This window comes from Polaribacter sp. IC073, from assembly GCF_007997075.1.
GTDB lineage: Bacteria > Bacteroidota > Bacteroidia > Flavobacteriales > Flavobacteriaceae > Polaribacter.
Genome location: NZ_VORS01000007.1, coordinates 1 through 57,671 on the forward strand (window position 1 = coordinate 1; position 57,671 = coordinate 57,671).

General features: G+C 31.1%; 56 protein-coding genes (1 of these 56 running past the window's edge). 26 read left to right on the plus strand and 30 right to left on the minus strand.

Annotated elements, in window-relative coordinates; genetic code table 11:
* Positions 1-153 precede the first annotated feature (153 nt).
* Genes ES045_RS10950 through ES045_RS10970 form a run of 5 tightly spaced genes read right to left on the minus strand, consistent with a single transcriptional unit; the run spans position 154 to position 2,939 of the window.
* Positions 154-504 (minus strand): 2TM domain-containing protein, encoded by a 351-nt coding sequence (locus ES045_RS10950; RefSeq protein ID WP_147116328.1) that lies wholly within the window; start codon positions 502-504, stop codon positions 154-156.
* A 4-nt stretch (positions 505-508) separates the two neighbouring features.
* Positions 509-796 carry a 2TM domain-containing protein gene (locus ES045_RS10955; protein ID WP_147116329.1) on the minus strand — a complete coding sequence of 96 codons (288 nt, stop codon included), beginning with the start codon at positions 794-796 and terminating at the stop codon, positions 509-511.
* Between the two features lie 2 nt (positions 797-798).
* Entirely contained in the window at positions 799-1,122 is a 324-nt protein-coding gene (locus tag ES045_RS10960; RefSeq protein ID WP_147116330.1) for a 2TM domain-containing protein, read from the minus strand.
* Entirely contained in the window at positions 1,122-2,483 is a 1,362-nt protein-coding gene (locus ES045_RS10965) for a 2TM domain-containing protein (protein WP_147116331.1), read from the minus strand. Before ES045_RS10965 ends, ES045_RS10960 begins: the two co-directional genes overlap by 1 nt.
* Before the next feature lie 42 nt (positions 2,484-2,525).
* Positions 2,526-2,939, minus strand: a complete 414-nt coding sequence (locus ES045_RS10970) for a DUF2141 domain-containing protein (RefSeq protein ID WP_147116332.1) — start codon at positions 2,937-2,939, stop codon at positions 2,526-2,528.
* Positions 2,940-3,548: 609 nt separating this feature from the next.
* Here ES045_RS10970 and ES045_RS10975 point away from each other — a divergent pair.
* The 10 genes from ES045_RS10975 to argH all read left to right on the plus strand — a co-directional run bounded on the left by ES045_RS10975 (position 3,549) and on the right by argH (position 13,597).
* Positions 3,549-4,163, plus strand: a complete 615-nt coding sequence (locus tag ES045_RS10975; RefSeq protein ID WP_147116333.1) for a GNAT family N-acetyltransferase — start codon at positions 3,549-3,551, stop codon at positions 4,161-4,163.
* Positions 4,163-5,338: an argininosuccinate synthase gene (locus tag ES045_RS10980; protein ID WP_147116334.1), complete on the plus strand. Its 1,176-nt coding sequence runs from the start codon at positions 4,163-4,165 to the stop codon at positions 5,336-5,338. The genes ES045_RS10975 and ES045_RS10980 overlap by 1 nt, the downstream gene beginning before the upstream one ends.
* A gap of 60 nt (positions 5,339-5,398) precedes the next feature.
* Entirely contained in the window at positions 5,399-6,382 is a 984-nt protein-coding gene (argC, locus tag ES045_RS10985) for an N-acetyl-gamma-glutamyl-phosphate reductase (RefSeq protein ID WP_147116335.1), read from the plus strand.
* An 87-nt stretch (positions 6,383-6,469) separates the two neighbouring features.
* Entirely contained in the window at positions 6,470-7,261 is a 792-nt protein-coding gene (proC, locus tag ES045_RS10990; protein WP_147116336.1) for a pyrroline-5-carboxylate reductase, read from the plus strand.
* 37 nt (positions 7,262-7,298) lie between these two features.
* The gene (locus tag ES045_RS10995) at positions 7,299-8,429 is read left to right on the plus strand and encodes an aspartate aminotransferase family protein (protein WP_147116337.1); all 1,131 of its coding nucleotides are present in this window, start codon (positions 7,299-7,301) and stop codon (positions 8,427-8,429) included.
* A gap of 39 nt (positions 8,430-8,468) precedes the next feature.
* On the plus strand, positions 8,469-9,233 hold the full coding sequence (proB, locus tag ES045_RS11000; RefSeq protein ID WP_147116338.1) for a glutamate 5-kinase: 765 nt from the start codon (positions 8,469-8,471) through the stop codon (positions 9,231-9,233).
* Positions 9,234-9,269: 36 nt separating this feature from the next.
* Positions 9,270-10,208 (plus strand): N-acetylornithine carbamoyltransferase, encoded by a 939-nt coding sequence (locus tag ES045_RS11005; protein ID WP_147116339.1) that lies wholly within the window; start codon positions 9,270-9,272, stop codon positions 10,206-10,208.
* Between the two features lie 77 nt (positions 10,209-10,285).
* Positions 10,286-11,062, plus strand: a complete 777-nt coding sequence (argB, locus tag ES045_RS11010; protein WP_147116340.1) for an acetylglutamate kinase — start codon at positions 10,286-10,288, stop codon at positions 11,060-11,062.
* A gap of 3 nt (positions 11,063-11,065) precedes the next feature.
* Positions 11,066-12,133 (plus strand): M20 family metallo-hydrolase, encoded by a 1,068-nt coding sequence (locus ES045_RS11015; protein WP_147116341.1) that lies wholly within the window; start codon positions 11,066-11,068, stop codon positions 12,131-12,133.
* Positions 12,134-12,322: 189 nt separating this feature from the next.
* Positions 12,323-13,597: an argininosuccinate lyase gene (gene argH, locus ES045_RS11020; protein WP_147116342.1), complete on the plus strand. Its 1,275-nt coding sequence runs from the start codon at positions 12,323-12,325 to the stop codon at positions 13,595-13,597.
* Positions 13,598-13,684: 87 nt separating this feature from the next.
* Here argH and ES045_RS11025 read toward each other — a convergent pair whose 3' ends face one another.
* The 6 genes from ES045_RS11025 to ES045_RS11050 all read right to left on the minus strand — a co-directional run bounded on the left by ES045_RS11025 (position 13,685) and on the right by ES045_RS11050 (position 19,384).
* Positions 13,685-14,281 (minus strand): hypothetical protein, encoded by a 597-nt coding sequence (locus ES045_RS11025; RefSeq protein ID WP_147116343.1) that lies wholly within the window; start codon positions 14,279-14,281, stop codon positions 13,685-13,687.
* Positions 14,282-14,286: 5 nt separating this feature from the next.
* Entirely contained in the window at positions 14,287-15,075 is a 789-nt protein-coding gene (locus ES045_RS11030) for a metallophosphoesterase family protein (RefSeq protein WP_147116344.1), read from the minus strand.
* Positions 15,076-15,504: 429 nt separating this feature from the next.
* A complete protein-coding gene (locus ES045_RS11035; protein ID WP_147116345.1) occupies positions 15,505-15,954 on the minus strand; it encodes a sterol desaturase family protein in 450 nt (149 codons plus the stop codon).
* A gap of 141 nt (positions 15,955-16,095) precedes the next feature.
* The gene (locus ES045_RS11040) at positions 16,096-16,938 is read right to left on the minus strand and encodes a phytoene/squalene synthase family protein (RefSeq protein ID WP_147116346.1); all 843 of its coding nucleotides are present in this window, start codon (positions 16,936-16,938) and stop codon (positions 16,096-16,098) included.
* Between the two features lie 4 nt (positions 16,939-16,942).
* Positions 16,943-18,406, minus strand: a complete 1,464-nt coding sequence (locus ES045_RS11045; protein WP_147116347.1) for a phytoene desaturase family protein — start codon at positions 18,404-18,406, stop codon at positions 16,943-16,945.
* 60 nt (positions 18,407-18,466) lie between these two features.
* Positions 18,467-19,384: a MerR family transcriptional regulator gene (locus tag ES045_RS11050; protein ID WP_147116348.1), complete on the minus strand. Its 918-nt coding sequence runs from the start codon at positions 19,382-19,384 to the stop codon at positions 18,467-18,469.
* 94 nt (positions 19,385-19,478) lie between these two features.
* Here ES045_RS11050 and ES045_RS11055 point away from each other — a divergent pair, with 94 nt between their 5' ends.
* From ES045_RS11055 to ES045_RS11065, 3 genes are read left to right on the plus strand one after another with little or no spacing between them, the layout of a single operon-like run.
* The gene (locus ES045_RS11055) at positions 19,479-19,973 is read left to right on the plus strand and encodes an RNA polymerase sigma factor (protein ID WP_147116570.1); all 495 of its coding nucleotides are present in this window, start codon (positions 19,479-19,481) and stop codon (positions 19,971-19,973) included.
* A gap of 2 nt (positions 19,974-19,975) precedes the next feature.
* A complete protein-coding gene (locus ES045_RS11060; protein WP_147116349.1) occupies positions 19,976-20,590 on the plus strand; it encodes a hypothetical protein in 615 nt (204 codons plus the stop codon).
* Positions 20,591-20,602: 12 nt separating this feature from the next.
* Positions 20,603-21,082, plus strand: coding sequence for a hypothetical protein (locus tag ES045_RS11065; protein ID WP_147116350.1), 480 nt, complete (start codon positions 20,603-20,605; stop codon positions 21,080-21,082).
* Here ES045_RS11065 and ES045_RS11070 read toward each other — a convergent pair.
* Positions 21,079-22,098 carry a threonine aldolase family protein gene (locus ES045_RS11070; protein ID WP_147116351.1) on the minus strand — a complete coding sequence of 340 codons (1,020 nt, stop codon included), beginning with the start codon at positions 22,096-22,098 and terminating at the stop codon, positions 21,079-21,081. The genes ES045_RS11065 and ES045_RS11070 overlap by 4 nt on opposite strands.
* Positions 22,099-22,180: 82 nt before the next feature.
* Positions 22,181-24,595 carry a zinc-dependent metalloprotease gene (locus ES045_RS11075; protein ID WP_147116352.1) on the minus strand — a complete coding sequence of 805 codons (2,415 nt, stop codon included), beginning with the start codon at positions 24,593-24,595 and terminating at the stop codon, positions 22,181-22,183.
* Positions 24,596-24,682: 87 nt separating this feature from the next.
* Here ES045_RS11075 and prfB point away from each other — a divergent pair, with 87 nt between their 5' ends.
* The 3 genes from prfB (at position 24,683) to ES045_RS11090 (ending at position 28,829) form a co-directional block, all read left to right on the plus strand.
* Positions 24,683-25,777, plus strand: a complete 1,095-nt coding sequence (gene prfB, locus ES045_RS11080; RefSeq protein WP_147116353.1) for a peptide chain release factor 2 — start codon at positions 24,683-24,685, stop codon at positions 25,775-25,777.
* A 154-nt stretch (positions 25,778-25,931) separates the two neighbouring features.
* Positions 25,932-26,273, plus strand: a complete 342-nt coding sequence (gene arsC, locus ES045_RS11085; protein ID WP_147116354.1) for an arsenate reductase (glutaredoxin) — start codon at positions 25,932-25,934, stop codon at positions 26,271-26,273.
* Between the two features lie 93 nt (positions 26,274-26,366).
* A complete protein-coding gene (locus ES045_RS11090; protein WP_147116355.1) occupies positions 26,367-28,829 on the plus strand; it encodes a TonB-dependent receptor domain-containing protein in 2,463 nt (820 codons plus the stop codon).
* 208 nt (positions 28,830-29,037) lie between these two features.
* Here the strand turns inward: ES045_RS11090 and ES045_RS16430 are convergent, their stop codons facing one another.
* Positions 29,038-29,211 carry a hypothetical protein gene (locus ES045_RS16430; RefSeq protein WP_189663090.1) on the minus strand — a complete coding sequence of 58 codons (174 nt, stop codon included), beginning with the start codon at positions 29,209-29,211 and terminating at the stop codon, positions 29,038-29,040.
* Positions 29,212-29,361: 150 nt separating this feature from the next.
* On the opposite strand from ES045_RS16430, the gene fumC reads away from it, so the two are divergent.
* The 5 genes from fumC to ES045_RS11115 all read left to right on the plus strand — a co-directional run bounded on the left by fumC (position 29,362) and on the right by ES045_RS11115 (position 34,978).
* Positions 29,362-30,762 carry a class II fumarate hydratase gene (gene fumC, locus ES045_RS11095; protein WP_147116356.1) on the plus strand — a complete coding sequence of 467 codons (1,401 nt, stop codon included), beginning with the start codon at positions 29,362-29,364 and terminating at the stop codon, positions 30,760-30,762.
* Positions 30,763-30,830: 68 nt separating this feature from the next.
* Positions 30,831-31,304, plus strand: a complete 474-nt coding sequence (locus ES045_RS11100; protein ID WP_147116357.1) for a nucleoside deaminase — start codon at positions 30,831-30,833, stop codon at positions 31,302-31,304.
* A gap of 130 nt (positions 31,305-31,434) precedes the next feature.
* Positions 31,435-32,208, plus strand: coding sequence for an alpha/beta hydrolase (locus ES045_RS11105; RefSeq protein WP_147116358.1), 774 nt, complete (start codon positions 31,435-31,437; stop codon positions 32,206-32,208).
* Positions 32,209-32,210: 2 nt separating this feature from the next.
* The gene (locus ES045_RS11110; RefSeq protein WP_147116359.1) at positions 32,211-33,623 is read left to right on the plus strand and encodes a leucyl aminopeptidase family protein; all 1,413 of its coding nucleotides are present in this window, start codon (positions 32,211-32,213) and stop codon (positions 33,621-33,623) included.
* Positions 33,624-33,778: 155 nt separating this feature from the next.
* Positions 33,779-34,978, plus strand: coding sequence for an acetyl-CoA carboxylase biotin carboxylase subunit family protein (locus ES045_RS11115; protein ID WP_147116360.1), 1,200 nt, complete (start codon positions 33,779-33,781; stop codon positions 34,976-34,978).
* Positions 34,979-35,056: 78 nt separating this feature from the next.
* Here the strand turns inward: ES045_RS11115 and ES045_RS11120 are convergent, their stop codons facing one another.
* From ES045_RS11120 to ES045_RS11155, 8 genes are all read right to left on the minus strand, one after another.
* A complete protein-coding gene (locus ES045_RS11120; RefSeq protein ID WP_147116361.1) occupies positions 35,057-36,259 on the minus strand; it encodes a hypothetical protein in 1,203 nt (400 codons plus the stop codon).
* Positions 36,260-36,265: 6 nt separating this feature from the next.
* Positions 36,266-37,081: a type 1 glutamine amidotransferase gene (locus tag ES045_RS11125; protein ID WP_147116362.1), complete on the minus strand. Its 816-nt coding sequence runs from the start codon at positions 37,079-37,081 to the stop codon at positions 36,266-36,268.
* An 11-nt stretch (positions 37,082-37,092) separates the two neighbouring features.
* Positions 37,093-38,187 (minus strand): carboxylate-amine ligase, encoded by a 1,095-nt coding sequence (locus ES045_RS11130; RefSeq protein ID WP_147116363.1) that lies wholly within the window; start codon positions 38,185-38,187, stop codon positions 37,093-37,095.
* Positions 38,188-38,246: 59 nt separating this feature from the next.
* Complete coding sequence (locus ES045_RS11135; RefSeq protein WP_147116364.1) at positions 38,247-39,299, minus strand: RimK family alpha-L-glutamate ligase; 1,053 nt, start codon at positions 39,297-39,299, stop codon at positions 38,247-38,249.
* A gap of 29 nt (positions 39,300-39,328) precedes the next feature.
* Positions 39,329-40,033, minus strand: coding sequence for an esterase family protein (locus ES045_RS11140; protein WP_147116365.1), 705 nt, complete (start codon positions 40,031-40,033; stop codon positions 39,329-39,331).
* Between the two features lie 123 nt (positions 40,034-40,156).
* Complete coding sequence (locus ES045_RS11145) at positions 40,157-40,666, minus strand: DinB family protein (RefSeq protein WP_147116366.1); 510 nt, start codon at positions 40,664-40,666, stop codon at positions 40,157-40,159.
* 12 nt (positions 40,667-40,678) lie between these two features.
* Positions 40,679-43,138 (minus strand): polysaccharide biosynthesis tyrosine autokinase, encoded by a 2,460-nt coding sequence (locus ES045_RS11150; protein ID WP_147116367.1) that lies wholly within the window; start codon positions 43,136-43,138, stop codon positions 40,679-40,681.
* A 6-nt stretch (positions 43,139-43,144) separates the two neighbouring features.
* Positions 43,145-43,933 carry a polysaccharide biosynthesis/export family protein gene (locus tag ES045_RS11155; protein ID WP_147116368.1) on the minus strand — a complete coding sequence of 263 codons (789 nt, stop codon included), beginning with the start codon at positions 43,931-43,933 and terminating at the stop codon, positions 43,145-43,147.
* 89 nt (positions 43,934-44,022) lie between these two features.
* Between ES045_RS11155 and ES045_RS11160 the strand changes: the two genes are divergently transcribed.
* The 4 genes from ES045_RS11160 to secA all read left to right on the plus strand — a co-directional run bounded on the left by ES045_RS11160 (position 44,023) and on the right by secA (position 49,315).
* Positions 44,023-44,799 (plus strand): O-methyltransferase, encoded by a 777-nt coding sequence (locus ES045_RS11160; protein ID WP_147116369.1) that lies wholly within the window; start codon positions 44,023-44,025, stop codon positions 44,797-44,799.
* A gap of 61 nt (positions 44,800-44,860) precedes the next feature.
* Positions 44,861-45,433: a cob(I)yrinic acid a,c-diamide adenosyltransferase gene (locus ES045_RS11165; RefSeq protein WP_147116370.1), complete on the plus strand. Its 573-nt coding sequence runs from the start codon at positions 44,861-44,863 to the stop codon at positions 45,431-45,433.
* A 169-nt stretch (positions 45,434-45,602) separates the two neighbouring features.
* Positions 45,603-45,824, plus strand: coding sequence for a DUF2795 domain-containing protein (locus ES045_RS11170; protein ID WP_065318236.1), 222 nt, complete (start codon positions 45,603-45,605; stop codon positions 45,822-45,824).
* A 152-nt stretch (positions 45,825-45,976) separates the two neighbouring features.
* On the plus strand, positions 45,977-49,315 hold the full coding sequence (gene secA / locus ES045_RS11175; RefSeq protein ID WP_147116371.1) for a preprotein translocase subunit SecA: 3,339 nt from the start codon (positions 45,977-45,979) through the stop codon (positions 49,313-49,315).
* Positions 49,316-49,483: 168 nt separating this feature from the next.
* Here the strand turns inward: secA and folE are convergent, their stop codons facing one another.
* From folE to nadC, 7 genes are all read right to left on the minus strand, one after another.
* Positions 49,484-50,149 carry a GTP cyclohydrolase I FolE gene (folE, locus tag ES045_RS11180; RefSeq protein ID WP_410524643.1) on the minus strand — a complete coding sequence of 222 codons (666 nt, stop codon included), beginning with the start codon at positions 50,147-50,149 and terminating at the stop codon, positions 49,484-49,486.
* 218 nt (positions 50,150-50,367) lie between these two features.
* The gene (gene hisS, locus ES045_RS11185; RefSeq protein WP_147116373.1) at positions 50,368-51,732 is read right to left on the minus strand and encodes a histidine--tRNA ligase; all 1,365 of its coding nucleotides are present in this window, start codon (positions 51,730-51,732) and stop codon (positions 50,368-50,370) included.
* A gap of 123 nt (positions 51,733-51,855) precedes the next feature.
* On the minus strand, positions 51,856-52,800 hold the full coding sequence (locus ES045_RS11190) for a YihY/virulence factor BrkB family protein (protein ID WP_147116374.1): 945 nt from the start codon (positions 52,798-52,800) through the stop codon (positions 51,856-51,858).
* 54 nt (positions 52,801-52,854) lie between these two features.
* Positions 52,855-53,427 carry a pentapeptide repeat-containing protein gene (locus ES045_RS11195; protein WP_147116375.1) on the minus strand — a complete coding sequence of 191 codons (573 nt, stop codon included), beginning with the start codon at positions 53,425-53,427 and terminating at the stop codon, positions 52,855-52,857.
* The gene (locus ES045_RS11200) at positions 53,428-53,805 is read right to left on the minus strand and encodes a copper resistance protein NlpE (protein WP_147116376.1); all 378 of its coding nucleotides are present in this window, start codon (positions 53,803-53,805) and stop codon (positions 53,428-53,430) included. It abuts the gene before it with no gap.
* 8 nt (positions 53,806-53,813) lie between these two features.
* A complete protein-coding gene (locus tag ES045_RS11205) occupies positions 53,814-55,916 on the minus strand; it encodes a M3 family metallopeptidase (protein ID WP_147116377.1) in 2,103 nt (700 codons plus the stop codon).
* 16 nt (positions 55,917-55,932) lie between these two features.
* Entirely contained in the window at positions 55,933-56,793 is an 861-nt protein-coding gene (nadC, locus tag ES045_RS11210) for a carboxylating nicotinate-nucleotide diphosphorylase (protein ID WP_147116378.1), read from the minus strand.
* 168 nt (positions 56,794-56,961) lie between these two features.
* Here nadC and rlmH point away from each other — a divergent pair, with 168 nt between their 5' ends.
* Positions 56,962-57,435: a 23S rRNA (pseudouridine(1915)-N(3))-methyltransferase RlmH gene (gene rlmH / locus ES045_RS11215; RefSeq protein WP_147116379.1), complete on the plus strand. Its 474-nt coding sequence runs from the start codon at positions 56,962-56,964 to the stop codon at positions 57,433-57,435.
* Positions 57,436-57,450: 15 nt separating this feature from the next.
* Here rlmH and ES045_RS11220 read toward each other — a convergent pair whose 3' ends face one another.
* Positions 57,451-57,671 carry the 3' portion of a helix-turn-helix domain-containing protein gene (locus tag ES045_RS11220; protein ID WP_223267237.1) on the minus strand. 577 nt of this gene lie beyond the right edge of the window, so 221 of the gene's 798 nt are visible here — the last part of the coding sequence; the start codon falls outside the window, past its right edge; its stop codon occupies positions 57,451-57,453.

Below are 57,671 nucleotides of genomic sequence, written 5' to 3' on the forward strand. Positions count from 1 at the left end.
TTGTAATAAGCTTTTAAAACAGGCATTTGCAATCGCCAAATCTGGGTTAATATATGACGATACTTTCAGAAGTGTGTTGGTGAAAAATTAAGTGAATTTTACTTGTTTTTTACCACAGTACTTTGTTTGGCTCTAATTAGTTTCTTATGATCTCTATTTTCCATCACTATAAAATTTGCTTTTTTTAAGGTCTTCTTTCTCCATCAATTCTTTAATTTTCTTTTCCTCCCAATCATTTCCGAATCCTAAAGGTTTAAATCCGAAAACACCTAACCAATGAAAAAACATTCCTATTCCCCAGAAAACCCATGTAGAATACACTCCAAAATTAGAAAAAGCATCTTCTATATTATCTCCGCTTTTTGTTAAGCCAAAAATAATAACGCCACTTATAAAAATGTTTGCCAATATGTAAACCAGAAAGTGAACATAAAATCCTTTAATGGCTTTTACTCTCTTTTTTGCTCTAATAAAACTAGTTTCTTGTGTATAATCTTGTTGCATCTTCTTATTTATTTTCGTTCATAAATTCTCTAATTTTCTTCTCTTCCCAGTTTTTTCCAATTCCTATTAAATTGAATCCGAAAACCGTTAACCAGTGAATAAAAAGACCTGTTCCCCAACCAAAAGCAGAAAACCAAAACCAATGAAAATGGGGTTCGAACTTTAAGTTAACAAAAATAATAACAGGTATAACAACACAATAAATGCTTAAATGTGTGTAAAACCCTTTAATATCTTTTACTCTTTTTTGAGCTTTATAGTAGCGTTGTTTTTGTGTGAAGTCAAATTCCATTTTTACCTAATGTTATTTTGTTCGTCCATAAATTTCTGAATCTTTCTCTCTTCCCAGTCTTTATTCATGAATAAGCTGAGCCCGAAAGTATTTAATGCCTGAAAAGCAATTCCTATTCCCCAAAACAACCAAATCTTATAATTATGATAATCTGAAAAAGCTTCATAAAAAGTGTCTCCGTCATTTATATCTCCTGCAATAAATATAGCACTCAAAAAAATATTTATAATTACATACGTTGCCAGATGTTTATAAAACTTGCTAATTTTTTCAACCCTTTTTTTTGCTAAAATAAATCGCTGTTCTTGTGTTCTATTCGTTTCCATTATCTGTACTTTTTTTGCTGATTTTCTTTCTCCATCAAATCTTTAATCTTTCTATCTTCCCAATTACTTCCTAAGAAAATATTGTAATTATTTACTTCTAAAAAATGAAAAGTCAACCCCATTCCCCATCCGAAGATTGGAAACCAAAACCAATGGAAACCTGGTGAAAACCTTAAATTTATAAATATTAAAAACGGAATCACTAAACAATAAGAAGCTAAATTCTGATAGAATTCTTTTAATTTCTCTACCTTTTCTACTGCTTTAACATATTTGCTATTTTCTAAATCTTCTGAGTACATTGTATTGTTCATTTTATATAAGAGCGGTAAACTCACCCTAAAAGTTTTGTTATTATTTTCTATTTTCACTCCTTTTTGAGTGATCAATCCATATCTATCAGCAATGTTTTGCAAACCAACTTTGGTACTCTTTCCTATTGCTTCTTTTGGGTTGACATTGTTTTCTATAATTAAATAATTAGCTTCTTCGTAAATATGAATCGTTAAGGGTTTAGAAGTAGAAACTACATTGTGTTTTACGGCATTTTCTAATAAAAGCTGCAAAGACAACGGTACTATTTTTAATTCATTGTTGCTTATTACATCAGGAATATTAAATTGAACGGCATCTTCAAAACGCATTCCTAACAATTCCATATACGTTTTAGCAAACTTTAATTCTTCTTCAATTGGTACTAAATCTTTATTCCGTTGTTCTAAAACGTATCGATACACTTTAGAAAGTTTTGTGGTGAATCTTTCTGCTTGCGCAGGATTTTCGCCAATTAGACTGGTTAATACATTTAAACTATTAAATAAAAAATGCGGATCTAATTGGTTTTTTAAAGATTCAAATTTGGCAGTTTCTGTTTTTGCTACAATCTGCTGCTGCGTACTTTCTTGTGTCATTGCAGCTTTCCAGTTGATCATAAATCCTCTGGCATGCAAAAAGGTTGAAATTCCTAAAGAAAGAATAATATAAAATAAATGAATCCAAAAGTAGTTTCCTTTAAAAAAATCACTAAAAGCTACACCATTTAAAACAACAAATACTACATAGTCTATAATTAAAACTACCGGAATTGTATAAAGTACCGTTGCTATTATCCCAAACCAGACTCGTTGATTTGTTAATGTAATCCAATCCCATTTAGAAGATAAATAGTTGTTTATAAATATGTTTCCAAAACCAATCCCAAAAGAATACATTCCAGAAATTATAAAAGTCCATATAATACTTTCTAAAGTTCGTTGCCCGAACACAAGACCAAACAGTAAACCAAATATTACGGTTAGTTTTAAGCATAAAATTGCTGCTTTTTTCAAACTTCTCATAGTGTAAACTTCTTGGTGTTTCATTATATATTCTTTGATATAAAATGTTGTATGGCTCGTAATTTACTAAAATTTAAGATCTAATTTCATATTTTCATCTTTCAACATAAATTTAGCACCTTCAAATGTTGGTGGTGCAAAAGCCATTACATTATTAGAAGCACCATAATCTTCTAAAGGCATTCTATTTGCAGAGAAATCCATTTTACCATTATTATTTTTATCATGGTAACAAATAATAGCATACTCTCCTGAAGGAACATTTTCGAAAACTACAGTACTTTTACCATCTATAATTTTACCTTCTTTACCCTGAACAGGTATGCTGTTAAAATTTTCTTTGTTGTATAAAGCAAAACCTACTTTTCCTTTTTCTGAAGATACATTTACAACAGTTGCCGTTATTGAGTTGTTTTGAGCTGTTACGCTGTTTGTAATTGATAACATTGCTGCGACTAAAATAGATAGTAAAAATTTCATAATGTTTGTTTTAATTGTTATTGATGGTTCAAAGATGCAACACAACCAAGGTTTTTAAAATTAAAGAATACCCAACTGTATTTTTTTTAGGATGAATTGTAAAAATTAGATTAAAAAGGATATTTCCCTCCCGAAACATAAGGTTATCGAATTTCTTGATAAACACAATCTATAAAATCGAGTGACTTAAAAAAGTGTTTACTAAAGATTTGATAAATAATAAATTGTTTTTTTACTAAATTGATAAAAGTTAAAAAAAAAGCTTCTTTTTTCAGCTTCCATTGAAAAAATAATATACATTTACAATATGTTTACTACAAAAAATAAAACAAATACTATGGTTCCCAGGTTGCGCTTTCGCAATGCAATTCGCTAATGCTATATGTAGCAATAAACTGAAACCATAATTTTTTATTTTTTTATCATGTACCAATCAAAAAAACTTAAAAGCTCACAAATCAATATTATTTTAATAGATAATACAAATTCTGTACGCCGCTTTTTCTCACCTCGCCCTTTGGGTGTTTAAATGATTATGGAATTAGGTGAGTCCAATTCTGCACTTCAAAGCAAAAAATTAAATACATTCAACTTTAAAATATCAATACAATGGAAATTGTAATTGCTAACACATCACATACTATTTACGCAGATATTATCTGCAAAACAATAGAAGATGCTGCTCAAGTAAGAGGAACAGGTATCGCCAAAAGAAAACCAGCATACATTGCCACTAAAATGGAAAACGGAAATGCTGTTATTGCATTGGAGGATGGTGAATTTGCTGGATTTTGTTATATAGAACAATGGGGTCACGGCAAATTTGTTGCCAACTCTGGTTTAATTGTACATCCTAATTTTAGAAATATTGGGCTAGCCAAAAAGATTAAACTCGTAATTTTTAACCATTCTAGAACCAAGTTTCCAGATGCTAAAGTTTTTAGCATCACTACAGGTTTAGCGGTTATGAAACTAAATACAGATTTAGGATACAAACCTGTTACTTTTTCTGAACTTACAGACGACCAAAGTTTTTGGGATGGTTGTAAAACGTGCCGAAATTTTGATATTCTAACAAGAACAGAAAGAAAAATGTGCATGTGTACAGGGATGTTATTTGACCCTAAAAATAATAACAAAGAAGCCTCTAAAGAAGTGAAAGAGAGCGTTTTTCAAAAACTAAAAAATATAAAACAGAACTTGTTTCTAAAAAAAGATAAATAATGAAAAAATTAGTAATTGCTTATAGTGGTGGTTTAGATACTTCGTATTGTGCCGTAAGTTTATCAAAAGAATATGATGTACATGCTGTTAGTGTAAATACTGGCGGTTTTACATCAGAAGAAATTAAACAGATAGAAAGTAATGCTTATAAAATGGGCGTTTCTACCTATAAAAATATTGATGCGGTTTCAACATTTTACAATAAAGTAGTAAAGTATTTAATCTTCGGAAACGTATTAAAAAACAGTACGTATCCGCTTTCGGTTAGTGCAGAAAGAATTATACAAGCCATAGAAATTATTGAATATACAAAGAGTATTGATGCAGAATATATTGCTCATGGAAGCACTGGTGCAGGAAACGACCAAGTGAGATTTGATATGATTTTTCAAACATTGGCGCCTAATATTAAAATAATTACGCCAATTAGAGACGGAAAATTAACAAGACAAGAAGAAATAGATTATTTAAAATCTGAAGGGATAGATATGCCTTGGGAAAAATCGAAGTACTCTGTTAACAAAGGCCTTTGGGGAACTAGTGTTGGTGGTGTAGAAACTTTAAAATCTGAACTGCCTTTACCAAGTGAAGCCTATCCTTCTCAATTAGAAAAAGAAGGCGAAGAAAAAGTAACATTGACTTTTAAAAATGGTGAATTTGTTGCTTTAAACGGACAAGCAAACTTACCTGAAGTAAATATTGAAAACCTAAATAATAGTGCTTCAAAATTTGCAATTGGTAGAGATATTCATGTTGGTGATACTATTGTTGGTACCAAAGGAAGAGTTGGTTTTGAAGCTGCTGCTGCTTTAATTACGGTAAAAGCACACCATTTGTTAGAGAAACATACGTTAACAAAATGGCAATTACAACACAAAGAATATTTGTCTAGTTTCTACGGAATGCATTTGCATGAAGGTCAGTATTTAGATCCTGTGATGAGAGATACGGAAGCTTTTTTACAAAGTTCTCAAAAAATGGTTTCTGGTAATGTAGTGGTTTCTTTAAAGCCGTATCATTTTTCTTTAGACGGAATTATTTCTGATCATGATTTAATGTCTAGCGCATTTAGTACGTATGGTGAAGAAAATAAAGCTTGGACAGCAGATGACGCTAAAGGTTTTATTAAAATCTTAGGCAATCAGAATAAAATATACAGACAAGTAAACTCGTAAAATAAGTAATGCAGACCTTAAAGGTTATAAAAACCTGTGAGGTCTCAAAACATTTTTAAAATGAAAAAATTAGAAGTAGGAATTATAGGTGGCGCAGGTTATACAGCAGGTGAGTTAATAAGGTTATTATTGAATCACCCAGAAACAACGATCAATTTTGTGTACAGTACTTCTAATGCTGATAACAAATTGTATAAAGTGCACCAAGATTTAATTGGTGACACAGAAATTGATTTCACAAGTGAAATTAACACAGCTGTTGATGTCTTATTTTTATGTTTAGGTCATGGAAATTCAACAGCTTTTTTAGAAAAAACTACTTTTTCTGACAAAACAAAAATCATCGATTTAAGCAATGATTTTAGATTACTTGCTGATAAAAATTTCCAAGGAAAAGATTTTGTGTACGGTTTACCAGAATTAGACAAAGAAATTATAAAAACGGCTAAATATATTGCAAATCCTGGTTGTTTTGCAACCGCTTTGCAATTAGCAATTTTACCTTTGGCAGCAAATGGTTTGTTACAAAACGATGTTCATATTAATGCGGTAACCGGCGCAACAGGCGCAGGAACGTCATTATCTACAACGACACATTTTACATATAGAGATAATAATTTTTCTCATTATAAAGCATTTAATCACCAGCATTTAGGGGAAATTAATCAGACAGTGCATCAGTTACAACCTAATTTTAATTCAGAAATTAACTTTGTACCTAATAGAGGTAATTTTTCTAGAGGAATTTTTGCAACTACCTACACCAAGTTTGAAGGTTCTATTGAAGAAGCAACAAAAATGTATAAAGCCTATTATAAAGATGCCGCTTTTACTTTTGTTTCTGAAAATGAAATTCACATGAAACAAGTTGTAAACACTAACAAATGTTTAATCCATTTAGAAAAACACGGAAATAAATTACTCATTACAAGCACCATCGATAATCTATTAAAAGGTGCTTCTGGTGCCGCAATTCAGAATCTAAATTTAATGTATGGGTTTGAAGAAACGTTAGGGTTGAATTTAAAAGCAAACTATTTTTAAAAACAGGAGTTAGTAATTAGTCGATAGGTATTAGTGCCAATCACTAACAACTAAACACTAAAGACTAACAACTAAAGACTAGCAATTATGAAAGCAGCAATTATTGGAGCAGGAAGTTTAGGACAATCTATAGCCAAAGGTTTATTGAAAAATAAAACGGTGACATCTCTTTATCTAACAAAGCGAAATACAGATTCTATAAAAGCTTTTAAGGTTTATGATGAAGTAATATTGACCTCGGATAATGAAGAAGCTATTCAAAATTCTGATATTTTAATTTTTGCTGTTCAGCCAAGGCATTTAGAAGATATTTTAAAAAACGTAAAACATCTTTTAAAGGATAATCATGTTTTAATTACGGTAATTACAGGTTTTTATATAGCTAAAATTGAAGCTATTGTTGGCGTTGATACCTATATTATTCGTTCGATGCCAAATACCGCTGCTGCTGTTGGACAATCTATGACGTGTCTTTCTCCGAATACAAAAGGGAAAGAAAAAGTAGAACTAGCAAAAACTATTTTTAATAGTTTGGGCGAATCTATGGAAATACCAGAAGAACAATTACAAGCGGCCACGGTTATTTGTGCAAGTGGAATTGCTTTTTGGATGCGTTTAATTCGTGCAACAACACAAGGTGCGATTCAGTTAGGTTTTGAAGCTGATGAAGCCCATAAATTAGCGATGCAAACTTGTTTTGGCGCTGCTACTTTATTAAAAGAATCTGGCAATCATCCAGAAGCAGAAATAGACAGAGTTACCACTCCTGGAGGTTGTACTATTGAAGGTTTAAACGAAATGGAACATCAAGGTTTAAGCTCTTCTCTAATTAAAGGAATTAATAAATCATTTGATAAAATAAGTCAAATAAAAAACTAATACATAGGGTTGAAAACCCTTGATAAAATAAAAGAATATGCCATTATTTAACGTTTATCCACTGTACGATGTTACACCAGTAAAAGCAAAAGGAATTTATGTTTATGATGAAAACAACACGGAATATTTAGATTTATATGGTGGTCATGCTGTAATTTCTATTGGTCATGCGCATCCTAAATATGTGGAAGCTATTACGAATCAGGTAGAGAAATTAGGTTTTTATTCAAATGCGATTCAGAATCCTTTACAGGTTGATTTGGCTAATAAATTAGAGGTACTTTCTGGTTGTAAAGATTATCAATTATTTTTATGCAGTTCTGGTGCGGAAGCCAATGAAAATGCCCTAAAATTGGCGTCTTTTAAAACAGAAAAATCTAGAGTTATTGCTTTTAAGAATGGTTTTCACGGACGTACTTCTGCTGCGGTTGCCGTAACTGATAATAAGAATATTATTGCGCCAATTAATGCACAACAAAAAGTTACGATACTTCACTTGAATGATATTGATAGTGTAAAAACAGAACTAGAAAAAGGAGATGTTTGTGCAGTAATTATTGAATTTATACAAGGAGTTGGTGGTTTAGACGAAGCTACTGCTGCATTTTTTGAACAAGTTGATGTACTTTGTAAAGCAAACAACACCATGTTTATAGCTGATGAAGTGCAGTCTGGCTATGGACGCTCTGGTAAATTCTTTGCATTTCAGCATTACAATGTAACGCCAGACATTATTTCGATTGCCAAAGGAATGGGAAATGGTTTTCCTATTGGAGGCATATTAATTCATCCAGATATTGAAGCAAAATTCGGAATGTTGGGAACCACTTTTGGTGGAAATCATTTGGCTTGCGCTGCAGGTTTATCCGTTTTAAATGTAATTGAAACAGAAAACTTGATGGACAATGTAAATGAAATGTCTGCCTATTTCATCAAAATTGCAAAAACGATTCCACAGATAAAAAAAAGCAAAGGAAGAGGATTAATGCTCGGTTTAGAATTCGATTTTGAAGTTGGAGATTTACGCAAGCAATTAATTTACGACTATCATATTTTTACTGGCGGCGCAATGAATAAAAAATTATTGAGAATTTTACCTCCTTTAAATGTAGAAAAAAAACATATAGATCAGTTTTTTAAAGCATTGGTTGCTGCTTTGGATGAATAAATAAAAAGAAGGTTCATAAAAACAACCAAACAAAATACTATGCAAAAAAAGAAACGCATTTTACTAAAAGTAGGCTCTAACACGCTTACGAAAGAAACCGATAATATTTCGAGAGGAAAAATTGAAGATATTGCAAATCAAATTGCTAAACTTCAAGATACTTGCGAATTTATTATTGTGAGTTCTGGTGCTATTGCGGTTGCAAAACAGTTTGTAAAGTTAGAAAGTAAACAAGAAGAAGTCTTTGTAAAACAAGCTTTGGCTTCTATCGGTCAGCCACACTTAATCAGAATTTATCAAGAAATATTTAGAGAATATGGCTTGTTAAGTTCTCAGTGCCTCCTCTCCTATTCAGATTTTGAAAGGCAGCAAAGCAAAACCAATATTGTAAACACCATTAATGTGTTGGTAAACAATAACTACATTCCTATTATCAATGAAAATGACACCGTTGCAACCGATGAAATTCAATTTGGCGACAATGATAAACTAGCGGCTTTAACGGCGACTTTGTTAAATGTTGATTTGTTGATAATTGCCACAAACACTAACGGAATTTACACCAAAGAGTCTTTCAATAATAACAAGCCAGAAACGATCTTGGAGGTTCTTAATTTTGATGACTTGAAAAATGAAGTTGTAAATTCTAAATCTACTCACGGAAGTGGTGGAATGGCTTCTAAAATTGAAGCCGCAGAAATAAGTAAAAACGCGAATATAGAAACTTGGATTGTAAACGGTTTGGAAGATAATTTTATAGTGAATGCTATGCATAATAAAGTTCCGTTTACAAAAATAAAGTAACAAGAGGTTCAAACCTTTTGCTTAAAATAAAATAAAATGAAAAATTACACATCTATAAACGACATTGAAAATATAAATTCTTGGATTGAAGAAGCTAAAGAGATAAAGGAAAATCCTTTAAAGAACATCAAATTAGGAAAAAATAAGACATTAGGATTGTTATTTTTTAACTCAAGCTTACGGACACGTTTAAGTACACAAAAAGCGGCTTTAAATTTAGGAATGGACCCGATTGTAATGAACGTTTCTGGTGATGCTTGGGGAATTGAATTTGGAGATGGAACGGTTATGAATGGCAATACCGCAGAACATATTAAAGAAGCTGCTGCTGTAGTTTCTCAATATTGTGACATTATTGCTGTAAGAGCTTTTCCGAGTTTAACTGACAGGCAAAAAGACGAGTCTGAACACGTTTTAAAATCTTTTGTTGAATTTGCTTCTGTACCAATTATAAGTATGGAGAGTGCCACTGGGCACCCTTTACAAGGTTTAACAGATGCCATTACAATTGCTGAAAACACCACAAAAAAGAGACCAAAAGTCGTTTTAAGTTGGGCGCCGCATGTAAAAGCTTTACCACACGCAGTTGCTAATAGTTTTACACAAGCAATGCAAAAAATGGATGTTGAATTTGTGATTGCAAATCCAGAAGGTTATAATTTAAGTAAAGAAATCACCAAAGACACAAAAATTTATCACAACCAGTCAGCCGCTTTTAAAGATGCCGATTTTGTGTATACAAAAAACTGGAGCTCTTACGAAGATTATGGAAGAGTTCTTTGTACAGATCCTACTTGGATGATTACCAAAGACAAGATTGCAAATGCTAAATTTATGCATTGTTTGCCCGTAAGAAGAAATGTTGTGGTGGAAGATGCGGTTTTAGATAGCGATGCTTCTTTAGTTATTGAACAAGCTAATAACAGAACCTATGCTGCTCAATTGGTTTTAAAGAAGATTTTAGAAAACAACTAAAGTCATTGCTAGAAGGAAGCAATTTGTTAAAGAATCGAGAGATTGCTACATGCCTCGCAATGACAAATACACAGAAAATGGAAAAACTATCAATCATAAAAATTGGAGGAAATATTATTGAAGATGAAACTTCTTTACATGCTTTTCTAAAATTATTTTCTAATCTAGAAGGGAAGAAAATTTTAGTGCATGGTGGAGGAAAACGTGCCACAAGTGTTGCTTCAAAGTTAGGTATTGAATCTAAATTAGTAAATGGAAGAAGAATTACAGATAAAGAAACTTTAGAAGTAATTACTATGGTTTATGGTGGTTTGGTCAACAAGAATATTGTGGCTAAATTACAAGCTTTAGATATTGATGCTATTGGTTTAACAGGTGCAGACATCAATAGTATCAAATCAGAAAAAAGACCTGTAAAAGATATCGATTTTGGTTTTGTGGGTGATGTAAAACAAGTAAATTCAAGTGGAATTGATAAATTAATGAAAGCTGATTTTACGCCTGTTTTTTGTGCAATTACACATGATGGAAATGGACAATTACTAAACACAAATGCAGATACAATTGCAAGTACCATTGCCGTTGGAATGAGCGAAATCTATGAAACATCAATTTATTATTGTTTTGAATTGAATGGTGTTTTAAGAGACTTTAATGATCAAGAATCCGTCATAAAAATCATTAATTCTAAAACCTATAAAGAGTTGTTAGATGCTAAAATTATTACTGACGGAATGATTCCTAAAATAGACAACTGTTTTGATGCTTTATACAATGGAGTATCAAAAGTACATATTGGAAATACTTCAATGTTGACAAAAGAAAACGAGTTTTTTACAACTATTACAACCTAAAAAATGAATATCGAAAAATTAACAGAAAATGCCATTTCTCTTTTAAAAAATTTGATTGAAACCCAATCATTTTCACAAGAAGAAGAAAATACAGCGAAATTAATAGAAGGTTGGTTTATTGAAAATGAAATCCCTTTTAAAAGAACAAAAAATAATATTTGGGCAACCAACAAGCATTTTGATGAGAGCAAACCTACACTATTGCTAAACTCACATCATGATACGGTGCAACCAAACTCGGCTTATACTAATGATCCTTTAAAAGCATTTGTAGAAGACGGAAAATTATACGGATTAGGATCTAATGATGCTGGTGGATGTTTGGTTTCTTTAATAGCAACCTTTACCAATTTTTACGCACAAGAAAACTTAAAATATAACATCGTTATTGTAGCTTCTGCAGAAGAAGAAAATTCTGGTCCTGATGGATTGAATAGTATGTTAGCAATTATTCCACATATTGACGTGGCCATTGTTGGCGAACCAACTTTAATGAATTTAGCCGTTGCAGAAAAAGGTCTAGTTGTTTTTGATGCTGTGGTAGAAGGAACTCCAAGTCATGCAGCACATCCAAACAGTAACAATGCTATTTATAATACCATTGAAGTTTTACAATGGTTTAAAGACTTTAAGTTCGAAAAACCTTCGGTAGCGTTAGGTGATGTAAAAATGACCGTTACTCAAATTGCTGCTGGTTCTCAACACAATGTGGTACCTGCACATGTAGATTTAGTAGTAGATGTTCGTGTGAATGATGCCTATTCTAATCAAGAAATTGCAGACATTTTACAAGAAAAATCACCTTGCACAAAAATTACACCGAGAAGTTTGCGCTTAAATTCTTCTTCTATACCTACAAATCACGATTTGGTAAAAGCAGGAATTGAGATGGGAAGAGAAACGTATGGCTCTCCAACCTTGTCTGATCAAGCAGTTTTAACTTGTCAATCATTAAAATTAGGCCCCGGAGACAGTACGCGTTCGCATTCTGCCAATGAATTTATCTATCTTGCAGAAATTGAAGAAGGAATTAAAATTTATGTTGAATTGTTGAATCGTGTGATTAAATAGAGAAAAAAGAATCAAGAGACAAGAAACAAGACTTACTTATTTAGTCTTAATTCTAGTAGTGAAACAATCTAATATCTTGATTCTAAATTATAAAAATAATCGTCATAACGAGGAAATATGACGAAGTTATCTTTTTATTAATTAAGAGATTGCTTCGTTCCTCGCAATGACAATAAAATATAGAGAAATATGAAACTTTGGGATAAAGGATTTTCAATAGATCAACAAATAGAAAAATTTACAGTGGGTAATGATAGAGAAATTGACATGCATATTGCAAAATATGATGTTCAGGCTTCTTTAGCACACGCAATAATGTTAGCATCTATTGGTATTATTACTGCTGATGAATTGAAAGATTTGAAAAGAGGTTTGCAAGAATTGGCAGACGATATTGAAAACGGAACCTTCGTTATAGAAGCTTCTTTTGAAGATGTGCATTCTAAAATTGAATGGGAATTAACGAATAAGTTAGGTGAAGTTGGTAAGAAAATTCATACGGCTCGTTCTAGAAATGACCAAGTTTTAGTTGCTTTACAATTATATTATAAGGAGAATTTAGCAGTTATCAATAATAAGACAAAGACACTTTTTGATACACTTTTAGGATTGGCTAACACACACAAAGAAGGGGTATTACCTGGTTATACACATTTACAGGTTGCAATGCCATCATCATTCGGGTTGTGGTTTTCTGCATACGCAGAGTTGTTAATTGATGATGTATATATGTTAAATGCAGTTGCTAAAGTTGTAGACCAAAATCCTTTAGGTTCTGCTGCTGGTTACGGGAGCTCTTTCCCTATCGACAGAGAGTTAACAACCAAAGAATTAGACTTTGCTACCTTAAAATATAACGTAGTTGCTGCGCAATTAAGTAGAGGAAAAAGTGAGCGTTCTATTGCTTCTGCTTTAGGCGGATTGTGTAATACCATGGCTCGTTTTGCAATGGATGTTTGTTTATATATGAGTCAGAATTTTAATTTTATTTCTTTTCCAGATGAATTAACAACAGGAAGTAGCATTATGCCGCACAAGAAAAATCCTGATGTTTTTGAATTGATCCGTGGAAAATGTAATAAAATTCAGGCTTTACAAACAGAAATGATATTAATTACGAATAATTTACCAACGGGTTATCATAGAGATTATCAATTATTAAAAGAAAATATTATCAATGCTTTTGAAGACGTTAAAGATATTTTAGACATTTTTAACTACTCTATTCAGCAAGTAATTGTAAAAGATATTGATTTGGAAGATGAAAAATATCAATATTTATTTACAGTAGATAGCATCAATAATTTAGTAATTGAAGGCATGTCTTTTAGAGAAGCGTATCAAAAAATTGGTGGTCAAGTACAAGAAGGAACTTACAAACCAGATTTAGGTAAACAACATTCTCACGTTGGAAGTATTCATAATTTATCTTTGGATAAAATTAGAGCGAAATATCCGAAGTAAGAAATAAACTAATTATATCGATGTAAAAAGCCTAGTTTACTTATTGTAACTAGGCTTTTTAATAATCTAAAACTTAAGTAGTAGCTATTAGAGATAAACATTAACACCAACAGACAAACTAAATACATCCTTAAACTTAACTTCACTTGATGTAATTGCATACCATAAATAAGATTCTACAGTTCCTACTTCAAAATAAAAATCAGCTCCTTTTAAAGCTTTAGAATTTACAAAATCTTTATGAAGCATAGCACCACCATACAGCGTAAAGTGAAAGGCATTAGGTATATAATAACCATCTGGAAACCTATTTGGAAGTGAAGTAAATGTAGTGGTACCAATATCTAAAGTTGTCGCAAAACCTGCTATTGGAGTTAAAGTTAAATTCTCTCCAATTTTTTTTCTATAAATAGGAAATGTATTTTTTATTGTAATTAAGTGAATTTCATCGGCTTCAGAAACAGATTTTGGTACAAAACCGTATAATAATTCTGTATATAAAACCTTATTAAATAACTGATAACCAGCACCAACAGATATAACACCTATGTTTCCAGCAAATTGCGCTTTTACATAATCTGGAACATACCAGGATTTATCTTTGTTTAAATTTGCTTCTTGTGCGTAAAAATTTGTGGTAAGCAATAATACTATGAATGCTATAAAAATATTTTTAATTTTCATTCTAATTATAATTCAATAAGTTCAATATTAAACGTTTTATTTTCTACAGTAATAATACCATATTCAGGGTCTTTAAGAGCTGGTATTACTAGATAACTTACAACCCCCTCTTCATAAGAATAACTATGTGTATGACCGTGTACAGAAAGTGAAACATTATTTTCAACCATTAAAGATTTATATGTTTCTTGCATCTCTGGTGTAATGTCATTACTAATAGTAGGAATATGAGCAAATGAAAATACTTGATCAAATTGCTCGTTATCACTTAACGCTAGTGATAACCAATCAAAATCTGGTACTTTTTTACTTTCTAGAACGATATCATCAAAAAGTACAAACTTATTATTATTAAATACAAAAGAGTAATTGTAGTCACCAAACATTTCTCTATAAATTGCACTTCCGTTTGCATTATAATCATGATTTCCAATAACAGTAAAATAAGGTTTTTTAAGTGTTTGCATTATATCATAAAAAATCTCATACTCTTTTAATAATGCTTGGTCTGCAATATCACCACCAAAAATTACAAATAAAACATCCTGCCTTTTGTTAATATCATCAACTACTATTTTAAGGTTATTATAGAAATAATGAACATCTGTAATAAAAGCAAATTTAAAATCTTGAGAATCTACTTGAACACTCTCTAATAATTTTAAGTTTTTTGCAGTTGTGTTTTTTTGCGCAGTTTGTACATCTGCTTCATACACACTAAATTCAAATAAATTATCGCAACTATTTAAAGTTAACATGATGGCAATTGATACTATTATTTTTAAAAATTTCATTTATTTTTCTCTCTATTTAAATATGATACAAATTTATTGATAGTGTTGACGATAAAAAAATATAACCTTACAATTATAGCATAAAAACCAAGGTTAATCCTTCTTTTTATCGCCATTAATCAATAAAAAAAACAGCGGTAAATACATTATTTGTACTTCTAAGCATTATTGATAATCAATACATTATTAAAAGCTCAAGTTTTCTATAAAAAAGGTAAAGTAGCCGCAATATTATTGCAGTTAAAGAAATCTATTTAGAGAAGTAGTAAAAAGTAAAATTAGAAGAATATTGAATTTTAGAAATTATTCTTTAGTACTAGAAACGTGTATTAAACAAGAATTGATAGCGAATGAACTAGGTAATTCTATAAAATAAGAAAACAGTTATTTTTAAAAAAAATAACTGTTTTCTGTACACTATAAAATAGCTTATTTTAATTTTGGCTTTCTAAAGTATTTTAAAGGCACAAAGAGCATTCCGAAACACTGGCTATCTTCTTTCCCCATATTTTTGTGGTGAATTTTATGTGCTTTTCTCAATCCTTTTAAGTAACTATTATTTGTGTTTTTAAACCATTTAAATCGTTGGTGAATTAATACATCATGAATTATAAAATAAGCCAAACCATAAAATAAAATCCCCAAACCTATAAAGAATAAATAGGTGTATTCTGTGTAGGTTCCAAAATAGAATAATGCCATACTTGGTATTGCAAATACTATAAAAAACGCATCATTTTTTTCGAATACGTTTGGGTAACCAGGCTCGTGATGATCTTCATGCAAAAACCAGCCAAAACCATGCATTACAAATTTGTGTGTACACCAAGTGACACATTCCATCAATAAAAAAACCGCTAAAGTTATTAATATAAACATAAATTTACTGTTAGATATCTGGTCGAGCGCAGTCGAGACCTTACTGTTATTCGCTTAATTTTAAGAACCTCTCGAGAACTGCGTTCGCTACTTTCAATCAAAAGATATTTTGACCTCAGTAATGCTCGAAGAGACTTTTTATTAAATAATATTTAATTTACATTTCACGTAGCTTCTTGCCAATAAATTTATTTTCATAGGATTAGAAATTCGAACTCTAGAGTCCATAATTTTTTCTGATGGAACCATTTTAAGTTTTTTAAGCAATCTCCTATAATATCGAAACGCTGTGTAGACTCCAAATTTAGCCTCCACAGGCAATTTTAAAATACCGTTAGTGTAGGCATAATCAAAATCCGCTTCAATTTCATCAATAATTAGTTGTTTTGAAGTCGCATCTAATTTACCTAAATCTATGTTCGGGAAATAAGAACGATTCAACACTTCAAAATCATCTTTTAAATCGCGTAAAAAATTTACTTTTTGAAAAGCAGATCCCAAACGCATTGCAGCAGCTTTTAACTCTTCATATTGATTATCATCTCCATTTACAAAAACCTTTAAACACATTAACCCAACAACATCTGCAGAACCATAAATATAGGCATCATACTCTTCTTTTGTGGTATATTCTGTTTTGTGCAAATCTGCTTTCATACTTTTTAAGAAAGCTTGCACCATTTCATCCGGAATTTTATATTTATTTACCGTTTGTTGAAAGGAGTTTAAAATAGGATTTAAACTAATTCCTAGCTCTTTTGAAAGATAATAATCTCTTTCAAAATGGTCCATTAATTGTTCTTTATTATAATCGTGAAAGGTATCAACAATTTCATCAGCAAAGCGAACAAAACCATAAATATTATAAATATCTGTTCTAATTTTTGGAGATAACATCTTTACAGCCATTGAAAAAGAAGTACTGTATTTTTCAGTAACCAACTTGCTACAATCATTAGAAACACTATCAAATAATTCTTTCATATTACTATTGATTTTTAATGATTAACTCTGATGCTATTTTACCAGAAATTAATGCTGGCGGAACTCCCGGTCCTGGAACTGTTAGTTGCCCTGTAAAATACAAATTATTTACCTTACTACTTTTAATTTTAGGCCTTAAAAATGCCGTTTGTAAAAGTGTATTTGCCATTCCGTATGCATTTCCTTTATAAGAGTTGTACTCTTCTTTAAAATCATTCACACAAAACGACCTATTAAACAGTACGTGTTTTTTTACTTCTTGGTTTGTCAATCTCTCAAATCTATCTAAAATTTTATGGAAATATGTTTCTCTTAAAGCTTCTGTATCTTCAATTCCTGGTGCTAAAGGAATTAAAAAGAAACCTGCTTCTTTACCTTCTGGCGCAGATGTTTTGTCTGTCATAGAAGTAAAATTCGCATAAAACAAAGGATCTGTTGGCCATTTAGGTTTGTCGTAAATTTCTTCTGCGTGCAAATCAAAATTTGTATCAAAAAATAAAGTATGATGACTTACATTTTCTATTTTTTTGTCAAAACCAACATAAAATAATAATGATGATGGTGCAAAGGTCTTTTTATCCCAATATTTTTCTGAATACTGTCTTAAGTTTTCATCCAACAAAGTTTCTGTATGGTGATAGTCTGCACCACTTAAAACCAAACTCGTTTCAATTTCTTTTCCGTTTACAACTAACCCAGAAACATTCTGATGACTATCTGTGGTAATTTTTTCTACGTTTGCATTCACCTCAAACTTAACCCCTAAATGCGTTGCCAAAGAAACCATTCCTTCAATTACTTTATACATTCCGCCTCTTGGGTGCCAGGTTCCTAGACCAAAATCTGCATAATTCATAAAATTATAAAATGCGGGAGTGTTGCTTGGTTTTGCTCCCAGAAACAACACAGGGAATTCTAAAATCTTAATTAATTTATCACTTTTTATATTTTTTCTAACTTGTTTTCTTATCGTAGAAAAAAACTGAGTAACTCTTGCTACTGTTGTTGTTGTAACTAATTCTAAAGGAGATATACCAGGCTTGTATACCAAATCTAAAATTGCAGTTTCATAATTTGACTTTGCAGAATCTAAAAAAGTTTTTAAGTGTTTTGCACTTCCTTTTTCTTCTGCCTCGAACATTTTGTAAATGTCTTCTAAGTTTTCAGAAATTTTTAAAGAAGAATTTTCTCCAAAATAAACTTCGTAACCAGGACTTAATTTATCTAGCGTGTAATAATCTGAAGGTTTCTTCCCAAAATCTGCAAAAAAACGTTCGAAAACATCTGGCATCCAATACCAAGAAGGACCTAAATCAAACGTAAACCCGTCTTTTTTATACTGTCTTGCTCTACCGCCCAAAGTATCGTTTTTCTCTAAAACAGTAACCTTATAACCTTTTTTGGCTAAGTAACATGAAGCCGATAAAGCCGAGAAACCAGAACCAATGATATGTATTTTTCTATCCATTTATTATTTTGTTTAACAAATATACAATAATATTAAACATATTAAAATATATCAACTAATTTACAACACTTTTAACAAATCTGAAACTGAAGCGTGAAAAGTTATCTTTGACGAAAAATTGGCCGTGTTTAGTAGGTTTGTCTTTCGTCCTACAGCAATCATTTGATGATTTGTATTTTCTAAAATACTTTTTATTTCATCAAAATACGCTTCAATTTTGTCATCAAAAGGCATAATTGTTAACGAAGTTATAAAACACACTTCTTTATTACTCTTAAAGAAATAATTTAAATTGTCTAACGGTAAACTCTGCCCTAAATATATAGTATGATGTCCTCTTAGAACCAATTCGTAATTAAGGTATAAAAGTCCTAATTCATGAATCTCGTTTTCTGGTAGAAATAATACGTACGTTTTTTCAGAAGGTTTAATTCCGTATTGCAAACTCTCTGTACTTATGTGAATTTTTTGAGCAATTAAATTTGATATAAAATGCTCATGAGCAGGTAACAACGTATCTGTTTGCCACAACAAACCAATATGATTTAAAAACGGAATAAATACATCTCTAAAAATTTCTCTAAAACTTTTTTGATGTAAAAGCTTGTCATAAGTTGTATTAAACAACACTTTGTCAAACTGTAACATTGCCAATTTAAAAGCGTTAATTGCTTCATCATTTATAGCCATCGAAAAAGCAACTTCTCTAGAATGCTGTAAAATCTCTTCTTCAGACATTATTGCTATTTTAGATATTTTATACTTGTTTTTAGTCAGCAAAACAACGTTTAGTAGTTTTTGTAAATTCTGATGAGAATAATATCTAATGTTGGTATCTGTTCTTTGGGGTTCTAATAAATTATATCTTTTTTCCCATATACGTATGGTATGGGCTTTAATCCCTGATATGTTTTCAAGGTCTTTAATGGTGAAATCTTGCTTTATATTGTTCAATGTTTCTAATTTATTATTCAACAAATGTAAATGTTTTTAACTCAACAAAATATTTTTTATAATAATTGTAACATTTTATATATTTATGCTACTAATAATTAACTAACCTATATTGAAATTGCAGAAAGATTTAGAAAAAAAATTTTTATCAGATTTTGAAACAAATCAAAATATAGTGCACAAAATTTGTAGAATTTATACTACAGATAGAAATGCTCATAATGATCTATTTCAAGAAATAACCATACAGGTGTGGAAAAACTACGCAAAGTTTAGAGGAGACTCTAAATTTAGTACGTGGATGTATCGAGTGGCTTTAAATACCGCAATTTCATTATATAGAAAATCGACTAGAAAGGTAAAAACACAAGATTTTAGTGATGTTGCATACAAAATTAAAGCGACCGATTATGATGATACCGAAGAAGTACAGTTAAAAGCTTTGTACAAAGCGATTCATAAATTGAATGATATAGATAAGGCGCTGATTTTTTTATATTTAGAAGACAAACCTTATAAAGAAATATCGGAAACATTAGGAATAACAAGTGTAAATGCAAGAGTGAAGATGAACAGAGCAAAAGAAAAGTTAAAAAACATTTTAAACCCATAAATATGGATTTATTAGACAATTATAAAAAAGCCTGGGAGAATCAACCAGAAGAAGCATGTAAATTTTCTACAATAGAAATTTACAAATTGGCACAATTAAGATCATCCTCTATTGTAAAATGGATCTTTATTATTGGTATTCTAGAATTTGTAATCTTAAATTCTCTCTACTTTTTTGTAGACATGGATGAAGCGTATGAAGAGTATAAAAAAATAGGATTAGAAAATTTTATTTATTATTCTCAAATTTTAGCATATCTAATTCTATTTTACTTTTTAGTCATGTTTTATCTAAACTATAAAAACATTACTGCTATAGATTCTACAAATAAGTTGATGAAAAAAATTATTAAGACTAGAAAAACAGTAAGAAACTACGTGTTGTTTAACTTAGGTTATATGGCTTTGTTAATGATTATTGTTATGGTCGCAGAAATAAATCTACAAATTGAAGATTTAAACACCAAACAAATTATTCTAATTATTCTTTTAACATTATTAGTTACAGCAGTTGCATTGGGAGTTTTATGGCTTTTTTACCAACTCCTTTATGGTTTTTTATTGAAAAAATTAAAAAGAAATTATAAAGAATTGGCTAAATTAGACAGCGTAAACTAAAGAGACTACTTTATGAAAAAGGTGCTATTATTTGTTTTTCTAAGTTTTTCATTCATTTCATTTTCTCAGAAATCAAACTTTTGGGAACATGTGCAATTCGGTGGAGGTTTTACTGTAGGTTTTGGGAACCAAACTACTATTGGTATTTCTCCAAGTGCGATTTATAATTTCGATAATGGTTTTGCTTTAGGAACAGGATTAAACTATTTATATTCAGAAATTAACGATTTTTCTACGAGCGTTTATGGCGCTAGTTTAATTTCCTTATACCAAACTAATTTCGGTGTTCAGTTTTCTGGAGAATTTGATTACAATTTTGCAAAACAAAAAGATCAATTTGGGTCAATAAACACCAACTTCCCTGCACTACATTTAGGTATTGCATACAACCAAGGTAGGTTTGCAGTTGGTGTTCGTTATGACGTTTTGTATGACAAGAATAAAAATATTTTTGCGTCACCTATTTCGCCTGTTATCCGTTTCTATTTCTAAAAGTTTTTTAGTTCCATTAGTAATTTTTCTAACATTTTATTTGTAAAATCTAAATGCGTTACAATTCTAATTCTGCCTTCTCCCATCGGAGATAATAGAATGTTTTTTGCTTTCATTTTTTCAATAAAATTAGCAGCACCTACTTTTTCGTCCACATAAAAAATAATGATATTCGTTTCTATTGGTGCTACTTTTGTAACATAACTGCAAGATTTTAAAACATCTCCTATAATTTGTGCTTTTTGATGATCTTCGTCTAATCTTTCTATATGGTTATCTAGTGCATAAATTCCTGCTGCTGCTAAAAAACCAACTTGTCTCATGGCACCCCCTAATAATTTACGAATACGCAATGCTTTTGCTATATCTTCTTTAGACCCCAATAAGATAGAGCCAATTGGAGCTCCTAATCCTTTAGAAAGACAAATCGAAATCGTATCAAATAATTTTCCATATTGTTTCGGAGTTTCTTTTTTAGCAACCAAAGCATTAAATAAACGTGCGCCATCTAAATGAAACGCTAAATTATTTTCTTTTGATATTTTCTGAAGCTTCTCTAATTCCGAAAAGTCCCAACAAGCGCCTCCTCCTTTATTCGTTGTATTTTCGATACAAACCAATCTTGAAAACGGAACATGAATATCTGAGCGTCCAGCAACTGCTTCTTGTAACTGTGCTGCTGTAAACATTCCTCTATCTCCGTCTATTAATTTACACGTTACACCAGAGTTAAACGCAGCTCCTCCGCCTTCGTAATTATACACGTGTGCATATTTATCACAAATTAATTTATCCCCGGGTTGTGTGTGTAATTTTATGGCCGTTTGATTCGCCATGGTTCCTGATGGAAAAAATAAGGCATCTTCCATTCCGAATAATTTTGCCGCTTTTTCTTGCAATTTATTTACGGTCGGATCCATTTTAAAAACATCATCACCAACTTTGGCGTTCATCATTGCTTCCAACATTTCTGCTGTTGGTTTGGTTACTGTATCTGAAATTAAGTCTATTATCATTTTATTTTTTGTTGAAACTAATTTTACTTATTACATCAAAAAATGTGATAAATAAAAATAGCGAAATTCGTTTAATTCATGTCTAATAATCACTTCCAATTGGCGAACCATCTGGAATTTGTGGTGCTTTTGATTTCTTAAATGAAATTGGATTTTTAATAAAATCATTAATTATTTTCACCATTGCATTGTCATATATTTTCTGAATTCCTTTTGAATTTTTATTTTTTAAGATCAATTTGATTTCATCCAACTGAAACAACACAATTGCATTTACTTGTTGGTACTGATTCTTATATGCAGCCAAATAAAATAATTGCTCTAAAACAGTTGTATTTATTACATTTTGTAATTCTTGATAATAGGTATCTTTATGTGTTTTGTTGATGGTTTTAGAAACCAATTCATCAATTAGTTCAACCAAACCTAACTGATTTTTATTCAAACTTTTATGTGCAATTAACCTGGATGCTCTTTGCGGATTCAATAATAAATTCAACGTCATTTCACTAGCTGTTTCTACTGCCCCAAAAGCATCAAATGCTACGCCTAAATCACTTTTAAAAGATTCTCTACTTCTACCATAGCCCATTGCTCTTGGTGGAAATAAGGCTAATTTTTCTTTCGGAATAGCAATTTCTTCAACATTTATGGTTTGCAAAACTGCTTGTAGCGCAATTCTTTCTGTAGTACCAGAAACTCTTTTTACAATGGTTTGGTTATCTCCTTTAATTGCATATGAATACTCTAATCCGCCAATTAATTTTACAGTTGCTTCTGTTTGAAATCTGTGGAAAAAATACAACGGTACAAACACATCTTCTAATACAGAATATGGTTGATTCGTTTTTATATTGTCCGTAGAAAAATTAGCAATCGCTTTTTTTCTAATCTTTAAAAGATTGTATAATTCATCATGAATATTGCCGCCATTGTCCCATAAATGTGCAGAAGCACTTGCACTTCCTTGAGACCTTGCATCTGAATCGGACAAGTATTTTAATCCGTTGGCAGCAGCATTTTCTAAAATTTTGTTCAATTCATTTTCTTCCTTATTCTCAAAATCCTGATAAAAATAAGCAACCGTTACTTTATCCCAAGGTCCAATTTTAGTATCATAGGCATCAGAAAAATCAATTTTACCGTCTTTTAAGGTAAACTTCGGATGCGGATAATCCATCACAGAAGACCTTCCGTTTGTACTTGCTGCGAAATTGTGCGCAAAACCTAACGTATGGCCTATTTCATGTGCAGACAATTGTCTAATTCTTGCAATTGCCATTTGCAAAGCAAAATCATCCTCTACAGCATTCTTTTTATAAGGTGCTTGCAACGCTTGTGCTATTAAAAAATCTTGACGAATTCGTAAACTTCCTAAACTTACATGCCCTTTTAAAATTTCGCCCGTTCTTGGGTCAGAAATACTGCCACCATAACTCCAACCACGCGTAGATCTGTGCACCCATTGCACCATATTGTACCGAATATCTAAAGGATCCGCGCCTTCTGGTAACATTTTCATCTGAAAAGCATCTTTGTAACCAATCGCTTCAAAAGCCTGATTCCACCAACGTCCGCCTTCTAATAACGCAGAACGAACTGGTTCTGGCGTTCCTCTATCTAAATAATAAATAATAGGTTCCTTAGCTTCTGAAACGGCAGCATTCGGATTTTTCTTTTCCAAACGATGTCTAAAAATAAAACGTTTTGTAATTGATTCGTTTACGGGTGTTGCATAATCTAAATAAGACATTGCATAACCTCCAGAACGGGTATCAAATTTTCTAGGTTTGTAGTTATTATCTGGTAATTTCACAAAAGAATGATGCTGATGTACAGTCACCAAACTTGCATCTGGCGTTACACTTCTTATATTATATCCTTTCGGTGCACCTTTAAAAGTAAGCATTACGTCAAATTCTACGTTTTTAGGAAATGCTTTTGTTCTTTCTAAATTAAAAGCCGATTTACTTTTGTCTAAACTATAATTCCCTTGCTTATTTCTAGCTAAAGTGCTTGTAACACCATGCGCATCTCTCATAAAAAAATCGGTTGCATCTACTAAGAAGCTGCCATTTTTTTCTTCTTTGATAACAAAACCATGTAAAACCGATTTTGCAAACGCTTCTTTTACAGATTGTTTTTCTTCTTTATTATCGGTAATTGCTCTGTAATCTAAATTAGGTTGCATCAACATTAACTTATTACCTGCTTTTTTAAAATGAACAACTACTCCACTGCCTAATTGCCCTCTGTCTAAACCCAAATCATTAGAACCAACACCTTCAGAAAGTGAACGCACATAAAGAAACTCTGCAGCTATTTCATCAATTTGAAGGAATAATTTATCAGCAGTATCATCATAATAAAAGGTAAAATACCCTTCATATTTAGTAATTCCTTTTTGTAATTTGTTTCCCGTTTTCTCTGTAAAAAACTGCGAAAATCCATCTACAGAAACGGTAATAAAAAATAGAATAAGTAGTAATTTTTTCATGTTTGGTAAATTTTCTATAAATCTATACAATAACAATCAGCTTTTAAAACAAGAAATCTTAAAATTTCATTTATTTTTGTTCAACTTATGATTACACAAGACCAACTTAAAGATATTGCCGAGAGAATTGAAAAGTTAAAATCTTATTTAGAGATTGATAAAAAACTGATTGAAATTGCTAATGAGGAAGAGAAAACGGTAGATCCAGATTTTTGGAACGACCCAAAGGCTGCAGAAATCTTCATGAAAGAATTGCGTTTCAAAAAAAAATGGGTAGAAGATTATAACAAAACCATCACTTTAAATGAAGATTTAAATGTGTTGTATGATTTTTACAAAGAAGGTGAAGTTGAGGAAACTGAAGTCACCGAACAGTTTGAAAAAACAGGTGCTTTTTTAGAAGACTTAGAGTTTAGAAATATGCTTTCTGAAGAAGGCGATTCTTTGTCTGCAACGGTACAGATTAATGCTGGCGCTGGTGGAACAGAAAGTTGCGATTGGGTAGAGATGTTGTCTAGAATGTACACAATGTGGGCAGAAAAGCATGGTTTTAAGTTAAAAACACTTAATTACCAAGCTGGTGATGTTGTAGGAATTAAAACAATAACCATAGAAATTGAAGGCGACTACGCTTTTGGTTGGTTAAAAGGAGAAAATGGCGTGCATCGTTTGGTACGAATATCACCTTTCGATTCTAACGGAAAACGGCATACAACCTTTGGTTCTGTGTATGTTTTTCCTGTGGTGGATGATTCTATAGAAATAGAAATAAACCCTGCAGATATAGAAATTGTAACGGCGCGTTCTAGTGGTGCTGGTGGACAAAATGTGAATAAAGTGGAAACTAAAGTTCAGTTGACGCATAAGCCAACCGGAATTCAGATTTCTTGTTCGAACTCACGTTCTCAGCACGATAATAGAGCAACTGCAATGAAAATGCTAAAGTCGCAATTATATGAAATTGAATTACAAAAACAGCAAGCCACAAGAGACGAAATTGAGTCTGGAAAGTTAAAAACAGAATGGGGAAGCCAGATAAGAAATTACGTAATGCATCCTTATAAGTTGGTAAAAGATGTAAGAACTGCACATGAAACAGGGAATGTAGACAATGTAATGAACGGAGATATAGATCCGTTTTTAAAATCTTATTTAATGTTAAATGGACAAAAAAACGATTAAATTTCAACCTTTTTAAGAATATCAAATAGAATCATAAGAAGCTATTTCCTGCTTTTCATTGTATCTTTTTTTAAGAAAAATAAAAAAAAGGATGCCATTTCAATCAGGGCTAGATTTTTTTGCAAACACACCTCAACACTAAAAACATCTAAAAATGATTAAAATATACCACAATCCGCGTTGTTCTAAATCGAGACAAGGTTTAGAAATTTTAGAAAACTCTAAAAAAGAGTTTAAAGTAATTAAATATTTAGAAGAAATTCCATCAGAAAAAGAATTAAAAGAAATTATTAAATTATTAGGCATCACTCCTATTCAATTGATTCGTAAAACAGAAAAGGTTTGGAAAGAAGAATTTAAAGGAAAAGAATTGTCTGATACTGAAATAATAAAAGCGATGCTAAACCATCCGAAGTTAATAGAACGCCCAATTATCATCAATAACAACAAAGCAGTTATAGGAAGACCTCCAGAAGCTATTTTAGCTATCATATAATTTAACTAAAACTATATTTTCTTTAACTTTTATTTAACTAAATGTAATTAAACTAAGAGGCAACTTTGCAGTCTAAAACTAAAAAACAAGGTCTTGACTCAAAAAATTACACTCTTTATTTGTTGCTTATTTACAATAACAACATTGTTTTCTCAAAATTCAAAAAGCACCAACACTATCAAAATTTATGGTAAAGTTATCGATGCAAACAGCAATCAACCTTTAGAATACGCTACTATTATTATTAAAAACACTGAAAATCAGAAAATTTCTGGTGGTATTACAGATTTAAATGGTCAGTTTTCAATTGATATTCCAGCCGCAACTTATGAAATAAGCGTAGAATTTATTTCTTTTAAATCTATAAAATATCCTTCAGAAAAAATTACATCAAACAAAAATTTAGGGACTGTTAAGTTAGCTGAAGATACTAATAGTTTAAATGAAATTGTAATTGTTGCAGAAAAATCTACCGTAGATATTCGTTTAGATAAAAAAATCTACAATGTTGGTAAAGACATGACGGTAAAAGGTGGTACCGCATCAGATGTTTTAGACAATGTACCTTCTGTAGATGTAGATCCGCAAGGAACCGTTAGTTTAAGAGGAAGTGAAAATGTACGAATTTTAATTAACGGAAAACCATCTGCTTTAGTTGGTTTAAATGGTGCAGATGCATTAAAACAATTACCTTCAGACGCTATAGAGCGTGTAGAAGTAATTACTTCTCCGTCTGCAAGATATGACGCGGAAGGAACCGCAGGGATCTTAAATATTATTCTTAGAAAAGGAAAAGCTACAGGCTTTAATGGTTCTGTAAACGTAACCGTTGCAGATCCTAGAAATTACCAAGGCGCTGTAAACTTAAACATGCGTTCAGAAAAAATTAACCTATTTTCTAATATTGGTTATAATGATAGCCGTAGTCCTGGAAATTACCTTTCAGACATTACCTACCTTTCTAACGGCAGTATTGATAGCTTAAGAACAGAAAATAGAAATTTCGACAGGTCTAGAAAAGGTTATAATGCTAATGTAGGCATAGAATATTTTTTAGATGATAAAAGCTCTCTTACAGGTACTATCTTTGTAAGAGATTCAGAAAACAAAAACTTATCTACAAATAAGATTAGCTCTTTTAATCCTTCTGGTAACAACTTGTACAACTCTACAAGAATACAAAATGAAGATGAAAAAAATGAGTCTCTACAATTTTCGTTAAATTATACCAATAATTTTAATGACAAGGGGCATAAATTAACGTTAGACTACCAATACAATGCAAGTAATGAAAATGAAGCTGCAACGATTAGAGATATAAATTCTGAATTTAACGCTACCTATGAAATTTCTGTAGACAATCTTTTTCAAGCAGATTATGTGCTACCAGTAGGAGAAAATTCTCAATTTGAAGCAGGTTACCGAGGTAATTTTCAAGATTTAAAATCAGATTATTTAGTAATTGCACCAAATTTAGATACAAGATTTAACCCATCTAATAACTTAGAGTTTATTCAGAATGTAAATGCATTCTACACGCAATTTGGTAGTAAAATAAACAAGTTCTCTTATTTGTTAGGTTTACGTGCAGAAATGACAAAGCTTAATGTAAATCTTTTAACTACAAATGAAACCTTTACTAAAAATTTAACCGATTTATTTCCTACTTTAAACTTAGGATACGAGCTTACAGAAGACCAAAGTTTTACTTTAGGATATAGTAGAAGATTAAGAAGACCCAATTCTTGGTATTTAAATCCGTTTGAAAACAGAGCTAGTGAAACGGTTATCTCTAAAGGAAATGTAGATTTAGACCCTACCTATACAGACTCTTTTGATTTAGGATATTTAAATAGATGGGGCAAACTAACCTTAAACTCATCTGTTTATTACCAACATTCTACAAACAACATTGTTCGCGTGAATAGACAAGAAGTTAGAATAATAAACGGACAAGAAACTAATATTTTAGTAAGACAACCAATAAATTTGGCTTCAGAGGACAGAATGGGTTTTGAGTTAAACGCAAACTATAATCCGTCTAGAAAATTACGTTTTTCTGGTAGTTTTAACTTCTTTCAGTTTGAAACAGATGGAGAATACTCGTATGAATTAACAAACCCTACCACAAATACAATAACCAATGTTACTCAAATTTTTGATACAAAAAACACCTCTTGGTTTACACGTTTTGATGCAAGAGTTAGTCTTCCTTTAGACATCGAATGGCAAACAAGATTGTTTTACAGAGGCCCAAGAAGTGATGCTCAAAGCGATACAGAAGGTATTTTTTCTGCCAATTTAGCTTTTAGTAAAGACATTTTAAAAGACAAAGGAACCTTGGTTTTAAACGTAAGTGATGTCTTTAACTCTAGAAAATATAAAACAAACGCTTTTGCTCCAAGTAGAGAAAACCCGACTAATATTACCGATCAATCTTTTCAATGGCGCGTTCGCCAAGTTTCATTGAACTTTACATATAGGTTCAATCAGAATAAGAATCAGAAAAGTAGAACACCAAGTAGTAGAGAAGATGATGGTGGTGGCGAATTTTAAAACAACATAATTATTAAAAAAATTTAACAGCGTTTTCTGAATCGTTCTTTTTTCTAAAAAGCGATTCAGAAAATATTTTAAAAACAGCGTTTTCAAAACATCAATAAAATAGTATCATTTAAGTAATTACTAACGTACATACTAAGCCCATAAAAAAACTCGTTCAATTTCTTGAACGAGTTTTTTTATAAAATATGTTTTAGAAGAACTACTTTCCTTCCGCAGCTTTCTTTGCTTCTTTCTTTAATTTCATATTCTCCCAAATAGTTCCACCTATCCAATAAGGAACCACAAATGTTAATAAGAATATTAACAACCAGAAACCAGCTGTAAAAATAAACATGAATAAAACTAATCCTGAAAATTGTGAAAAATCTAACATTTATATCTTTTGAAAAATTATTAAAGCAAAAATAATACTTATTTTTAAAAATTACTATCAAAATCCATCTTTTTTCAATACTATTAACCTATTGTTCATAATATTTTGGCTTACTTTTTGTAAATTTGTGGTATCTAAATTCAATAAAAAATGTCAAAATACAGAATAGAAAAAGATACAATGGGAAATGTAGAAGTTCCTGCAGATAAATACTGGGGAGCACAAACAGAACGTTCTCGCAACAATTTTAAAATTGGTGCTGCCGCTTCTATGCCTCTAGAAATTGTCTATGGTTTTGCATATCTTAAAAAAGCTGCTGCCTATACAAATGCAGAGTTAGGCGTTTTAAGTGAAGAAAAAAGAGATTTAATTGCACAAGTTTGTGATGAAATTTTAGCAGGTAAATTAGATGATCAATTTCCTCTAGTAATATGGCAAACAGGTTCTGGTACACAATCGAACATGAATGTGAACGAAGTTGTTGCCAACAGAGCACATGAGATTGCTGGAAAGGTAATTGGTGAAGGAGATAAAACCATTCAACCAAATGATGATGTAAATAAATCGCAATCATCAAATGATACTTTTCCTACAGGAATGCACATTGCCATTTATAAAAAAATAAAGGAAAATACAATTCCTGGAATTATACAATTAAGAAACACTTTAAATGACAAAGCTATTGCTTTTAAAGATGTTGTAAAAATTGGAAGAACGCATTTAATGGATGCAACTCCATTAACTTTAGGTCAAGAGTTCTCTGGCTATGTAGCGCAGTTAGATTTCGGTTTAAAAGCATTAGAGAATACATTGGCACATTTAAGTCAGTTAGCTTTAGGAGGAACTGCTGTAGGTACAGGATTAAATACACCAGCAGGTTATGATGTTTTAGTTGCAAAGTATATTGCAGAATTTACAGACTTACCTTTTATAACGGCAGAAAATAAGTTTGAAGCTTTAGCAGCACATGATGCTTTGGTAGAAACTCATGGCGCTTTAAAGCAAGTTGCCGTTTCTTTAAATAAAATTGCAAACGATATTAGAATGATGGCTTCTGGACCAAGATCTGGAATAGGAGAAATTATGATTCCTGCAAACGAACCAGGAAGTTCTATTATGCCAGGTAAAGTAAACCCAACACAAGCAGAAGCAATTACAATGGTTTGTGCACAAGTAATGGGGAATGATGTTGCGGTAACTGTTGGTGGAACTCAAGGCCATTATGAATTAAACGTTTTTAAACCTATGATGGCTGCAAATGTTTTGCAATCTGCTCAATTAATTGGAGACGCTTGTGTTTCTTTTGACGAAAATTGTGTTGCAGGTATTGAACCAAATCATGCTAGAATTACAGAATTATTAAACAATTCTTTAATGTTAGTAACTGCTTTAAATACCAAAATAGGGTATTATAAAGCTGCAGAAATTGCAAATACAGCACACGAAAACGGAACCACTTTAAAAGTAGAAGCGGTTCGTTTAGGTTATGTTACTCCAGAACAATACGATGAATGGGTAAAACCAGAAGAAATGACTGGAGGTTTAAAATAAATTAAAAATTACACTATTCAAAAAGCTGTAATTAATTTTACAGCTTTTTTTATTAAAACAATTATCAAATGACAAATCACGAAGAATTTATGAGTGAAGCAGTAAAAGCTGCTTTGAAAGGAATGCGTAATAATGAAGGGGGACCTTTTGGCTGTATTGTTGTAAAAGACGGAGAAATTGTGGGTCGTGGAAATAATAAAGTTACGTCTACAAATGATCCTACGGCACATGCCGAAGTTACTGCCATTAGAGATGCTTGTAAAAATTTAGAATCTTTTCAACTAGAAGGTTGTGTTGTGTACACTTCTTGCGAACCTTGCCCTATGTGTTTAGGTGCGATCTATTGGGCAAGACCAGATAAAGTATATTATGGCTGTAACCAGCAAGATGCTGCAGATATTGGTTTTGATGATGCATTTATTTACAAAGAAATTCCGCTTCCTTATGAAGAAAGAAGTATTCCTTTTGAACAAATAGGTCACAAAATTGCATTAGAACCTTTTCAACAATGGGCTAAAAAAGAAGATAAAACAGCATACTAAATCATTATAATCCGGAGTTTTAACTCCGGATTATTTTTCAGACACGCTATGCTATTATTTATAGATAACAAAAAAAATTCCTTTCTATGAAGTCATAAAGCTGTATTTTTACCGTCTCAAAATATAGAACATGACATTGACGGATTTTAGTCCCATTATAGAAACTATTGAAGAAGCTTATGAAATTCCGCATTTAAGTGCAACAAGAAGAATTTCTGCATTATTACCTCACGATTATTATCAAACAGACAAAAAATACCCTGTATTATACTTGCAGGACGGACAAAACTTATTTAATCCCATGTCTCAATACGGAGACTGGGCAATAGATAAATCTTTAGCAAAATTAGCAGAACATGCTATGGCAGATGTTATTATCATCGCTATAAATCATGGAGAAGAAGAAAGAATTAATGAATACCTACCCTATTATCACCCAAGATTCGGACAAGGAAAAGGTACCTTCTATATTCAGTTTATGACGGAAAAGTTAATACCGTATATAAATGAAAAATACAGAACACTTACAGATTTTGAAAACACTGGCATTGGTGGTAGTTCTATGGGGGGTTTAATTAGTTTACACGCAGGTTTGTCTAACCCTGGCGTTTTTGGTAAATTAATGATTTTCTCTCCGAGTCTTTGGATATCTAAAAAAATATTTAAAAGTACCAAAAGCTTTTCTCCACTTGAAAAAGCTAAATTATACCTTTATTCTGGCGGAAGAGAAAGTGAAGAGCATTTACCAAATGCTAAAGAATTAGGTACTATTATTAATGAAAAAATGGAAAAAGGACATCAAATAGATTTTCATTTCTCTATAAATGAAGAAGGAAATCATTCGGAAGTTCATTGGCGAAAAGAGTTTCCAAAGGCAATTAAATGGCTATTTTATAACAAATAATTATGAGTTACAAACACATACAAGAATTAGACCTTTCTAAAGACTTCATTTTACCATGTAAAAAGGATAATTTAGAGACTATAAAACAATTTATTTCGATTGAAAAACCAGATTTTGATGGTAGCTTTTTAAGTGATCAATTAATCTATGGAAAAGATGGAAATAGAATTTATTTGGTTGGTTTAGGTGAAGATAAAAATGCTACTCAAATAGAAGCTACTTTTAGAAAATTTGCTTTCGAAACTCAAAAAAATTGGAATTCTGAAATTCAACTCTACGCTGAAAATCTAGATAATATTGCGGTTCAAAAAGCAATTATAGGTTTAGAAATGGCACAATATAAAATTGGCGAATTTAAATCTAATAAAGAGGCTCAAAAAGAAGTATCCGTTTTAATTGCTTCCTCAAAAGAAATTAAAGAGTTTATTCTCGAAGGAAGTTTTACTGGTAAAACTATTAATAAAATTAAAGCTTTAGTTGATGCTCCACCAAACGTAAAAACACCTGAGTATTTAGGTGAATGGGCGCAAAAATCTTCTAAAGAAGCAAAATATACTTCAACTGTTTTAAAGGTTAAACAATTAGAGAAACAAGGTTTTCATGCAGTTTTAGCTGTTGGAAAAGGGAGTATACATCCGCCAGTTGTAATTATCAACGAATACAAGGCAAAAAAGACAGATGCAATAGATATTGCTTTAGTTGGTAAGGGAATTACATTTGATTCTGGAGGGTTATCTATAAAACCATCTACCAATTTACACTATATGAAAAGTGATATGGGTGGTGCAGCCGTAGTTTTAGGAGTGGTAGAGTTGGTTGCAAAATTACAATTAAACATCAATATTATTGGGGTGGTTGCTGCTGCAGAAAATGCGGTAGATGCAAATAGCTACAGACCTGGAGATGTTATCAACTCCTATGCTGGTAAAACAATTGAAATTATTGATACAGATGCTGAGGGTAGATTGGTCTTAGCAGACGGAATTAATTTTGCTATTAAAAAATACAATCCAGAATATATTATAGATTTAGCGACTTTAACAGGAAGTGTGGTTAGAACTTTTGGCTATGCTGCTGCAGGAATGTTTACCGAAAACCAAGAAATGGCAAATACCATGTCTAAAATTGGTTTTGATGTGCATGAGCGCGTTTGGCAATTGCCAATGTTTGAAGATTATGAAGCTGATTTACAATCTGACATTGCCGATATTAAGAACTTTAATGGCAAACCAATTGAAGGTGCTATAAATGCTGCTAAATTTTTAGAGTCATTTACAGAAAATCATAAAAAATGGATGCATTTAGACATTGCTGGTGTTTCTTTTGGTGCTTCTCAATATGCTAAAATGAAAAGTGCAACTGGTTTCGGAATTCAATTAATTACAAATTTTATCAAAGAAAAAGCAGGTAATTAGGTTTTAGTATTTATCTTTTGAATTTATCCGGTTTAAATTAGCCACCAATTCACGAATTAATTAATTCGTGAATTGGTGGCTAATTTTTTATAAAAAATTTCCTTGTAAATAAAGTTCTATTTTGTAAATTCATAAAAATAAAAAAACTTATGATTATGGCAGAAACATCCTTCAATTTTCTTTGTATATCCACCTACTTTAAAGGTGAAGATTTTTTAAAAAGTTGTAACGCAGATGGCAATAAAGTCTATTTGTTGACAAAAAAAAGTTTGCAACATGAAGATTGGCCATGGGAGGCTATTGAAGATGTTTTTTATATTGAAGATTGGGTTCTTGAGGATGTCATAAAAGGGATTGCCTATAAATTTAGAGAAATTAAATTTAATCGTTTTGTAGCATTAGATGATTTCGATGTAGAGAAAGTGGCCTTATTACGCGAGCATTTTAGAATGCCAGGTATGGGAAGTACTACTTCTCATTATTTTAGAGACAAACTTGCTATGCGAATGAGAGCAGTAGATAAAAGTGTAAATGTACCCGAATTTACTTCGCTTTTTAATAATGAAGATATAAACAAATATGCAGATAATATTCCTGCTCCTTGGTTATTAAAACCAAGAATGGAGGCTTCTGCAACAGGTATTAAAAAAATTAATTCTAAAGATGAATTATGGCAAATTGTAGATCAACTAGGCGATGAGAGAGATAATTATTTAATAGAAAAATTTGCTCCTGGAGATGTTTTTCATGTCGATTGCCTAAATGTTAATGGTAAAGTAGTTTTTTCTAGAGTTAGTAGATATTTAGAGACTCCTTTTGAAGTGGCACATAGTGGAGGTATTTTTAGATCTGCAACTTTAAAAATTGGTACTAAATTAGAAAAAGGATTGCAAAAAATGAATGCACAAGTTATGAAAGCATTCGGTATGCAAGCTGGTGCTTCTCATACAGAATTTATTCAATCGAAAGCTACAGGAGAATTGTTCTTTTTAGAAACTTCTTCTAGAGTTGGTGGTGCTAACTTAGCAGAAATGGTAACATATGCCTCTGGTGTTAATTTATGGGGAGAATGGGCTAGAATTGAAGCTGCGACCTTAAGAAAAGGAGTTTACAAACTTCCTAAAATTAATAATAAATATGCTGGTATTGTAGTCTCTTTAAGTAGATTCGAATACCCTGATACTTCTAGCTTCACAGATAGTGAAATTGTTTGGAGAATGGACAAAAAATGGCATATTGGTTTAATTGTAGTTTCTAATTCTAGTGAACGTATTCTAGAATTATTGGAACAATATACACATAGAATAGCCTCTGAATTTCATGCAAGTATACCTGCGCCAGATAAATCATTATAAAAAATAAAAATATTATAAAATAAGAAACCTTCAAATAGTGCAATTTGAAGGTTTTTATTTTATAATAAGTTGATAAACTTAGTCCTCAAAAAAACCAGTACTACCACCAACCCAAGTTTTGTCTTTGTTATATTTTACTCCAACCATTTCACCTTTACTTATGCGAATTAAATTACTTGCAATTTCTGTTTTATTTGTTTTAGAGTTGTGAATTAGCATCATTCTAACTTCACATTTTGCAGGAACATCCATGGTTTCTATAATAGGTTCATAGGCAACTTTTTCTTGCAAAAGATAATTTGCTTTATTGGTAACAGCATCAATCATTTTGCGAGTTACATGAATCTCTACTCCTGCTCCCGCAAAAGAATATAAAGGTTTTAAAACGTAATTTTCTAAATCTTCTGGAATACTCTCTAATTTGTCTAAATAATAAGATTTTGGCACATAGTCTCCTTTTAATAAAGGCATTGTAAATTTACTAATTCTATAAAACCAATTCGGATGACCAATCCACTCTACATCAACTTCATCTAAAAAACTAAACTCAGTTTTTAAATCTTTTCGTTGGTCTAATTCGTCAAAAATTATACGATTATAAATTTTTAAAATTCTTATTTCTTTACCTTGTTCATCAACATAAAAAAGTTTTTTTTCTTTTTTTATCAAACCAGAAATACATAACACTTTAATTCCTAATGCTTTTTCAGTTGCATAAAAATCAATAGCTGTGGCTTGTTTTTCTGGTGCTATTTCTAAAAGAATAACTTGTTTAGGATTTGTACCTCCTACAATTTCTTGTTTTAATAAGTTTAAATATTCTTGAGAAGATTTTCCGTTTATATGTTGAGAATAGTTTTCTGGTATTACATTTCCAAAATGCTTACGATACATCCCCCCCAACATTTCTTGAAAGAAATACAAGGATGGAAACCCCTGTAACTCTATCAATTTAGGAACTAATTCTCCGTTTTTATTTTTACATATTCCGAAGTCTAATTGAAGGAACTTTGAATTATTATCTTCATTTGGGACAATTCTATCTTCATCAAAAAAAGCGCCATTTGTTAATTCCTTAAAATTTGGCTGATTGATAACAGACATAATATCGTTACACGCATCTACCAATTTAGTTTTTAATTCTTTAGGAACAAAAACAGGAGTTTCAGCAATTTTAAATGGAGGTTTATGATTGAAAGTATTTACAATTTCATCTAAAAAAAGTTGGTACTTTTCTTCTGTAAAATTCTGGTTATATAATTTCCTAAGTTGCTGTATCATCTTAATTTAAGATAGTATTGGTTGTTCTATTGTAGTAATTGCATTGGTAATAAATTTAGGTAAAATAGTATTATAGGTCATTGCTAACTTATCAGAGTCATCCATCCTATCCATCATTTCATCATATTTATCTTCACCAAAATTATTAATTACTACTTGTTTATTCTTTTCTAATGCAAAATAAGACTCCATACTTACAGGATCTGCTTCTGGGTGAAATTGTGTTCCTACAAATTCTTTAGAGAAGCGAACCGCCATAATTGCGCGTTCTAATTCTACATGTGTTCTAATTTTCTCTAAACTTAAAATTGAAGCTCCGTGTTCTTTAAACACTTTTAATCTTGGCTGAACAAGTTGCCAATCCCTAGAATCTACTGCATAGAAAGGATCATTTAAGCCTTCTAAGAGAATATCTTTTTGTCCGATTTTAGTTTTATGAACGCGTAGAATTCCAAAAGAAGTGCTTTTTCTCATTTTTAATTCACCTAATTTAAAATAATGACACATTAATTGAAAAGAGTAACAAATAAAAAATGCATGTTTTTTTTGATAAGAATTTTTATTAATATCCCACAATTCTTGCATTAACTCTACATATGGCTTTCGCCAAGTTCCTTCGTCTAAAGGACTTCCTGGTCCACCACTAGATATATATATATCGTAAGAAGTGTCTGGTAATTCGCCTTTTGCTCTTACATTAAAAACAGTAAAATCTACTTCTTTATTAAATAAACCAACAATTTCTTTTATACAACGCAAACCCTGGTTTGGTTGGTTATTATTCATATCTAAAACGGCTAATTTTAGTTTTTCTTTTACCATATATAAATTTCTTATAAACCTAAAATAGTTTGTTCTGTAATATAGTCTACTACTTTTATTAAATCTTTTGTTTCTTCATACACTTTTAGTTGTCTGTCTGCACCGGTTCCGTTTTCTAACATTTTAAAAATGTATTCTACTTCTTCTCTAGAACCTAATTCATCTAAGACATCGTCTAAAAAATCTACAAATTCTCTCATTAAAAGTTTTGTATCTACTTCCTTTTCTTTTCCAAAATCAATCATTTTACCATCAATTCCGTAGCGTCCCGCTCTCCATTTATTTTCGTTAATTAGGGCTCTATGGTATACCATAAAATTAAGGTTTTGCATTCTTAATTTATATAATTTGGCAACCAAAGCTTGAATTAAAGCAGCAATACAAATAGTTTCATCTACTGTTAAAGGAACATCACAAATTCTAACTTCTAATGTGGGGTACACAGGGTGAATACGAATGTCCCACCAAATTTTCTTAGGATTGTCTATACAGTTCGTCTTTACTAAAACATTTAAATAGTTTTCATATTGGGCATAATTATCGAAAACACCGGGTATTCCGGTTCTTGGGAATTTATCGAAAACTTTAGATCTAAAAGATTTAAAACCAGTATTTCTTCCTTCCCAAAAGGGTGAATTTGTAGATAATGCATACAAGTGAGGTAAAAAATAACGCATTGAATTTACCAAATGAAGTGCCATATTTTTATCTTCCATACCAACATGTACATGCAAACCGAAGATTAAATTAGACCTTGCTGTGTCTTGCAATTCGTTTATTATCTCGTCATAACGAGGATTTGGAGTGATGCGTTGGTTTTCCCATTTAGAGAAAGGGTGTGTCCCTGCAGCTCCTATTTTAAAACCTAGATCATTGGCTATATTAGAAATTGATTTGCGAAGATATTTCACTTCTTCTCGGGCTTCTGTAATATTATTGCAAATTTTTGTACCAACCTCTACAACAGCTTCGTGCATTTCTGCTTTTACCTGTTCATTTAAAATTTTTTCTGCATTGGTAACAATTTGTTGATCATGAGAAATTAATTCTCTAGTTACAGGATCTATAACTTGGTACTCTTCTTCTATGCCTAATGTGAATTTCATCTTAAAAAAGGATTGGTTTATAATACCTGGCTGTTATGAACAACCAGGTATAGAGTTGTCTACTTTTTTGTTGCAGCTTTCTTAGCAGGTGCTTTTTTAACAGCTACCTTTTTTGCTACTGTTTTTTTAGCAGGTGCTTTTTTTATCGCTTTCTTAGCAGGTGCAATTTGATCTGTTACAAAGCTACCCCAAGTAAGATTCATTTGTCCTTTCTTATACTGTTTTGCTTTTTCAATAGCCATAGTAGCAGCATTTTCTACAATCCACTCAAAATTCTCTTCACCCACAGAATTAATGTCTGCATCTGGTGCAGGGTTACAAAAATCAATTGCATAAGGAATACCATCTTTAACAGCAAATTCTACTGTATTAAAGTCATATCCTAACGCTTTATTTAATCGAATACAATAATCATGTACAGTATCTAATATTTTTTGATCTACAGGATCTCCATCTAAAACATAACGTAAATGATGCGGATTTCTAGGTTCGTATTGCATTATATGAACATTATCTGTACCAAGTACGTAGCATCTAAAGTATTCTTTAAAATCTATTTCCTCTTGCAACATCATTACTAAATGCTCGGTTTCACCATGTTTTTCCCATAAATCTTCAGGGCTTTCAACTCTATAAACGCTTTTCCATCCACCGCCATCGTGTGGTTTCATATAAGCAGGAAAACCAACGGTGTCGAACATTTTATCCCAATTAAAAGGGAATTTCATGTTTCTAAATGAATTCTCATCAGTATCTGGTGGTCTTAGAGAAGATGGTAAAATAAATGTTTTAGGAACAGGAACTCCTACTTTTTCTGCTAAAGCATTGTTGAAAAATTTTTCATCTGCACTCCACCAAAAAGGATTATTGATGACTGCTGTACCTGTTATTGCAGCATTTTTTAAATAAGCTCTATAAAAAGGTACATCTTGAGAAATTCTATCTATAATTACAGCATATTCATCTGATTTTGCTTGCTCTACAGTGTCTATTAGTACTGCTTCTGCCATCATATCTTTAATACCTTCTGCTGCGATTTTCTGATTAACTCTGTCTATAAAAGCTTGTGGAAAAGTGTTTTCTTGTCCATATAAAATCCCAATTTTTTTCATAATAATTATTTATTTAGTTGTTAATTTTTTTAAATTTTCGATAAATAATGTGGAAACATTTCCCTCCAAATTGGCCAATCGTGTTTTGCCCATTTTCGTTCATCAAACCAAAATGGAATGTTTTTATCTGATAAAATTTTAGCTAAATCTTTATTCGCTTCTAAACAAATATCCCATTCTCCCACTCCTAAAATAATGTTCATATTCCACAAATCTGGATGGTTACTTTCTGGTAAAAAATCTACCGGATTATTAAAGAAGACATTGTCATCATAATAGCCATCTAAAAAAGATTTAATATCAAAAGAACCACTTAAACTAAACATATGGCTAACTCTTTCTGGGTGTTTAAACGCAAAGTTTGCAGCATGATAACCGCCAAAACTTACACCAGCAATCGCTAATTTTTGAATTCCTCTATCCTGACATATAGGGTTCACTACTTCTTCTAAAATAAACTTGTCATACCAAACATGATTTTTCACACGGTCTGCAGGATGAATTTCTTTGTCATACCAACTTAACTCATTGATACTATCCGGACAATAAATTTGCACCAAACCTTCTTCTAAAAACCATTTTGCAGATGCTATTAGTTTCATGTTTTTGCATTCAAAAAAACGCCCCATAGTTGTTGGAAATAACACAACAGGATACCCCGCATGCCCAAAAACCAACATTTCAATATCTTTATTTAATGTTGGCGAATACCATTTATGATAATCTTCTCTCAATATAGTAAAAATTTATTTATTTCTAAAATTAATTCGCAAAATTACACCATTTCAAGCATTTAACTTAAAAAAGTGTACGAATTACAAATTATGCTTTTTTAGAGCTATAATTTTATAAAAAATTTATAAATACCTCTCTTTAACTATGTTAAGATGATGAATTTGATGACCAGAGAATAAATATCCTAAAGCTCTAACAGACATATTATTATTAGACGCAACACCAATTCTTAACAAAGCTTCATCAGAAAAACTTTTATATAATTGAATGGAAGATTTTCTTAAGACCGCCATTTCATCTAATAGTTCATAATAATCTCTCTTGCTAACATTGTCATTAGCAACAAAAATATCTTGATCGAAACCAGGCAAAGAAGTTTTGTCATTTCTAGCAAAACACAGCGCTCTATAACAAAAGATTCTTTCTGTATCTATTACATGTTGTATCAATTCTTTTAAGGTCCACTTACCTAGTGCGTAAGAAAAATTATGCTTCTCTTTAGTTAGATTTCTTAACAAATTATCAAAGTCTTTTTGAGAACTTTTTAAATTTTCAATAATAGATGTTTCATTTATAGAAACTAATTGAATGTATTGTTCAAAATAAGGAGCGTATTCTGTTTTTGAAATCATGCTAAATAATTTTTATTTTTTTGGTTTAAAGTAACCTAATAATTTAGAGAAAAAACCTTTACCCTCTTCATTGTCATGATAGCCATAACTATATTTTCCGTAACCATAGCCGTAGCCGTAGCCATAACCATAGCCGTATTTACTTTTTATAGAAAAATCATTTAATACATAACTAATATTAGATACTTCTTTGTTTCTGTATTTGTCATCAATCATTCTCATCATTCCTTTTTCGGTATAATTCTGACGAACAACATAAATTACAGCATCTGAGTATTTAAATAATTCTAAAGCATCTGAAACTATACCTACAGGTGGTGTATCTATAATAATATAATCATATTCTTTTTTTAGCTGTTTAATCATTTCATCTGCTGCGTTATTTAATAGCAACTCAGAAGGATTGGGAGGAATAGGTCCTGATAATATTAAATCTAAATTTGGAATTTTTGTTTTAGAAATAACCTCTTTTAGTGTTTTCTGTTTTATTAAATAATTTACAACACCAACATCATTTGGTAAATCAAAATCATCATAAATCCTAGGTTTTCTTAAATCTAATCCCAATAAAACAGTTTTCTTTCCACTTAATGCAAAAACAGTTGCCATGTTAATAGAAATCATGGTTTTACCTTCTCCACTTACACTAGATGTTAAAATTAATGTTTTTGCTTCATCTTCTTTGGCGTCTTTAAATAAAAACTGAATATTAGATCTTAATGCTCTAAAAGACTCTGATACCGAAGATTTTGGTCTTTCAAAAACAGCTAAATTATTCTTTCCTGTATTTTTTCCTACAACACCTAAAACGGGTATTGTATAATTATTCTGAATTTCTTCTGCCGTGTGTATTTTATTGTCTAATAATTCTCTTATAATGATATAAAATAGTGGAAAAACCGTACCCAACATTATAGCTACTAAATAATTAAAACTAGGTAAAGGGTAATTTGGTCCTTGTCCTAAATCTTTAGCAGTATCTATAATTTTAACATCAGAAACATTGGCGGCAATTGCTGTACCTGCCTCATATCTTTTTTGTTTTAGATAATTGTAATTCGCTTCAGAAAGTTCATAATCTCTTTGAAAACTTATAAGCCCTTGTTCTTTTTTTGGTAATTTTTTTTTTTTAGATTTATAAATACTTAGATTAGAATTCACTTTTCTTAACCTATTATTATTTACTCTTTGAAGAGAAGAGATGTTTTCTATTAAGTTATTTTTAATAATTTGAATTTCTCTAGACAACTGAATAACATCTGGGTGGTTGTCTTTAACCATATTGCGTAAACTTTCTCTAAAACTAGACTTTGTAACCAAGTTGCTAATTAACCCTGCTATTTTAGGGTCTTCAATAGCAAGAGAAGCAGGTACAAGGTTATCTCTATTATACTTATTATTTGAATTAATATAACTTCCTAAATTTACTAAATAATCGTTATAATTTAATAATTCTTGTTTTTCTTTTTCTAAATTAATGGCTTCTCCGAAAATTTCTGTTCCCTGTGAAGAGAGGTCAAAAATATTATTGGTTTCTCTATAATCGCCAAGGTCTTTCTCTAATTTTCTTAATTTTTTTTCTTCAGCATTAAACAACGTGTCTATGTATGCTTGCGTTTTTACAGCATATTCTATTTTCTGAACTTTCTTAACAGAGTCTAAAACTTTTACTGTAGCATTTAGATAATCTTCTATTCTTTTTTTATTACCACCTTGCTTGCTTAGCCTTAACATAGAGGCTGCATTTGTAATACTACTTACATTAAGACCTCTATTACCTGCCACAGTTCCATCGAAACTAGCAAATTGTATAAAATACTTTTCTCCCACTTTAAACGGACTAATTTGTTTTATTGAAAAATGAAGAAACGGTGTATTGATAGTATCCTTTATATGGTATTCTTTAGAAAAATTTAATTCTTTAGATGGTAAATTAATAATACTATTTGTATCGTAATTTATTAATGAATTACGACCAGATTCGTTAAAATCAAAAGAAATTTTAAAAGTATCTTCTCCGGTTAATTCTACACTAATTAATTTATTATATAATTGCGGTTTACTAGTTTTTAAATTGACAACAAAAGGAGTATATCCATATTTATCTTCATTTCTAAATCGACCTTCTTGAAGATAATTAATGTAAAAATTTAATCTTTTTACAACAATTTCATTGTGAGATCTAGACTTCAAAATTACTTTTACGGTTTCTAACTCGTCACTTGAGCCACCCCAGTTAAAAGCAATATTAGTTCCAGTAGAAAATAACGGATTATTCTCTTCTTTTACAGAAATAACAGTATCTAAACTGTACACTTCTTTCATGTAACCATTCATAAATTTGGCAACAATAAGGCCAATAACAATGGTAACTAAAAACAACTTCCAGTATGCTAAAACTTTGTAAATGTATTCTTTAACATCTATAGCACCTGCTGCAGAAGTTTGATTACCTTTTAATTGATTACTCATATATTTTTATAAATTTCTAGCTAAAATTATGGTAGATGTAATTAATGTAAAAACAGATACAATAGTAGATAAACTCTGTAGCCCTGTTTTACCTGTACCCCAAGATTTTTCTTGTAAAGGTTTTATATTAATAATATCATTTGGTTTGATATAAAAAAAATCTGAATTTAAAACATTAACGTCCGTTAAATCTAAAGTGAATTTTTCTGTACCATTTATAGAGCGCCTAATAATTTCTATTGCCTTTCTATTGCCAACATCTGTAATATCTCCTGAACTTGCAACAGCATCTATTATAGAAACTCTATTTTGATAAATTACATTGGTACCGGGTTGGTTAATCTCTCCAATAATGGTATATCTAATTCCTGATAATTTCACAGAAACAAACAAACTCTCATCATTTTTAATATATTCTTCTCTTAATTTACTTTCAATTTTTTTTCTGACTTCAATTTCGGTGTATCCCAAAACATTAATCTCTCCTAAGGTTGGCACTCTAATATTACCATAATTATCAATACTATAATCAGAAAAGTAACCTTGATCTCCTTGCGATCCTCCACTACTTCCAGTACTTGAATTCCCTTTTTGAAAAACATCTACAATCGTTGCTTTTTTAGACGTTATGTTAATCTTTAGAATGTCATCTATCTGTAATTTATAAGGCGTATTATTAATTCTTTTAATTTCTGAATTAGAAATAGGTTTTCCTTGAAGGTATGTTAACTCTTTATTAGAGACACAAGCACTTAATGAAGCTAATATTAATATTAAAAATAAGTATTTTTTCATGTTTAATTTTAAAGACTATCACAACAAATATACTTTTTATAAGTGTAAAGCTATAATTTTATTTTATTTTCGTTTTTCATTTTTAGATAATGTTATATCAACAGAGAAAATACCTTCAATTTTTATTAAAAGCGAGCAATCAACATGGCGTTCATTCCCCTTTTGTGTATCAGCTTATTACAAAATGTTTTTACAAAAAAACACCTAAAAATTTAGCGAAATATTTCCTAAATATTAAACAACATTTATTAAACAATAAAAAAACAATAGAAGTCACAGATTTTGGCGCTGGTTCTAAAGTATTTAAAAATAATACCCGTAAAATTGCTCAAATTGTAAAAGTTGCAGGAATAGCTAATAAAAAAGCAAAACTGCTCATTAAAATTGTAACTTATTTTAAACCAAAAAACATTCTAGAAATAGGAACTTCAATAGGTTTAAGTACTACTGCCATTCAAATGGCAAATAGTAATGCATCAATTATAACTTTAGAAGGTTGCCCAGAAACCAGTAAGGTAGCTAAGAAATTATTCGAGAAAAATAATTTTAATGCTATCGAAGTAATTACTGGCGACTTTTCGAAAACACTTCCTAAAGTTACAGAAAAAGCAACATTCGATTTTATTTACTTTGACGGAAACCACACCAAACAAGCCACTTTAAAGTATTTTAAAGAGTGCTTAAAAACAATTCACAATACTTCTTTTTTTATTTTTGATGATATTTATTGGAATGCAGAGATGCAAGAAGCTTGGGCAATCATAAAAAATCACCCAGAAGTTACAGTTACGGTAGATCTTTTTTACTTCGGAATCGTTTTCTTCAGAAAAGAACAAGCAAAAGAACATTTTAAGATTAGGGTTTAACAGTTTATTAGAAAATAAACGTTGTAACTTTGATACTTTCGAACTTTGAACTAAAATAAAAATGAAAATATATACAAAAACTGGCGATAAAGGTACTACTGCCCTATTTGGCGGAACAAGAGTAAAAAAATACAATTTACGCATAGAGAGTTATGGTACGGTAGACGAATTAAACTCATATATAGGTTTAATTAAAGACCAAGAAATAGCACCATATATAAAGGAAACACTCTTAAAAATTCAGAATGAATTGTTCACTTTAGGAGCTATGTTAGCAACTCCTCCAGAAAAAGAGACTTTAAAATCAGGTAAAGAACGTTTGAACATTCCTAAAACAGATGAAAATGCCATTCTTTTCTTAGAAGATGAAATCGATAAAATGGATGCAGAGCTTCCTCAAATGACTCATTTTATTCTTCCTGGAGGACATCAAGCAGTGTCATTTTGTCACATTGCAAGGTGTGTTTGCAGACGTGCAGAACGCTTATCTGTAGAATTAAATGACCAGGAAACAATAAATAATGACATCTTAAAATACTTAAACCGACTTTCTGACTTTCTTTTTGTGTTGGCACGAAAATTGTCTAAAGACTTAGAAATAACCGAATTTAAGTGGATTCCTAAGAAAAATTAATACGTTCTTTTTTTATCGAGCAGAAGAAATTAAAATTTTATCTTTTTATTTAAATAGCTGATTTTAAGTAACTAAGAAAAAATAATAATTACTTCGAAATAAATTTCTTAAAAAAGACTTGCATAATTCAGCAAAAAAATTATTTTTGCACAAAATTAAACAATAAGAAATGTATTGGACATTAGAATTAGCATCTTATTTAGCAGATGCGCCTTGGCCAGCAACCAAAGACGAGTTAATAGATTACGCTATTAGAACCGGATCTCCTTTAGAAGTAGTAGAAAACCTACAAGACATAGAAGATGAAGGCGATGCGTATGACTCAATTGTAGAGATTTGGCCAGATTATCCGACAGAAGACGATTATCTTTGGAACGAGGATGAATACTAAACATAACAATTAAATATAAAAAGTCTCTAAAGAGGCTTTTTTTTTTGTTTTTATTTTAAAAGAATAAGAACACTTTTTTATAGTTTGTAAAAACCTGATATACAACCAAATAAAATAGCTATTTTTTTTTAGCTGACATAAACATATATATAATGAATATTTTAAATTCAGTAATAAAACTTTTTGTGGGTGATAAACAACAAAAAGATTTAAAAATTTTACAACCAGTTGTAGAGGATGTAAGAAAATTTGAAACAGCGTTTTCTAAATTATCTAATGACGAATTAAGGGCAAAAACTGTTGAGTTTAAAGAGAGGATAAAGACCGCTACAAAAGAGTTTGATGATAAAACACTTGCACTTGAAGAAGAAGCTGTAAAAGCAAATATCGATAGACAAGAAGATATCTACGCAGAAATAGACACTTTAAAAGATGAAGCTTACAAAATTTCTGAAGCTACTTTATTAGAAATTATGCCAGAAGCTTTTGCTGTGGTAAAAGAAACCGCAAAACGTTTTGTAGAAAATAAAGAAGTAGAAGTTACTGCAACTGCTTTTGACAGAGAATTGTCTGGTGAAAGAGATCATGTTATATTAGAAGGAGAGAAAGCTTTTTGGGCAAACTCTTGGGATGCCGCCGGTAAACCTGTTACTTGGGACATGGTACATTATGATGTTCAATTAATTGGTGGTTCTGTTTTACATCAAGGTAAAATTGCAGAAATGATGACTGGTGAAGGAAAAACATTAGTTTCTACTTTACCTGTATACTTAAATGCATTAACAGGAAATGGTGTGCATTTAGTAACGGTGAATGATTATTTAGCAAAACGAGATAAAGCTTGGATGGGACCAATTTTTGAGTTTCACGGCTTCTCAACAGATTGTATCGATTATCATCAACCAAATTCAGACGCTCGTAGAAAAGCATACAACGCAGACATTACTTACGGTACAAATAACGAATTTGGTTTCGATTATTTACGTGATAACATGGCAAGTTCTAAAGACGATTTAGTACAAAGAGCACCAAATTACGCAATTATTGATGAAGTAGATTCTGTTTTAATTGATGATGCAAGAACACCGTTAATTATCTCTGGCCCTGTTCCTCAAGGAGACAGACATGAGTTTAATGAACTAAAACCTTTGGTAAGTGATATTGTTGGTATTCAAAGTAAATATTTAATTGGTGTTTTGGCAGAAGCTAAAAAACTAATTGCAGCTGGAGATACTAAAGAAGGTGGTTTTCAATTATTAAGAGTTTACAGAGGTCTACCTAAAAATAAAGCCTTAATTAAGTTTTTATCTCAAGAAGGAAATAAACAAATTCTTCAAAAGACAGAAAACTATTACATGGCAGATAATAACAAGTTAATGCCAGAAGTAGATGACACTTTATGGTTTGTTATTGAAGAGAAAAATAATCAGATTGATTTAACTGATAAAGGGATTGCTCATTTATCAGAAAAAACCGACAATGATAATTTCTTTATTTTACCAGATATTGGTGTGAAAATTGGTCAAATTGATACTTCTGAAAATTCTGCAGAAGAAAAAGCAGTTAAAAAAGACGAACTATACAAAGACTTTAGTATTAAAAGTGAACGTATTCACACCATGAATCAACTTTTAAAAGCATACACTGTTTTTGAAAAAGATGTGGAATATGTAGTGATGGAAAATAAGGTAATGATTGTTGATGAACAAACGGGTCGTATTATGGACGGGCGTCGTTATTCAGACGGATTACATCAAGCCATTGAAGCAAAAGAAGATTGTAAAATTGAAGATGCTACGCAAACTTTTGCAACGGTAACGCTTCAAAATTACTTTAGAATGTACCGCAAACTTTCTGGTATGACAGGTACTGCGATTACAGAAGCTGGCGAGTTATGGGAAATCTATAAATTAGATGTTGTAGAGATTCCTACAAACAGACCCATCCAAAGAGATGACAAAGAAGATTTAGTTTATAAAACTGCGCGTGAAAAATACAACGCAGTAATTGAAGATATTGTAAAATTAGTTGAAGAAAAAAGACCTGTTTTAGTAGGTACAACTTCTGTAGAAATATCAGAATTATTAGGTAGAATGTTACAAATGCGTAAAATTCCTCATAATATTTTAAATGCAAAATTACACAAACGAGAAGCAGATGTTGTTGCAGAAGCGGGTAAACCTGGTGTGGTTACTATTGCAACAAATATGGCGGGTCGTGGTACCGATATTAAATTAACCAAGGAAGTTAAAGAAGTTGGTGGTTTGGCAATTATTGGTACAGAAAGACACGATTCTAGACGTGTAGATAGACAGTTACGTGGACGTGCAGGGAGACAAGGTGATGTTGGGTCAACACAATTTTATGTTGCTTTAGATGACAACTTAATGCGTCTTTTTGGTTCTGATAGAATTGCAAAAATGATGGACAGAATGGGGTTAAAAGAAGGTGAAGTAATTCAGCATTCTATGATTTCTAAATCTATTGAAAGAGCACAAAAGAAAGTTGAAGAAAATAACTTTGGTATTCGTAAACGTCTGTTAGAATATGATGATATTATGAACGCTCAGCGTGAGTTCGTTTATAAAAGAAGACGTAATGCTTTAGATGGTAAACGTTTGCAAGTAGATATTGCAAATATGATTTATGAAACTTGTGAATCGATTATTAACAATAATAAAGCAGCGAAAGATTTTCAGAATTTTGAGTTTGAGTTGATTAAGTTTTCTTCAATGACTTCTCCTATTTCTGAAGAAGAATTTAATAAATTAAATGAGAAGGAAATTGCAGACAAGTTGTTTGATATTGTTTCCGAACATTACAAAGATAAAATTGAAAGAAATGCCGTTTTAGCGTTTCCGGTAATTAAAGATGTTTTTGAAAATGAAGGAGACAAATATGAGCGAATTGTAGTTCCTTTTACAGACGGAAGTAAATCTTTACAAGTGGTTACCAACTTAAAGGAGGCTTACGAAACTGAAGGAAAAAGTTTGGTTAGAGATTTTGAGAAAAACATTACGCTAGCAATTATAGATGAAAACTGGAAAGAGCATTTACGTAAAATGGATGAATTAAAACATTCTGTACAAAATGCTTCTTATGAACAAAAAGATCCTTTATTAATCTATAAGTTTGAAGCTTTTGAATTGTTTAAGAAAACAGTAGATGAAATTAATAAAGAGGTATTGTCTTTCTTATTTAAAGGAGAATTGCCTACTAAAGATGCAACTCAAATTTCTGAAGCGAGAGACCAAAGAAAAGAGCGTTTAAATGCAAGTAAAGCAGATGTACAGAACTCAACTGAACAAGCTATCTCTAGTTCTAAACCAAAAGCTGAGCCAGTAGAAACAATTGTAAGAGACCAACCTAAAGTAGGTAGAAACGAGCGTGTTACTATTAAAAATGTAATGAGTGGCGAAGAAAAAGAAGTAAAGTTTAAACAAGCTATTCCTTTATTAGAAAAAGGAGAATGGGTTATTTTAAATAACTAACATACATCTTATTTCTGTTTAGGTAGAAATTTATAATAAAAAAAAACCAGAATTTTCTACATTAGAATCTTCTGATTTTTTTTTATATTGTAAGGAATCCTAATAAACAAAAAACCGTTTAGAATAAATTTCTAAACGGTTTTTTTATATTTTTAAAATTCTAAATTCTTAGAATTTCGTGTCCATTTTTAGATATTCTAAAAACTCTCTTTTTGTTTCTTTATTTTTAAACTTTCCACCAAATTCTGAAGTTACCGTAGAACTTTCGATGTCTTTAATTCCGCGGGAGTTTACACATAAATGTTTCGCATCAATAACACAAGCAACATCTTCTGTTCCTAGAGCTTCTTGCATTGATTGTACAATTTGCATGGTTAAACGCTCTTGTACTTGTGGTCTTTTAGAAAAGTACTCAACAATTCTATTCATTTTAGAAAGTCCGATTACTTTACCATCAGAAATATAAGCAACATGTGCTCTACCAATAATTGGCAATAAATGATGTTCGCAAGTAGAATACACAACAATGTTTTTTTCTACCAACATTTCACCATACTTATAATTATTGTCAAACGTAGATGCTTTCGGCATGTTTTTGGGATTTAACCCCATAAACAATTCATTTACAAAAGCTTTTGCAACTCTTTTAGGAGTTCCTTGTAAGCTATCATCTGTTAAATCCATTCCTAAAGTGATTAAAATATCTTTAACACTTTCTTGGATTTTTGCTATTTTTTCTTCGTCAGAAATATCAAAAGCATCTGGTCTTATTGGATTTTCCGCAGAGGTTGCCACATGATTTTCTCCTATTACTTCAATTCTATCGTCATTCATTTTGCTGTTCAATTCAAACATTTCATTCTATATTAAAGTGCAAATTTACGTGTTTGCAACGTAATATTTTAGTTTTTATATCAATTATCGTTATTGTTCAATAAAATTCTGCAAGCTTCGTTCTAGACTTCGACAAATGTTATTTATAGACCAACATATTCAGGAGATATTTTTATATGTCAATTCATTTAACATCTTTTAAATGAAGCTTGCAAAAACTATTTTAAATTTACTACTAATTCGGATAAAGAACAATTAATTTGTTCTCCAGAACTCATATTTTTCAATGTAAAAACATCGTTTTCTACTTCAGAAACTACAAATTCTATTTCTCTTGTCGCAACATATTTCCATTGTCGTTTTTGTGCCTTATTACTTTCACCTAAATCAGGATAAAACTCTGATTTGATCTTATTTGCTCTCAAACTTTTAACCGCTTTCATTTTTGCAACATCTGTAGCTGCATCAAAGTTTAAGAAAATCACTTTCGGTTTAGGCAAATCAACTGCTTTAAACAGACTTAATTCTTCTAGTACTAAATAAATTCTATCCAATCCGAAAGAAATTCCAACGCCAGAAACATCTTTTAATCCAAAGATTCCTGTTAAATCATCATATCTACCACCACCACCAATAGAACCCATTTTTACACCTGCTGGTGCTGCTACTTCAAAAATAGCTCCTGTATAATAATTTAAACCTCTTGCCAACGTAACATCTACTTCTAAAGTTGCCGTTTCTAAACCTAGCTCTTCAATAGCATTTATTACAAAGCGCAACTCCTCTACACCATTTTTTCCTTCTTCGGAAGTTTGCAACAGCTGTTCTAAAGAAGCTAATTTCTCTAAATTAGAACCTGTAAAATCAAACAAAGGTTGTACTTTTTCGATGGCTTCTTCTGTAATGCCTTTAGACAACATTTCTTTTACAACACCTTCTTTACCAATTTTATCTAACTTATCTAAAGCTACCGTAAAATCGATTAACTTGTCTTGTGCACCAATAGCTTCTGCAATACCAGAGAGTATTTTTCTATTATTAATTTTGATGTTTGTTCCCGCTAAACCTAAGGTACTAAAAACAGCATCATATAACTGAACAAACTCTACTTCTTGCCATAAAGATTTACTTCCAACAACATCTGCATCACACTGAAAAAACTCTCTAAAACGCCCTTTTTGCGGTCTGTCTGCTCTCCAAACAGGTTGTACTTGGTATCTTTTAAAAGGAAATGTAATTTCGTTTTGATGTTGCACAACGTAACGAGCAAAAGGAACTGTTAAATCGTAACGCAATGCTTTTTCTGATATTTGAGAAGTAACTTTTAAACTATCTTTTTTAGACAATAATTTCTCCTCTGCTTTTTTTAGAAAATCACCAGAATTTAAAATCTTAAAAATTAAACGATCTCCTTCTTCACCATATTTCCCCATTAAGGTGGATGAATTTTCGAAACTCGGCGTTTCTATGGGTTGAAAGCCGAACGTTTCAAAAGTAGTTTTAATCGTGTTCATAATGTATGTACGATTTGCAACTTCTGTTGGCGAAAAATCTCTAGTTCCTTTTGGTATGCTTGGTTTCATATAAATTTGTTATCAGTGTTCTTTTATCAATTATCATTTTTAACTATTCGTATTATAACTTATTTTTCATTGATACATGATCATTAGTTATTGATAATTGAAGCAACAAATATCGTGAAAAAGTTATAATTTTTTAGGAGTTATAAAACTTTTATTTCGTCTTCTTAAAGAGTAAATAGACGCGTTTAATTCAAAGCCAAGTAAGAGAATAATTGCATTCAGCCAAATAAATAACATCAATATTAAAAGTGTTCCTATAGAACCGTATAACTCGTTGTATTTTGCAAATTCATTTACATAATAGCCAAATAAATAGAACGTTAAGATTGACAGAATTGTAGTAAAAACAGCTCCTGGAGAAAAAAACTTAGAATGTTTCGCTTCTTTAACACCGTAATGATACAACATAGAAACGCTGATAAAAATCATCAATAAGAAGATCAAACCACGTACTAACTGAATCCAAATTAAATTTTCTTCTAACCAACCTAAAGAAACCATGTCTTTTAAAATCAACTCGAAAAAGATAATTAGCGTTACCGTAACTAGTAAAAAAGCCACAATTACAATAGAAACCAACATGGCTATAAAGTAAGCTCTAAATACATTTCTAACTTCTTTTACATGATAGGAGTATTCAAAACCACCAAAAATAGCGTTTACACCGTTTGTCATTAAAAAAATAGAACCAATAAAACCAAAGGAAAGCAAGCCACCATACTGATTTTTAATAATATCTACCAAAACAGAATCTACTGCTTCGTAGGTTTTAGGTGGTAAAATATCTGAAATTATAGACAATAAACCTTCTTGCGCGCCTTCTATTGGTAAAAAAGGAATTAAGGTTAACACAAATAATAAAAAAGGAAAAATTGCCATAAAAAAACTGTACGCAATTCCGCCTGCTCTTGTGGTTAATGCACCTTCTATAATACCAATAAAATACATTTCTAACACGTCATATAAAGACATGCCTTCTAAACCGGGAATCTTAATTTTCTTCCCAATTTTAACCAAAATATTTACGATTGGTATTTTTTCTAGCTTGTCTTCTATTTCTTTTGTCATGATACGAGATGCAAAGTTATATCTAATTGCTACTTTGTGCTTTTAAGTATTTTATTACTCAATTACAATCTTATAATCTAAGAGCAATCCTGCAAGGTTCTCTTTACCAAACTTTGCACCTTTTAAACGGTTGTTTTCTGGGTTGATGTTAAAATTAAAAGCGGTTCTAAAATCTGATTTCTCTAAATTTGTTCCTTCGAAAATTGCTCCTCTTAAATCTGAATCACTAAAAAAGCTACCGTTTGCGATGGCTTCTGTAAAATCTACTTCCTCTAAATTACAGCTTATAAAATTTGTTTTGGCCATTTTTAATTGATAAAATGAACTAAAATTTAACTGACATTCTTTAAATGAAATCTGTAATAAAAACGGATTCACCTCATTAAACTTCACTCCTATCATTTTACAATTGCTAAAATTTACATCTTTAAAAGAACTATCTGCCACAATTGCATTGCTAAAATTACAGTCTATAAATTCACATTCTACAAATTGAATATTCGAGGCATGAATGCTCTCAAAATTGCAATTTAGAAACGTACAATTATCATATTCTCCTTTTTGGATTTTCGTTTTACTGAAATCTATTTTAGCGTATGCTTCGCTATCGAAATAAGTATCTGTCATTTATAAATTTACTTTTTGCTTTGTTAATTTATAATTTAACTCACTTTCAATTTTGTTTCCATCAATATCTAACAATTCTATAAAATCATCTCCAATTTTATATTTAAAAGGCGATTTCTCTAATTCTAAAGTTATTTTTCCATCTTCTACAAAGTATTTTCCTGTTTCCTTAAAAACACGATCCTCCCCTTTTCCATTGTAAACAGTTTCTAATAGAAAAGTTCCATCAGCATTTAAGGTCATTTTATTGTCTATTCCGCTACAATCTCCACAAGGAAATTCTCCTTGATAAACGCCTGTAATATCTTTTACTTCGTTGCTTTTACAAGCTGAAAAAAGAATACAAACGATTACTAAAATTTTAAAAATTTGATTCATTTAGGTTGCTATTTTAATCCTCTTGCTTTTAACATTGGTGTTGCTTCAGGATCTCTTCCTGCAAAGGCTTTATACATTTCTGCATACTCCATTGTGTTTCCTTTAGACAAAACTTGCTCACGAAATTTCTGACCGTTTTCACGCGTTAATAATCCGTTCTCTTCAAACCAACCATACGCATCATGACTCAACATTTCTGTCCATAAATACGAATAGTAACCCGCAGCGTAACCACCGCTAAAAATATGTGCAAAATACGTAGAACGGTATCTTGGCGGAATTTCAGACACATTTAATTTCATGCTTTTTAAAGCTTCAGCTTCAAACTTAGCTACATCTTCAATTTTATCGTTTGCAGAAATGGTGTGCCATTTCATATCTAAACTAGAAGAACCTAAGTTTTCTATCATAGAATAGCCTTGGTTAAAAGTACCTGCGTCTTTAATTTTCTTCAATAACGCTGCAGGAATCACTTCTCCTGTTTTGTAATGAATTGCATAATTGTTTAATATTTCTGGATGCGTAGACCAGTTCTCGTTAAACTGAGAAGGGAACTCTACAAAATCTCTTGCAGTACTTGTTCCAGAAATTGAAGCATATTTCTGATTTCCGAAAAAACCGTGTAATGCATGTCCAAATTCATGAAACATAGTTTCTACTTCGTCAAAACTGATTAGTGCAGGTTCTCCTGCTGCTGGTTTTGGTGAATTACACACGTTATAAATTACTGGTTTTTGGTTGCGTAACTTAGATTGTTTTACAAAACTACTCATCCACGCGCCACCACGTTTGCTATCTCTTGCATAATAATCTCCAAAGAATAATCCTAATTTACTTCCGTCTTCTTCAAACAATTCGTAAACCACAACATCTGGGTGATACGTTGGTATGTCTGTGCGTTTTTTAAACGTAATTCCGTATAATTTTGTAGCGGCGTAAAAAACACCTTTTTCTAAAACGTTGGTCATTTCAAAATAAGGTTTTATGTCGTCTTCATTTAAATTGTACTTCGATTTACGCACTTTCTCTGCATAATGATTCCAGTCATATCCAGCTAATTTAAAATCTTCTCCTTCTTTATTAATTTCTTTCTGAATTTCTTTTATCTCAGCACCTGCTTTCTCTAAAGAACCCGGAATTAAGTTTTTAAACATGTCAAAAACTTTATCTGGTGTTGCCGCCATAGTTCCTTGTAAACTCCAACTTGCATAATTTTCAAAACCTAGTATCTGTGCTTTTTCAGCTCTTAACAAAGCCATCTTCAAAACTAAATCGCTGGTATCATAAGCACCATTATCAGCTCTGTGTATCGATTTTTCGAATAACTCTTTTCTAGTTACCCTATTTTCTAACGTTTGTAAAGCTGATTGTTGTGTTGTATTTACTAACTGAATTTCATACTTCCCATCTTTTTCTAAAGAACTTATTTTTTCATCAGAAAAACCTTTTAATTGTGCTTTGTCAGTAATTACAAGTCCGCCTTTTTTACTCGCATCTAATAATTTCTTTCCAAAATCATTTGACAAACTTGCTATTTCAGAATTTATCTCTTTTAATTTCTCCTTTTTTTCTTCGGATAAATTTGCACCTGCTTTAGAAAAGTTCTTAAAATATTCTTTTACCAAATGTTTCGATTCTGCATCTAAATTAGCATCCGATACATTATTATATACTGTTTTAATTTTCTCAAACAGTTTGGTATTTAATAAAATATCATCTGAATGTTTAGAAAATTTTGGAGCTAATTCTTTCTGATTGGCCTTTATAGTATCATTTGTATGCGCACCTGCAAGTCCAGAAAAAACCGAATTCACATCATCTAACTTCTTGCTACTTTCTTCTAAAGCTAAAATGGTGTTTTCAAAAGTTGGCGTTTCTGTGTTCTCTGTAATTTTTACAATTGCTTCATTTTGCAATTTCATCCCTTCTAAAATTGCAGGTAAAAAATGCGCCGTTTTTATTTTAGAGAAATCTGGCGTACCATATTCTAAAGTACTTTTAATTAATAAAGGATTTTTCGAAATATCCATTGTATGTTCTTTTTTCACCTCTTTCGTATTACAAGAAATCACTAATAATAAGGAAGCTGCTATTGTTATATATTTTTTCATTGTGTACTGAATTAAATTAATCAATTGCTTTTAAACTTAAATCTAAATTATAAACCGAATGTGTTAATGCGCCAGAAGAAATAAAATCTACGCCACATTCTGCATATTTTCTAATGGTATCTTCATTAATTCCGCCAGAAGATTCTGTTAAACAGGTATCGCCAATTAAAGCGACTGCTTTTCGAGTGTCTTCGTAATTAAAGTTGTCTATTAAAATTCTATACACACCTTTATTAGACAAAATTTCTTTAATTTCTTCTAAACTTCTTGCTTCTACAATAATCTTAATATCTAGTTTTTTCTCTGCAAGATATTTCTTTGTTTTGGTGATGGCAGCCGTAATTCCGCCAGCAAAATCGATGTGATTGTCTTTAATCATTACCATATCATACAAGGCAAAACGATGATTTTCTCCACCTCCAATTTTTACAGCCCATTTTTCTAACGCTCTAATTCCTGGAGTTGTTTTTCTGGTATCTAAAACTTTTGTTTTTGTTCCTTTTAATAAATCAGCAAAAAAAGCTGTTTTTGTTGCAATTGCAGACATTCTTTGCATTGCATTTAGCACCAAACGTTCTGCCATTAATATCGATTGCGATTTTCCTGAAACATGAAAAACAATGTCTCCATACTTTACTTTTTCGCCATCTTTTATAAAAGTTTCTACCTCTAAATCTTTATCTACGTATGAAAAAACTTGTTTAGCGAATGCTACGCCAGCAATAATTCCATCATCTTTTACTAATAATTTTGCTTTTCCTTGTGCATCTGCAGGGATACAAGAAAGAGACGTGTGGTCTCCATCGCCCACATCTTCGCGAATTGCATTGCTTATTATAAGTTCTAATTCTTTTTCAAATTGTTCTTTTGATATCATAATTTCTGAATTCTGATGTAAAAATAACAATGATTTTCAACTTTTAGTAACTTCTGTTGAATTTATGTTTTAAAACTGATAAATTTGTGAAAATTATAATTAGAAACTTCTCGATACAATTTTCTCTTAAAATCGGAAATCACTCGAGGTGACAACCATAGATCAAAAATGAAAATCAAACTTTTAGCCATTGGTAAAACAGATAATAAACACTTAATTCAGTTGGTTGCAGAATATGAAAACCGACTAAAACACTACGTTAAGTTTGAATTGGAAGTGATTCCGGATATTAAAAATGTAAAGAATTTAAGTGAAGTTCAGCAGAAAGAAAAAGAAGGAGAACTGATATTATCGAAATTGCAAAATACAGATCAATTGGTGCTGTTAGACGATAAAGGAAAGCACTTTACTTCTATTGAGTTTTCGCAATATCTTCAGAAAAAAATGAATTCTGGTATTAAGCAATTGGTTTTGGTTATTGGTGGGCCTTATGGTTTTTCTGACGCTGTTTACACAAAATCTAGCGGAAAAATATCATTATCTAAAATGACATTTTCTCATCAAATGATTCGTTTGTTTGTTGTAGAGCAACTATACAGAGGTTTTACAATTCTTAAGAATGAGCCTTATCATCATGAGTAACTACCACTACATTTTCTAAACTGACTTTTTCATTTTTGAAGCAATTCTGTAAATTAAAATAATCTCGAAAATTTCAACAATAAATTGAGTAACAATTGCAATTGGAGACAATAGCACAAGCAAAAGGCAAATTCCAGTTATGATCTCAAGAACTCCAGTCCATTTTGCTAAGTCTCCAAAATCGGTTAACCTCATAATTGCGATTCCTACGATTATACTTAAAACTCCGTACGCAA

Excerpts from the sequence above, each read along its gene's own strand:
- ES045_RS11060 (WP_147116349.1), top strand. The coding sequence starts at position 19,976 with ATGGATTTATTAGACAATTATAAAAAAGCCTGGGAGAATCAACCAGAA.
- prfB (WP_147116353.1), top strand. The coding sequence starts at position 24,683 with ATGATTACACAAGACCAACTTAAAGATATTGCCGAGAGAATTGAAAAG.
- ES045_RS11005 (WP_147116339.1), top strand. The coding sequence starts at position 9,270 with ATGAAAAATTACACATCTATAAACGACATTGAAAATATAAATTCTTGG.
- ES045_RS11125 (WP_147116362.1), bottom strand. The coding sequence starts at position 37,081 with ATGGTAAAAGAAAAACTAAAATTAGCCGTTTTAGATATGAATAATAAC.
- ES045_RS11065 (WP_147116350.1), top strand. The coding sequence starts at position 20,603 with ATGAAAAAGGTGCTATTATTTGTTTTTCTAAGTTTTTCATTCATTTCA.
- fumC (WP_147116356.1), top strand. The coding sequence starts at position 29,362 with ATGTCAAAATACAGAATAGAAAAAGATACAATGGGAAATGTAGAAGTT.
- ES045_RS10995 (WP_147116337.1), top strand. The coding sequence starts at position 7,299 with ATGCCATTATTTAACGTTTATCCACTGTACGATGTTACACCAGTAAAA.
- ES045_RS11120 (WP_147116361.1), bottom strand. The coding sequence starts at position 36,259 with ATGATACAGCAACTTAGGAAATTATATAACCAGAATTTTACAGAAGAA.
- ES045_RS11115 (WP_147116360.1), top strand. The coding sequence starts at position 33,779 with ATGGCAGAAACATCCTTCAATTTTCTTTGTATATCCACCTACTTTAAA.
- ES045_RS11040 (WP_147116346.1), bottom strand. The coding sequence starts at position 16,938 with ATGAAAGAATTATTTGATAGTGTTTCTAATGATTGTAGCAAGTTGGTT.
- ES045_RS11145 (WP_147116366.1), bottom strand. The coding sequence starts at position 40,666 with ATGATTTCAAAAACAGAATACGCTCCTTATTTTGAACAATACATTCAA.
- ES045_RS11130 (WP_147116363.1), bottom strand. The coding sequence starts at position 38,187 with ATGAAATTCACATTAGGCATAGAAGAAGAGTACCAAGTTATAGATCCT.
- ES045_RS11100 (WP_147116357.1), top strand. The coding sequence starts at position 30,831 with ATGACAAATCACGAAGAATTTATGAGTGAAGCAGTAAAAGCTGCTTTG.
- secA (WP_147116371.1), top strand. The coding sequence starts at position 45,977 with ATGAATATTTTAAATTCAGTAATAAAACTTTTTGTGGGTGATAAACAA.
- ES045_RS10970 (WP_147116332.1), bottom strand. The coding sequence starts at position 2,939 with ATGAAATTTTTACTATCTATTTTAGTCGCAGCAATGTTATCAATTACA.
- argC (WP_147116335.1), top strand. The coding sequence starts at position 5,399 with ATGAAAAAATTAGAAGTAGGAATTATAGGTGGCGCAGGTTATACAGCA.
- ES045_RS11165 (WP_147116370.1), top strand. The coding sequence starts at position 44,861 with ATGAAAATATATACAAAAACTGGCGATAAAGGTACTACTGCCCTATTT.
- argB (WP_147116340.1), top strand. The coding sequence starts at position 10,286 with ATGGAAAAACTATCAATCATAAAAATTGGAGGAAATATTATTGAAGAT.
- ES045_RS11110 (WP_147116359.1), top strand. The coding sequence starts at position 32,211 with ATGAGTTACAAACACATACAAGAATTAGACCTTTCTAAAGACTTCATT.
- ES045_RS10955 (WP_147116329.1), bottom strand. The coding sequence starts at position 796 with ATGGAATTTGACTTCACACAAAAACAACGCTACTATAAAGCTCAAAAA.
- ES045_RS11160 (WP_147116369.1), top strand. The coding sequence starts at position 44,023 with ATGTTATATCAACAGAGAAAATACCTTCAATTTTTATTAAAAGCGAGC.
- ES045_RS10965 (WP_147116331.1), bottom strand. The coding sequence starts at position 2,483 with ATGAAACACCAAGAAGTTTACACTATGAGAAGTTTGAAAAAAGCAGCA.
- ES045_RS10980 (WP_147116334.1), top strand. The coding sequence starts at position 4,163 with ATGAAAAAATTAGTAATTGCTTATAGTGGTGGTTTAGATACTTCGTAT.
- proC (WP_147116336.1), top strand. The coding sequence starts at position 6,470 with ATGAAAGCAGCAATTATTGGAGCAGGAAGTTTAGGACAATCTATAGCC.
- ES045_RS11075 (WP_147116352.1), bottom strand. The coding sequence starts at position 24,595 with ATGAAAAAATTACTACTTATTCTATTTTTTATTACCGTTTCTGTAGAT.
- ES045_RS11170 (WP_065318236.1), top strand. The coding sequence starts at position 45,603 with ATGTATTGGACATTAGAATTAGCATCTTATTTAGCAGATGCGCCTTGG.
- ES045_RS11155 (WP_147116368.1), bottom strand. The coding sequence starts at position 43,933 with ATGAAAAAATACTTATTTTTAATATTAATATTAGCTTCATTAAGTGCT.
- ES045_RS11190 (WP_147116374.1), bottom strand. The coding sequence starts at position 52,800 with ATGACAAAAGAAATAGAAGACAAGCTAGAAAAAATACCAATCGTAAAT.
- rlmH (WP_147116379.1), top strand. The coding sequence starts at position 56,962 with ATGAAAATCAAACTTTTAGCCATTGGTAAAACAGATAATAAACACTTA.
- nadC (WP_147116378.1), bottom strand. The coding sequence starts at position 56,793 with ATGATATCAAAAGAACAATTTGAAAAAGAATTAGAACTTATAATAAGC.
- ES045_RS11015 (WP_147116341.1), top strand. The coding sequence starts at position 11,066 with ATGAATATCGAAAAATTAACAGAAAATGCCATTTCTCTTTTAAAAAAT.
- ES045_RS11070 (WP_147116351.1), bottom strand. The coding sequence starts at position 22,098 with ATGATAATAGACTTAATTTCAGATACAGTAACCAAACCAACAGCAGAA.
- ES045_RS11030 (WP_147116344.1), bottom strand. The coding sequence starts at position 15,075 with ATGAAATTTTTAAAAATAATAGTATCAATTGCCATCATGTTAACTTTA.
- ES045_RS11135 (WP_147116364.1), bottom strand. The coding sequence starts at position 39,299 with ATGAAAAAAATTGGGATTTTATATGGACAAGAAAACACTTTTCCACAA.
- ES045_RS10950 (WP_147116328.1), bottom strand. The coding sequence starts at position 504 with ATGCAACAAGATTATACACAAGAAACTAGTTTTATTAGAGCAAAAAAG.
- ES045_RS11150 (WP_147116367.1), bottom strand. The coding sequence starts at position 43,138 with ATGAGTAATCAATTAAAAGGTAATCAAACTTCTGCAGCAGGTGCTATA.
- ES045_RS11205 (WP_147116377.1), bottom strand. The coding sequence starts at position 55,916 with ATGAAAAAATATATAACAATAGCAGCTTCCTTATTATTAGTGATTTCT.
- hisS (WP_147116373.1), bottom strand. The coding sequence starts at position 51,732 with ATGAAACCAAGCATACCAAAAGGAACTAGAGATTTTTCGCCAACAGAA.
- ES045_RS11195 (WP_147116375.1), bottom strand. The coding sequence starts at position 53,427 with ATGACAGATACTTATTTCGATAGCGAAGCATACGCTAAAATAGATTTC.
- ES045_RS16430 (WP_189663090.1), bottom strand. The coding sequence starts at position 29,211 with ATGTTAGATTTTTCACAATTTTCAGGATTAGTTTTATTCATGTTTATT.
- folE (WP_410524643.1), bottom strand. The coding sequence starts at position 50,149 with ATGAATGACGATAGAATTGAAGTAATAGGAGAAAATCATGTGGCAACC.
- ES045_RS11025 (WP_147116343.1), bottom strand. The coding sequence starts at position 14,281 with ATGAAAATTAAAAATATTTTTATAGCATTCATAGTATTATTGCTTACC.
- proB (WP_147116338.1), top strand. The coding sequence starts at position 8,469 with ATGCAAAAAAAGAAACGCATTTTACTAAAAGTAGGCTCTAACACGCTT.
- ES045_RS10975 (WP_147116333.1), top strand. The coding sequence starts at position 3,549 with ATGGAAATTGTAATTGCTAACACATCACATACTATTTACGCAGATATT.
- argH (WP_147116342.1), top strand. The coding sequence starts at position 12,323 with ATGAAACTTTGGGATAAAGGATTTTCAATAGATCAACAAATAGAAAAA.
- ES045_RS10960 (WP_147116330.1), bottom strand. The coding sequence starts at position 1,122 with ATGGAAACGAATAGAACACAAGAACAGCGATTTATTTTAGCAAAAAAA.
- ES045_RS11045 (WP_147116347.1), bottom strand. The coding sequence starts at position 18,406 with ATGGATAGAAAAATACATATCATTGGTTCTGGTTTCTCGGCTTTATCG.
- ES045_RS11105 (WP_147116358.1), top strand. The coding sequence starts at position 31,435 with ATGACATTGACGGATTTTAGTCCCATTATAGAAACTATTGAAGAAGCT.
- ES045_RS11200 (WP_147116376.1), bottom strand. The coding sequence starts at position 53,805 with ATGAATCAAATTTTTAAAATTTTAGTAATCGTTTGTATTCTTTTTTCA.
- arsC (WP_147116354.1), top strand. The coding sequence starts at position 25,932 with ATGATTAAAATATACCACAATCCGCGTTGTTCTAAATCGAGACAAGGT.
- ES045_RS11035 (WP_147116345.1), bottom strand. The coding sequence starts at position 15,954 with ATGTTTATATTAATAACTTTAGCGGTTTTTTTATTGATGGAATGTGTC.